Source organism: Algoriphagus vanfongensis DSM 17529 (assembly GCF_000429465.1).
GTDB classification, from domain to species: Bacteria; Bacteroidota; Bacteroidia; order Cytophagales; family Cyclobacteriaceae; genus Algoriphagus; species Algoriphagus vanfongensis.
In genome coordinates, this window is record NZ_AUBX01000009.1 from 57,672 (window position 1) to 115,342 (window position 57,671).

General features: G+C 42.7%; 50 protein-coding genes and 1 pseudogene (2 of these 51 cut by a window edge). 18 read left to right on the forward strand and 33 right to left on the reverse strand.

Annotated elements, in window-relative coordinates; all coding sequences use genetic code 11:
- The 14 genes from G460_RS0101410 to G460_RS0101475 form a co-directional block, all read right to left on the reverse strand.
- Positions 1-911, reverse strand: the 5' portion of a protein-coding gene (locus G460_RS0101410) for an aldo/keto reductase (protein WP_026953692.1). Its footprint begins 76 nt before the window's first position; only the first 911 of its 987 coding nucleotides appear in the window; the start codon lies at positions 909-911; its stop codon lies beyond the left edge, outside the window.
- Positions 912-1,036: 125 nt separating this feature from the next.
- Positions 1,037-2,080 carry an NAD(P)-dependent alcohol dehydrogenase gene (locus tag G460_RS0101415; RefSeq protein WP_026953693.1) on the reverse strand — a complete coding sequence of 348 codons (1,044 nt, stop codon included), beginning with the start codon at positions 2,078-2,080 and terminating at the stop codon, positions 1,037-1,039.
- A 21-nt stretch (positions 2,081-2,101) separates the two neighbouring features.
- Positions 2,102-3,073 (reverse strand): alpha/beta hydrolase, encoded by a 972-nt coding sequence (locus tag G460_RS0101420; protein WP_245578681.1) that lies wholly within the window; start codon positions 3,071-3,073, stop codon positions 2,102-2,104.
- A gap of 103 nt (positions 3,074-3,176) precedes the next feature.
- Positions 3,177-3,572, reverse strand: coding sequence for a (R)-mandelonitrile lyase (locus G460_RS0101425; RefSeq protein ID WP_026953695.1), 396 nt, complete (start codon positions 3,570-3,572; stop codon positions 3,177-3,179).
- 7 nt (positions 3,573-3,579) lie between these two features.
- Complete coding sequence (locus G460_RS21220; protein WP_035463730.1) at positions 3,580-4,083, reverse strand: cupin domain-containing protein; 504 nt, start codon at positions 4,081-4,083, stop codon at positions 3,580-3,582.
- A gap of 10 nt (positions 4,084-4,093) precedes the next feature.
- Entirely contained in the window at positions 4,094-4,705 is a 612-nt protein-coding gene (locus tag G460_RS0101435; protein ID WP_051315864.1) for a sugar O-acetyltransferase, read from the reverse strand.
- Between the two features lie 126 nt (positions 4,706-4,831).
- A complete protein-coding gene (locus G460_RS0101440) occupies positions 4,832-5,710 on the reverse strand; it encodes a helix-turn-helix domain-containing protein (RefSeq protein ID WP_026953698.1) in 879 nt (292 codons plus the stop codon).
- 65 nt (positions 5,711-5,775) lie between these two features.
- A complete protein-coding gene (locus tag G460_RS0101445; protein WP_026953699.1) occupies positions 5,776-6,531 on the reverse strand; it encodes a sulfite exporter TauE/SafE family protein in 756 nt (251 codons plus the stop codon).
- A gap of 90 nt (positions 6,532-6,621) precedes the next feature.
- Positions 6,622-8,886 carry a xanthine dehydrogenase family protein molybdopterin-binding subunit gene (locus G460_RS0101450; protein ID WP_026953700.1) on the reverse strand — a complete coding sequence of 755 codons (2,265 nt, stop codon included), beginning with the start codon at positions 8,884-8,886 and terminating at the stop codon, positions 6,622-6,624.
- A 10-nt stretch (positions 8,887-8,896) separates the two neighbouring features.
- The gene (locus G460_RS0101455; protein ID WP_026953701.1) at positions 8,897-9,355 is read right to left on the reverse strand and encodes a (2Fe-2S)-binding protein; all 459 of its coding nucleotides are present in this window, start codon (positions 9,353-9,355) and stop codon (positions 8,897-8,899) included.
- Between the two features lie 97 nt (positions 9,356-9,452).
- Positions 9,453-11,693, reverse strand: coding sequence for a xanthine dehydrogenase family protein molybdopterin-binding subunit (locus tag G460_RS0101460; protein WP_026953702.1), 2,241 nt, complete (start codon positions 11,691-11,693; stop codon positions 9,453-9,455).
- Between the two features lie 96 nt (positions 11,694-11,789).
- Entirely contained in the window at positions 11,790-12,707 is a 918-nt protein-coding gene (locus tag G460_RS0101465) for an alpha/beta hydrolase (RefSeq protein ID WP_026953703.1), read from the reverse strand.
- Between the two features lie 59 nt (positions 12,708-12,766).
- Positions 12,767-13,126 carry a helix-turn-helix domain-containing protein gene (locus G460_RS23505; RefSeq protein WP_051315865.1) on the reverse strand — a complete coding sequence of 120 codons (360 nt, stop codon included), beginning with the start codon at positions 13,124-13,126 and terminating at the stop codon, positions 12,767-12,769.
- 49 nt (positions 13,127-13,175) lie between these two features.
- A complete protein-coding gene (locus G460_RS0101475; RefSeq protein WP_026953704.1) occupies positions 13,176-13,628 on the reverse strand; it encodes a nuclear transport factor 2 family protein in 453 nt (150 codons plus the stop codon).
- A 286-nt stretch (positions 13,629-13,914) separates the two neighbouring features.
- Here G460_RS0101475 and G460_RS0101480 point away from each other — a divergent pair, with 286 nt between their 5' ends.
- The 7 genes from G460_RS0101480 to G460_RS0101510 all read left to right on the forward strand — a co-directional run bounded on the left by G460_RS0101480 (position 13,915) and on the right by G460_RS0101510 (position 18,280).
- On the forward strand, positions 13,915-14,913 hold the full coding sequence (locus G460_RS0101480) for a sensor histidine kinase (RefSeq protein ID WP_026953705.1): 999 nt from the start codon (positions 13,915-13,917) through the stop codon (positions 14,911-14,913).
- Positions 14,910-15,614: a LytR/AlgR family response regulator transcription factor gene (locus tag G460_RS0101485; protein WP_026953706.1), complete on the forward strand. Its 705-nt coding sequence runs from the start codon at positions 14,910-14,912 to the stop codon at positions 15,612-15,614. Before G460_RS0101480 ends, G460_RS0101485 begins: the two co-directional genes overlap by 4 nt.
- A 46-nt stretch (positions 15,615-15,660) precedes the next feature.
- The gene (locus tag G460_RS0101490; RefSeq protein ID WP_026953707.1) at positions 15,661-16,137 is read left to right on the forward strand and encodes a cupin domain-containing protein; all 477 of its coding nucleotides are present in this window, start codon (positions 15,661-15,663) and stop codon (positions 16,135-16,137) included.
- A gap of 108 nt (positions 16,138-16,245) precedes the next feature.
- Positions 16,246-16,734, forward strand: a complete 489-nt coding sequence (locus G460_RS21230) for a MarR family winged helix-turn-helix transcriptional regulator (protein WP_051315866.1) — start codon at positions 16,246-16,248, stop codon at positions 16,732-16,734.
- Entirely contained in the window at positions 16,731-16,979 is a 249-nt protein-coding gene (locus tag G460_RS0101500; protein ID WP_026953709.1) for a YgjV family protein, read from the forward strand. The genes G460_RS21230 and G460_RS0101500 overlap by 4 nt, the downstream gene beginning before the upstream one ends.
- Entirely contained in the window at positions 16,976-17,782 is an 807-nt protein-coding gene (dapB, locus tag G460_RS0101505) for a 4-hydroxy-tetrahydrodipicolinate reductase (protein WP_026953710.1), read from the forward strand. The genes G460_RS0101500 and dapB overlap by 4 nt, the downstream gene beginning before the upstream one ends.
- A 9-nt stretch (positions 17,783-17,791) precedes the next feature.
- The gene (locus tag G460_RS0101510; RefSeq protein WP_026953711.1) at positions 17,792-18,280 is read left to right on the forward strand and encodes a GNAT family N-acetyltransferase; all 489 of its coding nucleotides are present in this window, start codon (positions 17,792-17,794) and stop codon (positions 18,278-18,280) included.
- 28 nt (positions 18,281-18,308) lie between these two features.
- Here G460_RS0101510 and G460_RS0101515 read toward each other — a convergent pair whose 3' ends face one another.
- On the reverse strand, positions 18,309-19,433 hold the full coding sequence (locus G460_RS0101515; protein ID WP_026953712.1) for an aldo/keto reductase: 1,125 nt from the start codon (positions 19,431-19,433) through the stop codon (positions 18,309-18,311).
- A 263-nt stretch (positions 19,434-19,696) separates the two neighbouring features.
- Between G460_RS0101515 and G460_RS0101520 the strand changes: the two genes are divergently transcribed.
- The 3 genes from G460_RS0101520 to G460_RS0101530 all read left to right on the forward strand — a co-directional run bounded on the left by G460_RS0101520 (position 19,697) and on the right by G460_RS0101530 (position 22,519).
- Positions 19,697-20,605: a helix-turn-helix domain-containing protein gene (locus G460_RS0101520; RefSeq protein ID WP_026953713.1), complete on the forward strand. Its 909-nt coding sequence runs from the start codon at positions 19,697-19,699 to the stop codon at positions 20,603-20,605.
- A gap of 8 nt (positions 20,606-20,613) precedes the next feature.
- Positions 20,614-21,126: a molybdopterin-binding protein gene (locus tag G460_RS0101525; protein WP_157366844.1), complete on the forward strand. Its 513-nt coding sequence runs from the start codon at positions 20,614-20,616 to the stop codon at positions 21,124-21,126.
- Positions 21,127-21,268: 142 nt separating this feature from the next.
- Positions 21,269-22,519, forward strand: coding sequence for a pyridoxal phosphate-dependent decarboxylase family protein (locus G460_RS0101530; RefSeq protein WP_245578682.1), 1,251 nt, complete (start codon positions 21,269-21,271; stop codon positions 22,517-22,519).
- A 70-nt stretch (positions 22,520-22,589) separates the two neighbouring features.
- Here the strand turns inward: G460_RS0101530 and G460_RS21235 are convergent, their stop codons facing one another.
- The 8 genes and pseudogenes from G460_RS21235 to G460_RS21240 form a co-directional block, all read right to left on the reverse strand.
- Positions 22,590-26,579 carry a PAS domain-containing hybrid sensor histidine kinase/response regulator gene (locus G460_RS21235; protein ID WP_084421127.1) on the reverse strand — a complete coding sequence of 1,330 codons (3,990 nt, stop codon included), beginning with the start codon at positions 26,577-26,579 and terminating at the stop codon, positions 22,590-22,592.
- 119 nt (positions 26,580-26,698) lie between these two features.
- A complete protein-coding gene (locus G460_RS0101540) occupies positions 26,699-28,258 on the reverse strand; it encodes a purple acid phosphatase family protein (RefSeq protein ID WP_026953716.1) in 1,560 nt (519 codons plus the stop codon).
- A gap of 111 nt (positions 28,259-28,369) precedes the next feature.
- The gene (locus G460_RS0101545) at positions 28,370-29,494 is read right to left on the reverse strand and encodes a carbon-nitrogen hydrolase family protein (RefSeq protein WP_026953717.1); all 1,125 of its coding nucleotides are present in this window, start codon (positions 29,492-29,494) and stop codon (positions 28,370-28,372) included.
- 128 nt (positions 29,495-29,622) lie between these two features.
- A complete protein-coding gene (locus G460_RS0101550) occupies positions 29,623-30,195 on the reverse strand; it encodes a TlpA family protein disulfide reductase (protein WP_026953718.1) in 573 nt (190 codons plus the stop codon).
- 81 nt (positions 30,196-30,276) lie between these two features.
- On the reverse strand, positions 30,277-30,840 hold the full coding sequence (locus G460_RS0101555; protein WP_026953719.1) for a pentapeptide repeat-containing protein: 564 nt from the start codon (positions 30,838-30,840) through the stop codon (positions 30,277-30,279).
- Positions 30,841-30,885: 45 nt separating this feature from the next.
- On the reverse strand, positions 30,886-32,769 hold the full coding sequence (locus G460_RS0101560; protein WP_026953720.1) for a tetratricopeptide repeat-containing sensor histidine kinase: 1,884 nt from the start codon (positions 32,767-32,769) through the stop codon (positions 30,886-30,888).
- Between the two features lie 134 nt (positions 32,770-32,903).
- Positions 32,904-33,434, reverse strand: coding sequence for a GNAT family N-acetyltransferase (locus tag G460_RS0101565; RefSeq protein WP_026953721.1), 531 nt, complete (start codon positions 33,432-33,434; stop codon positions 32,904-32,906).
- Positions 33,431-33,932, reverse strand: a pseudogene (locus tag G460_RS21240) (VOC family protein). Before G460_RS21240 ends, G460_RS0101565 begins: the two are co-directional and overlap by 4 nt.
- A 209-nt stretch (positions 33,933-34,141) precedes the next feature.
- On the opposite strand from G460_RS21240, the gene G460_RS0101575 reads away from it, so the two are divergent.
- Both G460_RS0101575 and G460_RS0101580 read left to right on the forward strand, forming a co-directional pair.
- A complete protein-coding gene (locus tag G460_RS0101575) occupies positions 34,142-37,387 on the forward strand; it encodes a UvrD-helicase domain-containing protein (RefSeq protein ID WP_026953722.1) in 3,246 nt (1,081 codons plus the stop codon).
- On the forward strand, positions 37,384-40,221 hold the full coding sequence (locus G460_RS0101580) for a PD-(D/E)XK nuclease family protein (protein WP_026953723.1): 2,838 nt from the start codon (positions 37,384-37,386) through the stop codon (positions 40,219-40,221). The genes G460_RS0101575 and G460_RS0101580 overlap by 4 nt, the downstream gene beginning before the upstream one ends.
- A 592-nt stretch (positions 40,222-40,813) precedes the next feature.
- On the opposite strand, the gene G460_RS0101590 is transcribed toward G460_RS0101580, so the two are convergent.
- The 6 genes from G460_RS0101590 to G460_RS0101615 form a co-directional block, all read right to left on the reverse strand.
- Positions 40,814-41,557 carry a hypothetical protein gene (locus tag G460_RS0101590; RefSeq protein ID WP_026953724.1) on the reverse strand — a complete coding sequence of 248 codons (744 nt, stop codon included), beginning with the start codon at positions 41,555-41,557 and terminating at the stop codon, positions 40,814-40,816.
- 103 nt (positions 41,558-41,660) lie between these two features.
- Positions 41,661-42,182, reverse strand: coding sequence for a hypothetical protein (locus G460_RS0101595; protein WP_026953725.1), 522 nt, complete (start codon positions 42,180-42,182; stop codon positions 41,661-41,663).
- Positions 42,183-42,330: 148 nt separating this feature from the next.
- Complete coding sequence (locus tag G460_RS0101600) at positions 42,331-44,172, reverse strand: ATP-dependent nuclease (protein ID WP_026953726.1); 1,842 nt, start codon at positions 44,170-44,172, stop codon at positions 42,331-42,333.
- Positions 44,173-44,338: 166 nt separating this feature from the next.
- The gene (locus G460_RS0101605; protein ID WP_026953727.1) at positions 44,339-45,178 is read right to left on the reverse strand and encodes a pPIWI-associating nuclease domain-containing protein; all 840 of its coding nucleotides are present in this window, start codon (positions 45,176-45,178) and stop codon (positions 44,339-44,341) included.
- 149 nt (positions 45,179-45,327) lie between these two features.
- Positions 45,328-45,933 (reverse strand): hypothetical protein, encoded by a 606-nt coding sequence (locus G460_RS0101610; RefSeq protein ID WP_035463732.1) that lies wholly within the window; start codon positions 45,931-45,933, stop codon positions 45,328-45,330.
- A 225-nt stretch (positions 45,934-46,158) separates the two neighbouring features.
- Positions 46,159-46,668 carry a RidA family protein gene (locus tag G460_RS0101615; RefSeq protein ID WP_026953729.1) on the reverse strand — a complete coding sequence of 170 codons (510 nt, stop codon included), beginning with the start codon at positions 46,666-46,668 and terminating at the stop codon, positions 46,159-46,161.
- A gap of 68 nt (positions 46,669-46,736) precedes the next feature.
- Here G460_RS0101615 and G460_RS0101620 point away from each other — a divergent pair, with 68 nt between their 5' ends.
- On the forward strand, positions 46,737-47,201 hold the full coding sequence (locus G460_RS0101620; RefSeq protein WP_026953730.1) for a GNAT family N-acetyltransferase: 465 nt from the start codon (positions 46,737-46,739) through the stop codon (positions 47,199-47,201).
- A gap of 1 nt (position 47,202) precedes the next feature.
- Here G460_RS0101620 and G460_RS0101625 read toward each other — a convergent pair whose 3' ends face one another.
- Genes G460_RS0101625 through G460_RS0101635 form a run of 3 tightly spaced genes read right to left on the reverse strand, consistent with a single transcriptional unit; the run spans position 47,203 to position 50,620 of the window.
- Entirely contained in the window at positions 47,203-48,129 is a 927-nt protein-coding gene (locus tag G460_RS0101625) for a hypothetical protein (RefSeq protein WP_026953731.1), read from the reverse strand.
- Positions 48,130-48,178: 49 nt separating this feature from the next.
- On the reverse strand, positions 48,179-49,672 hold the full coding sequence (locus G460_RS0101630; RefSeq protein WP_026953732.1) for a potassium/proton antiporter: 1,494 nt from the start codon (positions 49,670-49,672) through the stop codon (positions 48,179-48,181).
- Positions 49,673-49,696: 24 nt separating this feature from the next.
- Positions 49,697-50,620 (reverse strand): mechanosensitive ion channel family protein, encoded by a 924-nt coding sequence (locus G460_RS0101635; protein ID WP_026953733.1) that lies wholly within the window; start codon positions 50,618-50,620, stop codon positions 49,697-49,699.
- Between the two features lie 169 nt (positions 50,621-50,789).
- Here G460_RS0101635 and G460_RS0101640 point away from each other — a divergent pair, with 169 nt between their 5' ends.
- The 5 genes from G460_RS0101640 (at position 50,790) to G460_RS0101665 (ending at position 57,251) form a co-directional block, all read left to right on the forward strand.
- Positions 50,790-52,331: a bifunctional GNAT family N-acetyltransferase/carbon-nitrogen hydrolase family protein gene (locus G460_RS0101640; RefSeq protein ID WP_026953734.1), complete on the forward strand. Its 1,542-nt coding sequence runs from the start codon at positions 50,790-50,792 to the stop codon at positions 52,329-52,331.
- Positions 52,313-52,891 (forward strand): KdsC family phosphatase, encoded by a 579-nt coding sequence (locus tag G460_RS0101645; protein WP_026953735.1) that lies wholly within the window; start codon positions 52,313-52,315, stop codon positions 52,889-52,891. The genes G460_RS0101640 and G460_RS0101645 overlap by 19 nt, the downstream gene beginning before the upstream one ends.
- Positions 52,884-53,735, forward strand: coding sequence for a 3-deoxy-8-phosphooctulonate synthase (gene kdsA, locus G460_RS0101650; RefSeq protein ID WP_026953736.1), 852 nt, complete (start codon positions 52,884-52,886; stop codon positions 53,733-53,735). Before G460_RS0101645 ends, kdsA begins: the two co-directional genes overlap by 8 nt.
- A gap of 1 nt (position 53,736) precedes the next feature.
- On the forward strand, positions 53,737-55,401 hold the full coding sequence (locus G460_RS0101655; RefSeq protein WP_084421128.1) for a L,D-transpeptidase family protein: 1,665 nt from the start codon (positions 53,737-53,739) through the stop codon (positions 55,399-55,401).
- A gap of 191 nt (positions 55,402-55,592) precedes the next feature.
- On the forward strand, positions 55,593-57,251 hold the full coding sequence (locus G460_RS0101665; RefSeq protein WP_051315869.1) for a L,D-transpeptidase family protein: 1,659 nt from the start codon (positions 55,593-55,595) through the stop codon (positions 57,249-57,251).
- Here G460_RS0101665 and G460_RS0101670 read toward each other — a convergent pair.
- Positions 57,231-57,671, reverse strand: the 3' portion of a protein-coding gene (locus G460_RS0101670) for a murein L,D-transpeptidase catalytic domain family protein (protein WP_026953739.1). The gene runs 252 nt beyond the window's last position; the window shows 441 of its 693 coding nt (coding positions 253-693); the start codon falls outside the window, past its right edge; the stop codon is at positions 57,231-57,233. The genes G460_RS0101665 and G460_RS0101670 overlap by 21 nt on opposite strands.

Genomic DNA, 57,671 nt, shown 5'->3' on the forward strand with positions numbered 1-57,671 from the left:
ATTTTCTCTAGATCTGACTTCGTCAATTCGAGCTTTGCAGCTTCTAGATTTTCTTTGAGGCGATGAGATTTGGTAGTCCCGGGAATTGGTACGATCCAAGGTTTTTGATCCAAAACCCATGCTAAAGCTATTTGAGCAGGAGTAGCTTTGTGCAGATCTGCCAGTTGATCCAAAAGCTCTAAAATTCCTTGGTTGGCGCTTCTGTTTTCTTCAGAAAATCTCGGGACAGCATTGCGGAAATCTGATGCTTCAAACTGGGTGTTAGCCGTTATTTTTCCCGTTAAAAATCCTTTTCCTAATGGGCTGAAAGGGACGAATCCAATCCCTAGTTCTTCTAAAGTTGGAAAAATTTCTGGCTCAGGTTCTCTCCACCATAAGGAATACTCGCTTTGCAATGCAGTAAGGGGCTGTATAGCATGTGCTCTACGAATGGTCTGAACACCAGCCTCCGAAAGACCAAAATGAGCTACCTTTCCTTCACTGATTAAGCCCTTGACCGTGCCGGCTACATCTTCGATCGGTACATTTGGGTCTACTCGATGCTGGTAAAGGAGATCGATTTTGTCGATTTGCAGGCGTTTTAAGGAGCCTTCGACAGCGCTACGGATAGAAGCTGGACGTGAATCAAGCCCGGATGTTCCTTTTTTGCTGAGATCAAAGCCGAATTTCGTAGCAATGGCCACTCGGCCTTTAAAAGGAGTCAGAGCTTTACCGACAAGTTCCTCATTGGCATAGGGTCCATATACCTCAGCGGTGTCAAAGAACGTCACGCCAAGGTCTATCGCTTCATGAATCAACTTGACCATTTGATTTTCGTCAGCAGGCGTGCCATAGCCAAAACTCATTCCCATGCAGCCCAGACCAAGCTCGGATACTTCGAGTCCCTGATTTCCCAATTTTCTTGTTTTCATCTATGTAGTGGTTTTATATACCTACAAAATTCAAAGAAATACTCGTTGATTCATTACCTTTTTCAAGTAGAAGCTTATGGATATCAAATACAAAAGCCCGATCTCATCGATCGGGCTTTTCACATTTATTTTTTTAGATCGATCACAAAGCGATACTTCACATCTCCTTTTTCCAAGCGTTCAAAAGCTTCGTTGATTTCAGATGGATTGATCAGCTCGATGTCGGCAGTGATGCCATGTTCGGCGCAAAAGTCAATCACTTCTTGTGTTTCCGCGATTCCTCCGATATTGGAACCTGAGAAACTCTTTCGTCCATTGACCACATTGAAGGCTCCGATTTCCAAGGGTTCATTTGGAAGGCCTACGAGCACGAGACTTCCATCGACTTTCAATGCCCTAAGGTATACATTGACGTCATGCTTGGCTGATACGGTGTCAAGGATCATATCAAAGCCTCTTTGGTCCTTCATGGCTGATTTGTCAGTGGAAAGAATAGCATGGTCAGCACCTAGGTTTTTTGCATCTTCCATTTTGGATGGAGAAGTGGTGAAAACCGTGACGTCCGCGCCCATTGCTTTGGCGATTTTGATAGCCATATGGCCCAGTCCACCTATTCCAATGATTCCTACTTTTTTTCCCGGGCCTACTTTCCAATGTTTCAGCGGAGAGTAAACCGTAATCCCAGCACATAGCACGGGAGCCGACGCTGCCAAGTCTACTTTGTCGGACATTTTCAAGACATAGTCGGCATCTGCGACGATTTGCTCCGAAAATCCACCGTATGTCATTCCGCCGGAGATTTTATCTGGTGAATTGAAAACTACGGTCCAACCAGACTCACAAAACTGTTCTTCGCCTTCATGACAATGACTGCAGGTTCCGCAGCTGTCCACGATACAGCCGATAGCAGCAAGATCTCCAACTTTAAATTTACTGACCTCAGAACCGATTTCAGTTATTTTTCCAACAATTTCATGACCCGGAACGAGTGGGTAAGTCGATCCTCCCCAGTCATTTTTTGCCGCATGTAGATCTGAGTGGCAGATACCGCAGTAGAGGATTTCGATCGAGACATCATTAGGTAAAAGTGCTCGACGCTGAATGTTCATTTTTTTGATTGGCAGATGAGCTGCTTCAGTTCCAAATGCCAATGTTTGGGGTGTGTTCATAGGTTTTATTCTAAGTGGTTTTTACTTCAAGTTTTCATTGAAAAATGCCTCCAACTTATCAAACGGGATAAACTCACTATCACCGCCGTCATAGAGGTCGGTATGCACTGCTCCGGGTATGATCATTAATTCTTTCGGTTCTGCCGCTGCTTCATAAGCATCCTGACTAAAGTAAAGAGAGTGAGCTTCGGACCCCGCAATGAGGAGCATGGGTCTTGGAGAAATCTCTTGAATGTAAGTCAAGAGAGGCATATTCATGAAAGATAAGCTGTTTGTTGCCGTCCAGGCAGCATTTGAGTTCAAGGATCTTTCATGAAAGCCTCGTTCGGTTTTATAATAATCGTAGTACTCTTTTACAAACTGCGGAGAGTCGTCATTGGTTTGTGCCAATCCATTTTCAGGGTATTTTGGTGTCCCATTTTTTGCATCTTTCCAACGCTGCAAACTCATTTCTTCCAGGATTTTGGTACGTTGTTCGGGAGTTATAGATCCAAAGTATCCTTCCGCATTTACTTTAGACATATCGTACATGCTAGTGGTGGCGACGGCCTTTACTCGCTTGTCAACTGCGGTTGCATTCAATGCAAAACCTCCAAATCCGCAGATTCCAATAATACCGATCTTGTCCCGATCCACATTTTCATGGAGCCCAAGAAAATCAACAGCTGCACTGAAATCTTCGGTGTTGATATCTGGGGAAGCTACATTTCTTGGTTCACCACCGCTTTCTCCTGTGTAGGATGGGTCAAAAGCTATTACAGCAAAACCCCGCTCAGCCATTGTATTTGCATACAATCCGGAAGCTTGTTCTTTTACAGCGCCAAATGGGCCACTGATAGCCAATGCTGGCAATTTCTTTCCTTCTGATTCTTTGGGTAGGTATAGATCACCGGCCAGTGTGATCCCGTACCTGTTTTTGAAGGTGACGGCTGTTCGTGTCACCTGATCACTCAGTTTAAAGGTATAGTGCTCTTCTGTTTTTACGGTTTCCATAGTGGTTGATTGTGTTTTGTTAGGTTCTAATTCATTGGAGAGCCCGACCATAGTGGCTAAGCCAAGAATCATAGTTGGTAAGTTCATATTATAAGTGGTTTAGTTAGTGTTTGTATTGTTCGTCAGTGACTTTTTCCATCCAGTCCACTACTTTGCCATCGACCTCTTCTTGAATGGCGATATGGCTCATAGGGGAATTCGGAGAGGCTCCGTGCCAATGCTTTTCTCCCGGTTCGAAATAGACTACATCTCCTGGCCCAATCTCTTGGATTTCTCCGCCTTCACGTTGAACCAAGCCCAAACCAGACTGAACAATCAGCGTCTGTCCAGCGGGGTGCGTGTGCCAGGCTGTACGGGCATTGGCCTCAAAGGTGACCAGTGCTCCAGCGGCTCTTGTGTGAGTTTCCTTGGCAAAAAGGGGTTGAACTCTTACAGTGCCGGTGAACCAATCCTCCGGCCCAGCATAGAAGCCATGTGTTCCGTTTTTGTTAATTTTCATGGTTTGTCTAGTTAGAGTAAATTGAATCTGTGACCGCTTCTTGCCAGTCCACAATTCCTTTTTCATTATTGGGGACGATATAGAGTTGCTGTAATCCTTTTTCCGGGCTAGCGCCATGCCAATGGCGTACTTTGGGTGGGCAGATGGCGACGGAGCCCTTTTTTAAGATTTCTTTCGGCTGTCCTTCGATCTGATGAAAACCTTCTCCGTCGGTGATGAGGAGAATTTGTCCGGCGGGGTGGGAGTGCCAATTGCTCCGTGCACCCGGCTCAAAATATACATTGCCCACGAGCGTCGTCAAGCTGCTGTCACTGGGGACTAGTCCGTAGTTATAGGCTTTGCCTGTGAAGTTTTCGGCTGGTCCCAGATTCCCAAGAGGAAAGATTCCTGCGGGATTTTCGTTTGCAGAGGTTTCAGTTGTTTCTTTTTCCTGCTGAGGTTGGCAGGATAAAATGATGCACGTGAATAATGTCCAGAAAGGAATCTGGACTTGTTTTCGATTGATTTTCATGGTGTTTTTTCTAGAGTTGGCTAGAATCAAAAGGGATTTCTTTGATGATTTTGGCTGGAATTCCACCCACAACGGTATTGTCAGGAACATCTCTGGAGACAACAGCTCCAGCTGCGACTACCGAGTTTTTTCCCACGGTCACTCCCGGCAAAATCGTCGCTCCAGCTCCGATCCAGGCATTTTTCTTTAATAGAATGGGCTTACAGATCAGGCCTTTTCTGGTTTTGGGGTCAAGCGGGTGATTTTCCGTGACCAACTTGACCTGTGGACCGATCATTACGTCATCGGCGATGGTGATCCCGCCGAGATCGAGAAAAGAGCATCCATGGTTGATAAAGACGTTCTTTCCGATGCTGGTAAAGATTCCCAAATTGGTGGTGAAAGGAGGGAAAAGTGTCGTCGACGGGTCGATTTCTTGAGAGGTAATCTCACCCAAAATTTTCCTTGCCTCGTCCACATTTCCGGAGGAATTCAGTTTGGCCACGAGCTCCAAAGTCTGGATCACTCTTGGCATCAAGAGTGCGAGTGACGGATCGTCTTTGGGTACTAAAGTGCCAGAAGCCAGTTTGATTCGGGCTGCCTCGACTTCATTTTTATAATTCTGCTTTGGTTGATCTCCCATTGTTTTTCTCAATTGATCACCTTACAAAATTATTTCCTATCTGTGCGGTTTACTAATGAAAATCAAATGGGGAATTATAAAAATCAAACACTAGGCTGTTTTACAAAATAATAGGAAGTTCTTGGCTTAGTTTGTTTCCACCCGAAGTGATTTCGGGTTGGTGCCAGTGTGCTTCTTAAAAAAGTTATTGAAATAGGAGGGGTATTCAAAGCCAAGTGCAAAGGCGATTTCTGAAATATTCCAATCGGTATGTTGCAGCATGGCTTTGGCTTCGGAGAGAATCCTTTCAGCAATGTGGGCAGAGGTAGGCTTGCCTGTGATTTCTTTGATTGCCCGGTTGAGGGAGTTGACATGTACCGATAGTGCGCTGGCGTAATCCTGCGCAGTTTTCAGTTGTAGAGGTGACGTGGGAGTCTCTATAGGGAATTGTCGCTCGAGAAGTTCCATAAAAACAGTAGTCAATCTAGAAGCGCCACTTTTGTGGTGTACAAAATTCTCTGAGGGCTTCATTTTCAGCGCTTCATGGAAAATCAGGTGGATGTAATTGCGGATCAAATCATCCTTAAAAGCATAATCCGAATTTTGCTCAGCTATCATTTTCTCAAAAATATCATTCAACAGAAGCCGCTGTTGTTCGCTGATTTGTAGGATAGGTGTGCCGTCTAAGCGAAACAAAGGAGACTTTAGCAGACTTTCTGTCCTTTCCCCCTGGTGAAAGAAATCCTCTGAAAATAGGCATGTGTAGCCTTGGTATTCTGTTGAGATAGTTTCCCAGGAATAGGGAATATGAGGATTTCCAAAGAAAAGGATTGTGCCTTCCTGTGCGTAGCTTTTGTCCGAATAGTTAATGATACTCTTACCAGTCGTCAGGCATATTTTGTAGAAATCCTTGCGACTGTAAACCCTAGTTTCGGCTCCATCACTTTCTATCTGAAAGGCATTAAATCCTTTTAGTTTAAGCTTGCTGTTGAAAGGGGAGAGGCTGCGTTGGATTTTTTGATTCATGGTCAAAGTTAAGAAAATCAATCCTGGTATTCTAGGGTGATTTACTTCGAAATACTGATTTCTCTTTAGATTTTTATTCCAAAGCCATGTAAAAGTACCAATCGTATACCGACATAGATGACTAGGATAGCTGTCAAGCCTCCAATAAATCGAAGGTTAAATTTTTTATTGGACAGGTAAGAGCCAATTCCTCCTCCGATCAGTACAGCAATGACCAACTTCCAGAGCAAACTCAGATCTACTTCCAACGTATCCGCTACTGCCAATCCTGCCAGCCCGGCTAGGGAATTGACCAAAATGAAAACCGAAGCGAGGGAAGCGACTGTTCGGGGATTGGACCAGTTGAGCAGATTTAGGACAGGAGAAAGAAAGATTCCTCCGCCTATTCCCGAAACCCCGGCAAGCAGACCGATTCCACCTCCCAAGGCTAGTTTTTTTGAAAGTTGAAATTCTCTGGAAATCAGATGAGCTTGGACATATCTTAGAATCATAAAAGCTCCTGACAGAATCAGCGATCCTCCCAAAATCAGAAAGAAAGTTGACTGGGATAGTTTGAGTTGAGCTCCTAGATAAGAAAGCGGAATACTACTGACCAAAAATGGCCAAAACAGCTTGAGGTTAAAGACTTTGTTTTTGACAAAAACGAAAGTACCAATGCTCACTACAAATAAATTCAGGACGAGAGCGGTGGTTCTTATCTCATAAAAACTGCCAATGAAAAGGCTCAAAATTGCTAAGTAACTCGATCCTCCACCAAATCCGACGGAACTGTAAAACAAGGCGATGATAAAAAATACGAGGGGAAGATACTCTATGGGCATTTGGCGGGACTAATTGAGAAAGAGTGAAAATAAAAAGCCAACCCAAGTTAAGAAAGGATTTGGGTTGGCCTGAAAGAAATAGAGTCTGTTTTACATTCTTAAATTCTGCATTTCCAATTGCGGCGCAAATGGTTGTTCATAATAGCGCTTGCCAGTTGCCTTGTAAAGTGAATTGGCGACTGCTGCAAAAACAGGAGGGAAGAGTGGTTCTCCCAATCCAGTTGGATCTTCGTTGTTTTCCACAAAATGCACCTCGATTTTCTTGGGAGCTTCTTTGTGCCGGATCATGCGATACTTATCGAAGTTTGTCTTGGTAGGCGCACCATTTTCAAAAGCCATTTCTCCAAAGAATGCATTGCCGATTCCATCCACAATAGCTCCTTCACCCATGTTGGCTGCTGCATCTGGATTAACTACCACACCACAATCCACGGCGGCATAGACGCTTTCTACGTAGGGTTGATTGTCCTTGATCACGGTATCCACTACTTCTGCTACATAAGAATTGTGACAGAAATAGGCAGAAACTCCTCTGCTTACATTGGCTTTTGGAGTATTCCAATTAGATTTTTCTCTAACCAGTTCCAAAACCCCCGCATAGCGACTAGGAACATAATCATTGTTTTCTCCCACTGGGTTTGTCTCAGCTCTCTTCAATAACTCAAGTCTGAATTCAATCGGGTCTTTGCCGATTTCTTCTGCCAATTCATCCAAGAAACTCTGCTCCGCTCCGGCGATAAAGTTGGATCGAGGTGCTCGGAAAGCCCCAATGGTGATATTGGATGGCAGATCCCAACCTTCAGCCAAGTAATTGTCAATCGCTCCAGCCGGAAAACGGTTGGCATGAATAGGGGACTCAGGGATACCTCCGGCCTTAACATGCAGTGCTAGCAAGTTATTGTTTTCATCCAGTGCAGCTCTGTAAGTGGCCGAATAGGTCGGTCGGTAGACTCCCGCGGCCATATCATCTTCCCTCGTGTAGACGAGTGAAACAGGGGCTTGAATTTTTTGGGAAATAATGGCGGCTTCGACCAAGTGATGGCTATATGCTCTACGACCAAATCCACCGCCCATTCTGGCTAGATTGATTTGTATATTTTCTTTGGGAATTCCGATTGCTTGTGAGATGGTGCCACTGATGAAGTCAGGTGCCTGAGTAGGGCCGTAGATTTCTGCTTTATCGCCTTTTACATCGGCAAAGCAATTCATGGGCTCCATTGTATTGTGTGCCAAAAATGGAGCCGTGTAGGTTCTCTCCAATACTTTATGGGCTTTTTTGAAAGCTCCTTCTGGATCACCGTCTTTTCGGAGCACATTTCCAGGCTTCTGGATATATTCGGCCATTTTAGTTTTATGGCTACTTGTATTTTCTAAGCCTCCCGGAATTGTGACGTTGTTAGCCTGGCCACCGCGACCTGCCATTGGAAAGGTGGTGTCTGGTGCTTTTTCCCACTCTGCTTTCAGACTTTTTTTGGCTTGCATAACTTCCCAAGTAGAGTTGCCTACGATGGCGATTTTATCGGGGAAAGTAGTGGTGTCAAAAAAGTTTCGGGCGTAGTCTTCTTTGAACACATTTATTTCAAAAGCGTCCAATATCCCCGGCATTCCAGAAATTGAGCTTTTATCAAAGGATTTTAATCTCATCCCAAATGCAGGAGGCTGAACGATAGCTGCATATTTCATGCCTTCGACTTTCTTGTCCAAGGCATACATAGGCTGTCCAGTGACGATCTTTTGACCATCCACATTTTTCTTGGAATTACCGATGATTTTGAAATCCTTAATTTCTTTCAAAGTCACTTCTTCAGGTACTTCCAAAGTCGCCGCTAGGGAAGCCATCTCTCCATATCCTGCTTTTTTGCCACTTCCTGCATGACTGAGCTGTCCATTGGAAGCGGTAATTTCTGAGGCTGGTACATTCCAGGTTTGGGCAGATGCGGCTACCAGCATGGCTTTGGCAGTAGCTCCGGCAGTTCTCAAAGGCTTCCAGCCTTGACGGATTCCTTGGCTACCTCCGGTAAACTGTCGGTCAAATCGCTCTGGGTAAAAATCTGCCTGCTCGACGATCACGTTTTTCCAGTCCACATCGAGTTCCTCGGCCACCATCATTGGCATAGAGGTTTTGATATTGGAGCCAAATTCCGGGTTGGGTGAGAAAATAGTGATTCTTCCGTTGTCTCCGATTTTGATATAGCTATTGAGTTCAAACCACTCTTTTGGCATGGCCAATAGCTCTTCTTCTGAGCTCGGTTTGCATCCGGCCAGCCAACTAAAGCTGAGTACCATTCCGCCACCTGCGAGAGCGGATACCTTCAAAAATGATCTCCGGTTGAGTTTTGTATTTACAGTTGTCATGGTTTCTGGTTTATTGGTTTTGGGATGCGGTTTTTACTGCAGCTTTGATTCGTGTGTAAGTCCCACATCGACAGATATTGCCATTCATGGCATTTTCTATTTCTTCGTCACTTGGGCTTGGATTGCTTTTCAAAAGTGCTGCCGCAGTCATCATCTGCCCGGCCTGACAATAGCCGCACTGGGGCACATCATGCTCGATCCAAGCTTTTTGTACAGGGTGATCTCCTTTTTCAGAAAGCCCTTCGATAGTGGTGATTTGTGCATCTGTGACTGCCGAAACAGGAAGCTGACAGGATCGAACAGCATTGCCGTCCAGATGGATGGTACAGGCACCGCATTGGGCGATACCGCAACCGAATTTGGTCCCTACCATGTCCAGATGATCTCTCAATACCCATAGCATAGGTGTATTGGGGTCCACATCTACCTGCAGGTTTTTTCCATTGATGTTGAGGTTGTATGTAGCCATAGTGTTTTTCAGTTTGTTTAAAGTTACGGAGTATTGGGTGGGACTTTCTTACGAAATTCAAACCGAAAGCCCTAGAAATCAAATCAAAAGCACTCTATTACCCTGAATTGAGGTGTTTTTCGAATGGTTGCTCATAAATTCTTTGTCCAGTGGCCTGGTAAAGGGCATTTGCCAAAGCAGCGAAAACAGGAGGGTAGGCAGGCTCTCCCAACCCTGAGGGATCTAGATTGTTTTCTACGAAATGCGTTTCGATGAGCTTGGGTGCTTCTTTCATCCGGATCATTCGATAGGTGTCGAAGTTTTTCTTTTGAGGTTCACCATTTTCGAAGGTTTGCTCTCCATACATGGCTGTTCCGATTCCGTCAACCACAGCTCCTTCACAAAGATTTTTGGCGGCATCTGGATTGATGACCAAACCGCAATCAATGGCATTTATGACTTTATGAATGACAGGATTGCCGTTTTCCATTTTCAAATCCAAAATCTGAGCTGCATAACTATTATGGCAGAAATAGGCAGAAAAGCCTCTCGATATACCAGCTTGCTCGCTTCCCCAATTGGATTTGCTTTTGGCAAGATTCAAAACACCAGCAAACCTTTCAGGATCATAATCATTGGATTCCCCGACAGGATTTTCCTTCGCTTTTTTCAAAAGCTCCAAACGAAAATCAATCGGGTCTTTACCAGCAGCCTCTGCTACTTCATCTAGAAATGACTGCTCCACGCTTGCCATAAAATTGGACCTGGGAGCTCGAAAAGATCCCGTAGTCACATTGGAGGGAACTTCCCATCCTTCGGCCAGATAGTTTTTGACAGCCCCCGCAGGAAATCGGTTGGCATAGAGCGGGTTTTCAGGCAATCCTCCTGCATTGACATGAAAAGCGATGAGGTTTTTGTCTGAGTCCAAAGCCGCGCGGTACGTTGCCTGATATCTGGACCGGTAGATTCCGGCAGTCATGTCATCCTCTCTTGTGTAGACCAATTTGATAGGATGCTTTGTTTTTTGGGATATTACCGCCGCTTCGATCAACCAGTGGGCATAGGACCTCCTTCCGTATCCACCTCCCAGTCGGGTCATTTCTATATTGATATTTTCGACGGGGATTCCTAATCGAGCCGAAAGTGCCTGCTCGGTCAATTCCGGCTTCTGGAGAGGTCCCGCACAATTCACCTCATCGCCCTGGACATCAGCAAAAAAGTTCATCGGCTCCATGCAATTGTGAACCAGAAATGGAGCTGTATAGCTGCGTTCGATGACTTGACTTGCCTGTGCAAAAGCCTGCTCTGGATTGCCGTCTCTTCGAATAAGAGTAGGCGATTGCATTGCCTGATTTATTAGCTTTTCTTGACTAGAGGTGCTTTCGAGACCTGAGGGAACTTCCCGTTTTCCAGGTCTACCAAACATATCCCTTATTTCGGTATAGGCCTCCATCAATTTCCATTCTGCCTTTACAGCTTTTTTTGCATTCAATACCTCCCATGTGCTATCACCGACAATTGCGATCAGGTCGGTAAATTGCGTGGTGTCAAAAAAAGTACGGGTATAGTCATCCTGTAGGGATTTGATCTGAAAAATATCCAAAATCCCGGGCATGGCTTTCGCTTCTTCTGCATCAAATGATTTGAGTTTTTGCCCAAAAGCTTGTGGATGGATAATCATCGCATACTTCATTCCCGGCTTTTTGTAGTCGATTCCAAATAGGGGCTTTCCCGTGATGATTTTTTGGATATCTACATTTCGATGAGACTTACCGATCAATTTGAATTCTGAAATCTCTTTCAGTTGAACTTCTTCGGGAATGGGGAGGCTAGCTGCCAAAGATGCCATTTCTCCATAATGTGCCTTTTTTCCACTTCCATCATGAGTCAAAAAACCAGCATTGGTTTTGATTTCGGAGGAGGGGACATTCCATGTTTGGGCCGCAGCATGAACTAATAAATGCCGGGCTGTGGCTCCGGCAGTTCTCAATGGAATCCAACTTGTACGGATAGCTTGGCTACCTCCAATAAATTGTCGTGTGAAATTGTCCGTGTCCAAGGGTGCTTGCTGTACCACGACATTTTCCCAATCTGCATCCAATTCCTCGGCAACCAACAAAGGCATGGAAGTTTTGACGTTTTGGCCTCCTTCCGGGTTGGGAGACATGATGGTGATCAAGCCATTTTCTCCGATCTGGATGAATCCATTGACTCTAAACCACTCTTTAGGATCTCCCAGAGTTTCAAGGTCTTTGGGCTTGCAGCCAGCAAGCCAGTTGAAACTCAATATCATGCCCCCTCCAGCCAAAGCTGAAACTTTCAAAAAGGATCTTCTATTCAGTTTTTGAATTCGGGTCATGATATTGTCAGTTTGTAAGTTATTGTATTATAATAAGTTAGGTCTATTTATTGTTTTTCTTCTTACAAAATTCAATTAGCTTTTCATTTTTGAAGATTAGTCCAAATGTTTCCTTAGAAAACTCATCACTTTTGCTCTCACTTCTGGGACATCAAACTCCACCCCAAAATGTGGGGCACCTTTCACCACAATCAGCTCAGTTGGAACACCTTTTACCTGAAGCCAGGAATTCAAAAGCTGAGATTGCCGAGGAGAAACCAGATCATCTTTTTCGCCATGGATTATCAAAAAGGGAGGATCCTTTTCATCCACATAGCTGACTGGACTTGCTATTTTAGCCAGATCTGGTCTATCCAGGGGTGCTGCACCGATTAGTAAACCTTCTGGAGACTTGGCGTCAATCGCGCCTGGGAAAAGCGTCAAATCAGCCGGTCCATAGAAATCTACTACTGCTTTGAATTTGAAATCTCGGTTGCTTTTCGGAAGGAAGAATTCATCCACTTGTTGGTTGTGCGAAAGTCCCAACATTGCGGCCAAATGTGCTCCTGCGGAAAAGCCCATCAATGCAAAACGATCGGTATCAAAGCCGTACATTGAGGCATTTTCATACAAATAGGAGATAGCAGCATTGCAGTCCAGCATCTGTGCCGGAAAGGTCGCCTGTGTGCTAAATCTGTAATCAATAGAAGCCAGTGCATAGCCTTGGTTCATGATTTCTGCAATCGTCTCCTTCATATAGCCCATGTCGGCATATTTGTCATTTGATAGCCAACCTCCACCATGGACCCAGATTACCAAGGGAATCTTTTCTTTAGTATTTGGGGGAAGGTAGATATCCAGCAAATGTTTTTTGAGCGTATCCTGCATATATGGGATGTTTCCGTGAAGTTTGGTTCCTTCGGGGAAAAGCTTCATCACGGGATTGGATTGGGAAAAAGTTTCCCCCAGAAAACAGCAAAAGAAAAGGGTAAACAGGTAGGATTTGAAGTCAGGAGTACAGGGAGCTATTTTCATATTTTGGGAAAAGTAATTGAAAGATTGTCTTCATAATTTACAGAATTTAATCATTTTCATCATTCTCCTGCACTGTTTCGGTAACGGGACGGATTGGTGTTTTCCAGCTTTTTAAAGAAATTATTAAAATGCGTCACCTCGCTGAAACCTAAGCAAAAAGCAATTTCGGAAACATTCCATTGGCTTTCGATCAATAGTCTCTTAGCTTCTGAAATAAGCTTTTCCTGGATGATTTTTGTGGTTGACTTCTGATGAACGGATTTCAAAACTCTATTGAGATGGTTCACGTGCAGATTCAATCTGTTTGCGAAATCAGAGGGTGTTTTGATTTCTACACTTTCGCTTAAATCCGATATTGGAAATTGGCTTTCCAATAATTGAAAGAAGCCTTTGTTTATTCTGTTTTCTGCTAAGCTCAATTCCTTTACTTGTTTGTTTACATAGAAATGGTCAAAATCCGCAGCTGGATCAATCCTCGATCTCGTGTGTATCTCGGACGCTGCTGAAGGTCAAAGCCAACAATTTCCAAACATTGTCTTCTTTTTGATACACTTCTGTGACGGTAAATTCAGTTGCGACATCGTTGCCTCGGACATTTGCGGTGAGGGTGATTCGATTCCATACCACTGCGGTGTTTCCCACGATCTCCACTGCTGTATCTTTTACATCAGCTTTTTTGTACCAAATGCTTCCGCTTTCGATAATTTCCAATTCCCGAGGTGTAGTCCAAGTGCCGCTCATATGGACAAACTTGGCTTCAGAATGGAAAAGGTCCGTTAATTTTGGAATGTCTTTTTCGGACATCCAATCCCATTTATCCATGGATAGTTGGATCACTTCTTTTTCTTCTGAACTGGTTTGAGCTAGGCATGAAATGCCAACGGAGAAAAAAAGCAGTGCGATTGAAACTAGTGTTTTCATAGCATCTTTGGTTTTGAATTATTTATGGAAGAATGACTACCGCGGCGCATTCGTACACAGTACCAATAGACGAAAAATTGTAAAGGAGTTTTGATCAAATCAACAGATCGATAAATAAAGTCACCCAAGTGCAGGATTTGCTCTACGAAGTGAATTGTCGCTGGATGCAAGTACTTTAGAAATCGCTAATTTTCATTGATTAGCCAAAAGCTGCGCTTTGTAGAGTGGATTGGCTTGTTGGGTGATTTCTTAAAGTCCGTATAAGATTAGATGCTAACTTGCCTCTATGAAATTGCAATTCATGCCCCGTAAAAATCTGGCGGCTGTCCATATCCTTTTTTGGATGTGCTATGGAGCTATTCTATATGCTTCTTTGAGCAATTGGATAGACTCTCCCTTCGAACTCTGGAAGGCGATCTTATCTGATGTCATTGCTTCCTCAGCAGTAGCCTATGTGAATTTTTACGTGCTATTACCCCGCTTTTTTGGGAAAAAGAGATATGGCTTATACCTCCTTCTTTCTCTCGTTTTGATTATACTGGTCGTACTGTTTCGGGTCCATGTACAGGGATTGACCCATCAGTCGGTTTCATATACTTATTTCATCAGATCGGTTCCGGCCATCGGCTTTTACCTGAGCTCGACTGTGATTTGGTTTATAGTAAACCTGATCTCTGCTCAACGCAATGAAATTGAATTAAGAAATAGTCAATTGGCTTCGGAGTTGAAGTTTTTGAAACTCCAGTTGAGTCCCCATTTCTTGTTTAATACGCTAAACAATGTGTATTCCATGGCCTATTTTCAGGATGTGAATACTGCTCCGGCTATCATGAAGCTTTCTGAAATGATGCGGCATATGCTCTATGAGGATCAGGGGAAATTCATACCTCTATCACGTGAGATTGCCTTTATGGAAAATTTCATAGAGCTCTGGAGATTGAAACTGGATGAGAAACCAACGATTCAGTTTACTTGTGAAGGAGTCAAAGAAAGCCATCAGATTGCCCATTTGATTTTTTTGGTCTTTTTGGAGAACGCCTTCAAGCATGGCAATACTATCAATGGAAGCATTTTGATAGACCTGAAAGTTGATAAGTCCAATGTGTTGTTTTTCAATATTAAAAATGACGTGATTCCATCCCGAAGAACAGCAGAAGCAGAAAGCGGAGTTGGGCTCGCGAATGTGAGAAAACGCCTCAATCTCATCTATCCTGACAAATATCAGCTGGAAGTGAGACAGGATGAAAAATGCTATGAAGTGAACTTACGAATAGATCTCCAATGAAATACACTTGCTTGATCGTGGATGATGAACCACCCGCGCGTAAATTACTCTCAGATTATGTGTCCCGGATGCCAGAGCTGAGTTTGGCAAGCGTGTGTACAAATGGGGCAGAAGCGGTCGATTTTCTTGCCGAAAAGTCAGTGGATATTTTATTGTTGGATATTCGCATGCCTTTGCTGACAGGAATTGATCTTTTGAATGAATTGGATGAAAAGCCTCTGACGATATTGATCACTGCCTATGAAGAGTATGCATTGAAGGGGTATGAATTGGATGTCATCGATTATTTGATGAAGCCGGTTTCCTTTGAGAGATTTAAGATTGCAATTCACAAGGCTACAGAGTATTTGTCCTTTCAAGTCAAGCCTGAGCAAATCGGAGAGCGTGCGGATTACTTTTTCATCAAAACTGACACGCGAATTGTCAAATTTCTATTTGCAGATGTTCAAGTCATTGAAGCCCAGCGGGAGTATATCAAAATCATCACACCTACACGGAAAGTCATGTCTTTGATGTCGCTATCAAGTGTGGCGGATGCACTCCCAGGGGAGTTTGTCCGGATTCATCGCTCCTTTATCATCAATATGCGCCATATCGAAGAAGTCCAATCCAACGAGGTTTTGATAGGAAAGGAAATCTATCCTATCAGTCGCAATTATAGAGAAGACTTTTTTAGGCGACTCGATAAAATGAGAATTTAAACTCAATTCAATTTTAGAACAAACTGACCTTCACAAACAATTAACCATGAAAAATCTACTAATCGTTTTCTTATTGGCAGCTCCTCTGAGTGTTTTAGCACAACAGAACGAGTATGTTGTATCTTCTTACCTGACGGAAGGAGTCAAAGCTCCCAATACCCACTACATCGGAGAAGCTTGGCTTAATGGGGTGCTTTCGGCCGATTCCGAGATCCCTTACAACATTACCAAAGCAACTTTCAAGGCTAACTCAACCTTAGATTGGCATAAGCACTCTACTCCTCAGGTACTTATCTATGTCCAGGGAGAAGGATATTACCAAGAGAGGGGAAAAGCTCCTGTGATCCTGAAAGCCGGAGACGTGATCAAGTGCGACAAAGATGTGGAACATTGGCACTCATCTACCAGGGATAGTGATGTGACGTATTTGGCGCTGTACGGTGGAGCGCAACCGACAACCTGGACAGAGGTGGTCACCCAGGAATATTACGATTCGGTGGCGAAGCTATTCAATAAGGAATAGAAAGAATAATCAATTCATTATTAGTTGTTTAAATATGTTCATCATAGTTTTTAATTGTTTACGTAACCAGTTAATTAAATTTTGATTTACATTTGTGTAACTGGTTACATGAATGATATGAGAGATTTTCTGGCAGACTTGGAATTGACGGGTTTTACGAGTAGGGTCAAGCGATTGAGCGATGATATTCTCTACAGCACGAGGGACTATTACAAGTCGCAGGACTTGGATATCGAACCCAATTGGCATTTGATTTTTCTTCTCCTAGAGCAAAAAGCAATGACCTTGACCGAAATATCGGAGGAGCTTCGGCTATCGCATCCGGCCTGTGTCAAAATCATCAATAAGATGAAAAAAATGGGTTACATCCAATCAGAACCCGATAAAACTGATTCTCGGAAGCAAATCCTCGAATTGACAGAAAAGTCGCTTGAAATGCTACCTGAGTTTCATAAGCATTGGAATGCCGGCATTGAGACGATTCATGAGATCACGGCTGACTGTGCGGAGATATTGGAGCAGCTTCAAAAGATAGAGGAGAAGCTGAGCCAGGGGAGTTATAAAATCAGAACCTTAAGAAACTACTACAAGCAATGAATCTAAGTACAGAAATCATCGGCTACTTGGCTATAGGAACCGGCTTTTTTGCCATTTCCAAAAATGACATGACCACATTTCGTTTCTGGCATTTGATCTCCAGTTTCTTTTATATTATCTACGGGTTTTTCCTCAATTCCTATCCGCTGGTCATTGCAGGAGCGGTTTTTTGTGTGATTCATGTGTATCATCTGAGGAAAATCCGTCAGGCTAAAAACTCAATCAATAAATCAACTGAACTATGATCAAGGTATTAATCGCAGGAGGAACCGGATGGGCTGGTTCAGAACTGGCCAGGGGCGTGATTTCTCATCCTGAAATGGAATTGGTGGGAGCAACATCCAGATCACAAGCTGGAAATAATCTGGGTGATTTCTTGGGTATTTCTGATGTGCAGGTTCCTGTTTTTGGAGAGATCTCGGAGGCTTTGGAATCTGTAGATTTTGATGTTTTGGTGGAATATACCAAGCCTGCAAGTGCAAAGAGAAACATTCTAGCAGCCTTGGAAAAAGGAAAACGTGTGGTGGTAGGGACATCTGGTTTGACAGATCAGGATTATGAAGAAATCGAGCTTGCGGCAATTCAGAATCAATCCTCTGTATTGGCTGTTGGCAACTTTGCTTTGACAGTAGTTCTTCTTCAGAAATTTTCTGAAATGGCAGCGAAGTACATTCCCAATTTTGAAATCATCGACTATGCTCATGAAGATAAAGTTGATTCTCCCAGCGGAACAGCCAGGGAGTTAGCTTTTCGACTTGGAAAAGTTCAAAGACCGACTGAGTTTATTTCTGAAAAAGAGTTGGTGGGAATCAAAGAAACCCGCGGTGGAGAGCTCAATGGAGTTCGTATTCATTCTTTGCGCTTGCCGGGGCATGTGATTGGCATTGAGAGTATTTTTGGACTCCAAGATGAGAAGCTGACCATTCGGCATGACTCGGGTTCTAGTGCCAAACCTTATGTAAATGGGGCTTTGTTGGCCATTGAAAAAGTCAACACTTTTCAGGGCCTAAAACGAGGCTTAGATTCTGTGATGGATTTTGAAATTTGATAAAGAAAAATGAAACTCCGAAAAGCGACCAGTTCAGATTATGACTCCGTTTGGGACATTTTCTCCCAAGTAATCCAGACTGCCGACACTTACGTTTTTGACCCCTATACTCCCAAAGACGATTTGCAAAAGCATTGGTTTGCCAGCTATATGCAAACTTTTGTAGTGGAAGAAAATGGAGAAATTCTGGGCACTTACATCATCAAGCCAAACCAGATCGATCTGGGAAATCACATCGCCAACTGTAGCTACATGGTCAGTACCAAAGCTCAGGGAAAGGGCGTTGGGAAGATGCTATGCGAGCATTCTATCCAGACTGCTATTCAAACTGGCTATCTCGGGATTCAATTTAACATCGTAGTCAGCACCAATACCGTGGCGGTAGCCCTTTGGAAAAAGTTTGGCTTTGAGATCATCGGAACCACGCCGGGTGGTTTTCGACATGCCAAGCTGGGGATGGTGGATACCTATATCATGTTTAAGGATTTGAAGGAGTGAATTAGAATCACTCCTTCAAATCTTTGTATCAGTTCTGTACACGATTTCGCTCAGTAGGAGTGTAGCGATCTCCTTCCACAGTCAATTTGCTGAGAGACTCATCAAAGTTTTTCCAATCTGAATCTGAGATTTGAAGGTCGGCTACTGCCAGATTTTCTAGGAGGTGGGCTTCTTTGGTAGTTCCAGGGATGGGGACGATGAATGGCTTTTGCTTCATGAGCCAAGCCAAAGAAACCTGAGTAGGAGTGAGTCCTCGCTGCTGGCCAAAATCTGTCAGCAATTCGATAAATGGCCAGTTGGCAGCCATGGCATCTGGCTGGAATCTTGGCAAACCAGCTCGGTTGTCATTTTCGGCAAAGAACTTCGTCTGAGGATTGAGCATGCCGGAGAGGAATCCACGATTGATCGGGCTGTAGGGTACAAAACCGATCCCTAGTTCTTCACAGGTGGCCAAGACTCCGTTTTCGACGACGCGATGCCACATCAGATGAAATTCACTCTGCACAGCAGTGACAGGCTGGACGGCATGGGCCCGGCGGATTGTTTCTACCGATACTTCGCTCAGTCCAAAATTTTTCACCTTTCCCTCAGCGATCAGATCCTTGACCGTTCCGGCGACATCTTCTATCGGTACATTGGGGTCTTGACGGTGCTGATAAAATAGATCCAACACGTCCGTTCTGAGTCTTTTGAGGGACTCCTCAGCTACTTTTCGGATCTGCTCTGGACGGCCATTGAGTCCGGCCATTTGATTGTTTTCGATATTGAATCCAAACTTGGTCGAAACCAGAATGTCTTTTCGGAATGGTTCGATAGCCTCTCCAACGAGCGTCTCATTGGTATAGGGACCATAGACCTCGGCGGTATCAAAGAAGTTGACTCCAGATTCATAGGCTTTGCGAATCAAAGCAATGGAAACTGATTTTTCTGGGATTCGACCTCGATGATAGCTCATTCCCATGCAGCCGAGACCGAGTTTGTTGATTTTCAGTTGGTTCGCTCCTGAGCCCAAGGTCCGAATTTGACTACTTTCACTGGAAGGGAAAGTTTGCGAATTTGAAACACCGGGAATCAGGCTGGAGCTGATTAGCAGACCGGAAGTTTTGAGAAAAGCTCTCCGGTTTGTAGCGTTGGATATGGATTTTGGTTTCATAGTCAGTTAATTAGAGTGGTGAATGTGTATTTCAAAATTAGATTTGGCATAAGCCTAATACTTACAGATTTCAAATAAATGCTTATTGAATTGTGGATGATTCTCTAGACAAAGTCAAGATCGAAGCTTGATTATTTGATTTTCATAAGGATCAGTTTGAAATAGAAAATAGATTGGATGTCGAAATAGGCACCTTTGTATCGCTGGCCTTAAATGGTGGACATTCTCTGTCACAGGAGCTAGTGTAAACGATCAAGTAGAAAATGGATAAACCGGAAACTTTGCAGGAATTTTATAAGAGAAAATTCAATTGGATACCTGAAAATCTCAAGAATGATTTGGGGCATTTCAATATATTTCATTTGGAACCTCAAGTGGAAGGAAAGGGGAAATCCATACCTTATCGAAGACGGGATTTTTACAAAATCATGCTTGCCAAAGGAGCCAGTACTGTTCACTATGCCGACCGCGTCTATGAAGTCAAAAAGCAGGCACTGGCTTTTTCCAATCCATTGGTGCCCTACAAATGGGATCAGGCCTGTGAGGAATTGAAGGGTCTGTATTGCATCTTCAACCCGAGCTTTTTCATCAATTTTGGTCAGATCCAGCAGTACGAAGTTTTCCAGCCCAACGGTACCCATATCTTTGAGTTGAATGAGGAGGAAGCTCAAGAAATCCAACAGCTCTATGATAAAATGGAGCAGGAGTTTGCCTCCGAGTACAAGTACAAATATGATATGCTTCGGACGCTGATATTTGAATTGATTCATTTTGGAATGAAGCTTCAGCCAGCTTCTCTCCAGCAAGTGCATCGGGGAAATGCTTCGCTGCGGATTGCATCGATTTTCTTAGAACTGCTGGAGCGTCAGTTTCCGATTGATGAAAGTCATACGACCATTCAGCTAAGGACTCCTGGAGATTTTGCTGATCAACTGAACATCCATGTTAATCATCTCAATCGTGCCGTGAAGGAAATGACAGGAAAAACTACTTCGCAACTACTTTCAGAACGCCTGCTGCAAGAATCGCAGATTTTGCTGAGGCAGAGTAACTGGAATGTCTCAGAGATCGCCTACTCCTTGGGTTTTACGGAAGTGACACACTTCAATAATTTCTTTAAAAAACACAGTGATCTGACTCCGACTCAATTCCGGAAGGGGAAATCAAACTAAGCTATGAGATGAAATGTAAAGTTTTTGGATTTGCACTAATATTCCTGTTACAGGTTGCAATGTGTTTGGGTCAAGGACGTAGTGAAAAGATTGAAATTCAAGGAGCTGTCTTAGAGTCTAAATACTTTAGCATAAGTGATTTGCAAAAATTTGAATCTAAGTCAATTGATGATGTTCCAATTACAAATCATGCTGGGGAGCCAAGAGGAACAGCCAAGGATATGAAGGGGTTTCCTGTCAAAATGCTGTTTGAAAAAGTTGTATTTGATACTCCATCTCCGAAATTTCTCAGTGAGTTTTATTTGATTTTTGAGGCAAGGGATGGTTATAGAGTAGTCTTTTCATGGAATGAGCTATTCAACAATCCATTGGGTGACCAAGTATATATCATTTGTGCAATGGATGGGAAGAATATGGAGGAAATGGAAGAAGGGATATTGCTGTTGTCACCGTCAGATACTAGAACAGGGAGAAGGCATGTGAAAAATCTTTCCAAAATCATTATCCAAAAGGCAGATTAGCATTCGCCTGCCTTTTGGTGTATCATGGTTTCCATCGCAAGGAAAATCATTTTTTCTGAAGGATTCTGAGTCTCGGGTCTATCTTTGTGCTTTGCAAAAGCAGTTACAATAAGTAATAAGACAGGAATTCAACCCGTGTTAAATGAAGATTGAAATGAAATTCTGGAAGAAATTGAGTCCAGAACAACGACTCAGTAGAGTTCAGGAGGCCATCAAAGGCAATGTGAATTTTTTCAATGATGCCAGTTTGGGATATCCGGCATCCCGCTTGGACGATAAAGTATTCCCGATCGAGGCGCCATTTCTGAAAGATGCTCCGGTGCTATCCACATTTGTCACCAATCCCAATCATATCGGTTGCCACACGTTTGGAAGCTCTGAGTCGGCATTTAAGGGGACACAGGATATCGAGCGAGATGTACTGAATATGATAGCCGTAGATCTCTTCAAAGTAGAAGAAGGCGCTTTTGACGGCTATATTTCTCCGGGTGGGACAGAGGCAAATATTCAGGCTTTATGGATATATCGCAATGAATTTCAGAAGAAATATGGGGCCAAAAATGAAGAGATAGCCATCTTGGCATCTGAAGACACCCATTATTCCATTCCAAAAGGAGCCAATCTATTGACCTTGGACTGGGTTAAAGTACCTGTGGAGATGGAAACTCGACAGATGTCCGAAGAAAGCCTGAAGAAGGTAGTTGGTGATGCTGTAGCGGCTGGCAAGAAGTACTTCATTGCCATCTCGAATATGGGTACGACCATGTTTGGCTCAGTCGATGATCCCGTTCAAATCACCTCTGTACTCAAGTCATTTGATTTGCCATTTCGTCTTCATATCGATGGAGCCTACGGTGGATTTGTCTATCCTTTTTCTGAAAACGAAAGCCAGATCAATTTCCAGAATCCTGAAATTTCTTCTATTACCATTGATGCCCATAAGATGCTCCAGGCACCTTACGGAACAGGGATTTTTATCTGTAAAAAAGGTTTGATGGAGAATGTCTTGACTACTGAAGCTCAGTATGTAGAGGGGATGGATTTGACGCTGTGCGGAAGCCGTTCTGGAGCCAATGCAGTAGCTGTCTGGGTGATCCTGACTACCTATGGTCCACATAAATGGTTTGAGAAAATATCCATTCTGAAAATGAGAACCAATTGGCTTTGCAAAAGATTGGATGAGATGGGAATTCCTTACTTCAGAGAGCCAGAAATGAACATCGTGACGATCCGGTCTCAAGCTGTCCCAAAAGAATTGGCGAAGAAATTCAGCTTGGTGCCAGAATCTCATACTTCTGAAAATGAATGGTACAAAATAGTACTGATGGAGCATGTGGAGGTAGAGCACCTCAAGGATTTTATTCAGGAGCTGAAGGACTGGAACAAGTCCTGATTGATTTCTATCAAAAAGCAGAGGCCGGAGATTTCTCCGGCCTCTGCTTTTATGGGACTGTCCTTAGTTTTTACATCAGCTTGAGTACGTAGTCTATTTCTTCAAGAATAGTATCTATCAACTGATCTACTTCTGGGCCTAAATCTTCGATATGCTCCAGTTCCTTGGACTGTCCAGCAAGAATTTCCATCCCAGAGCTGACTGCCGATCCATACAGTTTATGTCCCAGTTCTTTCAATTCCTTGAGGTTTTTAGACTTTTTGTTAGCCTCTAGGATTTGAATGGATTTTTTGAGTTCCTTCTGGATGATCTGAACGATCTGCTTGTGGAAATCTTCGTTTCCATCGGCATATGCTTTTAGTTTTTGGTCATCGTAATGCAGAACAGGTGATACTTCCTGCTCTTCTTGGTTTACGACACCTTCTGAATTTTCATTGGGATATAGCCATTTTTTCAGCAATTCCTGAATGGTGCTTTCTACTACAGGCTTGACCACAAAGTCGTCCATACCGATCGCTAGGCATTTCTCCTTTTCGCCTTTCACATTGCCAGCCGTGAGTGCGACAATAGGCACATGTTGGCAGGCAGGGATTTGGCGGATTAGCTGGGTGGCCTCATAGCCATTGATTTCTGGCATTTGCACATCCATAAGGATCAAGTCGGGGGTTTCTTCCTGACATCTGGCCAGAGCTTCTGCACCATTTTCTGCTTTGATCAGATTGATGTTTGGGAGACAGTTTTGTAGAATGGTCTCTGCCAAGAGCATGTTGATCGGATTGTCTTCTGCGATCAGGATTCTGAATGCTTGCTGATTCAAAGAAACTTCATCCGGTGATAGGGAAGGAGCTATTTGTTTTTCTGAAAGATGCGCCAGCGCATTGTAGAGTTCCTGGATTTTCAGAGGTTTGATCAGTCGGTATTTGACTCCCATTTCCTTGCAAGCGACGATGATTTTTTGATCATCTGATGAGCTGTGAAGTAGGAGAATAGGCATTTTTTCGCTATCATGTTGGAAACTATCCCGGATTTTCCGGATCGTCTCCAATCCATCCATATAAGGCATGTGATAGTCCATCAGCACGACATCGTAGGCTTTGCCACTAGCAAGTAGCTGCAGTGCTTCAAATCCATTTTCCGCCTCTGTCGTCTTGATATTTTTCAATCGAAGCATTTGATTGACGATGAGTCGGTTGTTATCATTGTCATCGACCACCAATACGTGCTTGATTTGCTCTAGACCGGTCCACTCGATCGGGTCACCCTGCTCGGAGTCAAAGGTGATGTCAAAAAAGAAAGTACTTCCCTTATCTAATTTTGATTCCAACTGAAGTTTGCTGCCCATTAGGCCCAGTAGCTTATTGGAAATCGTAAGGCCCAGACCAGTCCCTCCATACTTTTTGGTAGTACTGCTATCTTCCTGATTAAATGCTTCAAATATCTTTGCTTGCTTGTCTGGATGGATACCGATCCCAGTATCCCTCACAGCAAACCGGATTTTTGTCGACTTATCATGAACTTCCAAAGGCTCAATTTTCAGCTCAATTTCTCCTTTGTTGGTGAATTTGGCTGCATTTCCCAAGAGATTCACCAATACCTGCTTTAGTCTGACTGTATCAGTATGAATAAACCTTGGCAGTGTCGTGTCTACATTGAGTAGGAGTTCCAGTCCTTTCTTTTGGATCTGATAGGTGATGATGTCCGTCGCCTCAGAGGCCATCTGATAGAGATCGCTTTTCTCTATGTCCAGTTCCAGTTTTCCGGCTTCGATTTTTGAGAAATCCAAGATATCGTTGATGATACCTAGCAGAGCATTAGCAGACTGGTTGACGATGGTCAGGTATTGATTTTGAGTTTCGGTCAATTTGGTTTTCAGTACCAAATCGGTGAATCCGATTACCCCATTGAGTGGTGTACGGATTTCGTGGCTCATATTTGCCAAAAATTCGGATTTGGCCTTGCTGGCTTCTTCCGCGAGATCCTTTGCGATTCTGAGCTCCTCTTTTCGGCGCACCATACCGGTGACATTTTGGGTAAACATCATGATACCGCCAATCTCTCCGCCATGTACAAACCATGGCCTCATCTCCCAAGAGACAAACATCTCTTCTTGACTGGCGCCAAGGAGTACCCGCTGCTCTTGGTTGCTTTCTACCGCTCCTGCCAAGACTCGCTGATGTCTGGCAACAGACTCATCATTGATGTTTTCTTTGAAAAGATCGTAGTGATTTTGGCCAATGACCTCTCTGTCTTCCAGTTTGTATTCCTGGATCCATCGATTGCTCACTGCCAGGTAGGTCATGTCTTTGTCCAGCATGGCTACGGCAGCTGGTGCATGCTTCACAAAGGCTGTCAGTCGGCTTTTCTCATTGAAAAGCTCAATCTCTGTATTTCGCTTTTCCGTGATGTCGATAGCTATTCCCAAATACCCTGTGGTCACTTTGTTCAAATCTCGGATAGGAGTGACCACTAGTTCCACTGTTCGCTTTGCGCCATCTTTGCAGAGATAGGTCCAGTCTTTTTTCTCAGACCCTAATCTCTCAGCACGATCGACTAAGGCTTGGAATGGTGCTAGGATATGCCCGGTTTCTTTCTTCAATTCCGCTATTTGAGCTTCCACTTCTTCTTCGCAGTGGATCATGGCAGGGGTGTGGATGCCAATCATCTCTTCAGCTCGGTACCCCAGCATATTTTCTGCTCCTTTGTTGAAGACGGTAATGACCCCATTTACATCTGTAGCTATCACGCTGACTTCTGAGGAAGCGTCTATCACATCTGTCAGTAGTTTTTTTGCGTTTGCAGCTTCAATTTCTGCTTTTTTGGTGCTGTCTATATCTTGGAAAGTCCCAAATAAACGGATGGTTTTTCCATTTTCCTGAATAGCATTTCCTTTTGCCCTCACCCAGAGTTGGTTTCCTTTGGCAGTGACGATTTGGAGATCCTGATCCCAAGATTCACCCTTTTGAATAGCCAAATCAACGAGCTTGTTGATCTTATCCCGGCTTTCACCTTCTTTGTAGAAAAGAATGGCTTTTTCCAGTTTTGGAACAAAGTCATCTGCTACCTCGTGGATGATTTTGGTCATGGGTGTCCAGGAAAGCCGCTGATCCTGTAAGTCCAGTTCCCAGCCACCCACTCGGGCTACCAGTCCTGTCTCTTCCAGGAGACCTTTTGTTTCTTTCAAATCCTTCTCAAGCAGTGCTCTATCCGTGATGTCAATGGCATTGCCAATGACATAAGATTCGCCTTGTTGTGGATTGCTCAGTAGTGAATTGTTGTACAGCCACGTGAGTATTTTGCCGTTTTTGTGCTGGAAATACAACTGACCGGAATCCTGGCTTTTGGTCTTAATCCTCTCCAAATAGGCCTTGACTCCCAGATGATATTTTTCATCTTTCGGGATAAGGTCAAAAAGTGATCGGCCAATAATTTCCTCGACACCATAGCCAAGCATGGCTGCTCCTGATTTGTTGACGGTCAAAAATGTCCCGTCCAAATCATGGGTACACATCAGTCCCTGTGAGTTTTCAAAAAACTCCTTCAGCTTCGACTTGCTCTCTTTTAGCTCCTTTTTAAGGTTGGGGGACGTATTTGCCTGAAGTCGCTGGAGTTCCTGATTCTTGAGCAGATCTTCCTGAAGTTTTTGCGCTAGGAGATCAAGCGCTGTATTCTGGGAAGAATTCAACGAACTGTTTTTTCTGGAGAAAAATAGAATCCCAATGAAAGTTTCCTGCTTCTTCGATTTTATTGCGGCAAGTTTGACCAGCTGTAATGAATCCGCACTGATTTTTGGAAGTGCGTCTGAATCAAAAAATCCCTGCTTGTCTTGTTGATACTTCGAAGCAATGGCTTGCTCCAGAGTCTCCGTCAAATCGAGATTCCAAGTTGCCACTGGGGCTAATGTGTTTTGGTCTGAACTTACGAAAAGAATAGCAGGATCCTCGTAGAGGTAACTGGCAAGCTGGCAAGTGGACTGGAGTTCACTTTCTAATCCCTGTGTCAATAGAATAGAGTCATGACTCATACTTCCATTTTCCGCCAGGGGGAAAAATTTATATTTCATCTAAGGTAGGGTTCAACTAGTGGTGTAGCAGATTAAGCACCTGCAAATTAGGAAACTCTCACTAATTAAATAGAGGATAATAGATGAAAGGATGTCAGACTTTAAAAAATATGGAAGTTCTAGTCTTCTTGGAGGACTTTTCCTTGCGAATCTATGAGGATATTTTTCTCCTCTTCCCCCTTTTTCAGACGAATAGCAATTTCTATGGCTCCTTGTCTTTCTCTATAATTGACTCGCTCCACTTCAAATCCAGGGAATGCGGCTTCTACTTTGTCTTTGAGATTGTCAGGTAGAGGATCTTCATATGGAATGGTATTGTCAAATCTGTATTCCGGTCCCAAATCTTGTTTCAGTTCCACAAATTCATTACTGCCATTTTCTTGCTTATTGAGGATAAATGAATCATACAGTTCACCTACAGCTGTGAATGACTCAAATTTCAACTGGTTATTTTCGATGCTGATGACCTGAACGAGTTGGGTATTTTCTGCAGCTCGGTCTCTGATCGCTTCTTTTCCTTCCCATCCGTTTGGATTGAGTCCATACATTTTCCCTCCGCTGACGGAAACGACGTAGACCGTACCTGTTTGGTCCCGCATATTTAGCCCGTCCATGACGTTTTCTCCTGGAGAGACCCGTCCTCTGGCGTAGCTGTGATCATGTCCTTGAAGTGCCAGATCCACCTGATATTCATCAAAAATAGGTTTCCATAGCGCTCTTAGTTCTTCATTATCCCTGCCTGCCGATGCTGAGAAGAGGGGATGGTGATAGGATACTATGGTCCATTTTTTATCGTTTTCGCTCAGGATTTTTCTCAACCAGGTAGCTTGTATCTCATGATCCCGATTGCTATCCAAGAAAATCATCTTCGCATCTGCATAATCTACATAATAGACTGTTTCTTGCAGCGATTCAGGCCCATTGGAGGGAAGTGTAAACTGCGGTTTCCACTGGATTGACAGTTGTTTTCCTTCTTCTCTTTTTTCCTCCGAAAGGTAACCGTATTCATGGTTGCCTGGCACTGGGAGCGTCGGAAGCATGCTATGTATAAATCCTCCAGCCGTAAACCATTCGTGCCATTGTTGCTCATGGTGCGCATTATTGATCAAATCACCCGCATGAATGATGAAGTCCGCATCCGGCGCCTGTCTGTACCCTTCTCGGATCAGTCTAGCCCAGAGTTCCAAAATGTAATTTTGAGCATCTCCTACATATAAAAATGAAAATGCATCTTCTGGATTTGCGGAAGCAGTCTTGAACTGAAACCACTCCGACCAATGCTTTCCATCCCCGACGCGATAGCCATAGACCGTATTTGCCTTGAGTCCAGAGAAAGATACAGAATGATAGTTGGCTTGGATCTGCGAATCGCTAGCTGAAGATCCATCCAGCGTTGTGGTACTAGCCTGGTAAGTCTGGGCATTTCTCCAAAACTTCGGTGCTCCCGTAGCAGGAGCGATCTCTGCATAGGCGACAGTCACTTCAGGGCTTGTTCTCCAAGTCACAGCCATCTCCTGGCTGGGATTTTGTCCTGCATTGAGTACGATCCGGTCTGGATGGATTTCCGGTTGACTCCAATCAAACTGATATTTTGGTGCTTTGTAAACTCGAATATCCTGGGCGGTCAGAGTATGCGTCAAGAGACAAAATGCAATCAAAAAGAAAGTGTGAAATTTCATAGTTTGGAGAATTACAAGCTATGAAATTACTCTAAAGCCTTAAAAAAAGAAACCCTGCTATGGCTGGTGTTTGAATGCTAACAAATTGATAACCTTCTAGAAATAAATCTCCTAATAATGTAGGGACCAGATACCGCCTTCGACTGTGCTTTGTACAGACAGTGAGTCTCCTTCTATCAGGAATAGAGGTTGTTGGACTGTTTCATAATCCCAGAAATCACCTTTCAAAAACACACTCAGTGCTGCTTTTGCCCCTGTAGAATCAAATTGTTTGGCAAGACCAAGTTCTTTCCAGGCTTGCAGCTCAGTGTCGATTTTCACTGAATCGGGGAGGTCGAAGGTCGAAATATCACTTGGATTCCAAGCTTCTGAAAAGGGTTTTGAAATCAGAGAGGCAGGGTTGATGATCAACTCAATAGATTCAGACCTGACATAGCTTGGGTAATCAGCAAACCAGACATCTTTGCCCAAAGCAAGGTCTATTTTGGTGATGAAAGGAAGATCGAAAGATGAGTTGGATTCCTTGCCTGGAGCTAGATAGGAGCTATCTGAGAGAGCTATGGATTTTTTGAAAACCGGACCTTGGAGTAGTTCACCTTCCGGATCAAACACCAAGGAAATATTGTACAGCGGCTGCTCGAAATCCGTGAGCAATTGTCCATCTGAGACATAAGGTCCAGCGAGTGTGATGGATCCAGCTACCAAATGCACCTGATAAGTTTTTGCCAAAGTTGAGAAAGTTTGGAAATACACTTCGGACATGGCTTTGGATTTCATTCGGAGAATGGCAGCATGCTTGCGGTTTTGTTCCTCATCTGACTGTAGATATGCTACAGAAAAGTCAAAAATATTACTCAGCAGCAATATGTCTTCTACTTCCTTGTAGGTCGCTTTTTCTGCCAGCTTGTGTTTTTCTCCGGATAGAAAAAGTAAGGAGCCAATATGCTCTGGTAGGACTACTATAGTTTTGTATTTGATCAGTCCCTCACTTTTTGCTTTCTCCAGATAAAGCTCCAGCTTCCTAAAATACCGATCTTGAGTCAAATAATCCGCTACTTCCATCATCGGCTGGATAGCCACCACGTTTCGCTTGAGGCTGTCTGCTGGGTTGATGTCCTGAATCAGACTCAGGTTGATTTGTGGGTCTTCCAAGGGAGTATTTCTGCCCGAGTGTGACCAAATCAACCAAATTAAAATAATCAAAAGAATAAAACTGATGCCGAATCTTTTCAACATGTATGCTACTAGGTGGGTGAGTGTTCAGCCTACCTGAAAGGTAAACTGCATGCTTGCAAGATTCTAATATTAGTATTTTCCTCAGAAACTGAAAACCAAAAAGGGGATTTCGAACTTTCTTTAGGCTTTTATTGGTCCAGTAGAAAGTTTCTGAATTCATCTGTATTGAAATTGCTCATACCTTCTTGGTAGAAGACAATTTTTCCAGATGGGCTGATTACCAGAGTGGTAGGGATGGATTCGCTTTGCAGGCTAGAATTGAGTCCATAGCTGGCATGCGCAGTGGGGAAGGACCATGATTTACCTTCTAAAAATTTTTGACTTTTTTCTAGTTGATTATCTATCCCAATCATCAAAAACTCAATATTTGGCTCGTTTTTGAGACTTTTGTAAAGTTCAGAGATGTGGGGCATTTCGGCTCGGCATGGGCCACACCAAGATGCCCAGAGGTTAATAAAGAGCGTTTTTCCTCGATAATCCTCCAAATTGATTTCTTCTCCCTCAAAGCTGAGAAACCTTCCTCTATAGTCAAAATCTTCGTCAGTGCGGTCGGTAGGAGATAAGGATGGCGTAATCAATCCTGTAGATAACAAGACGGATTGAAGCGCTCCTTGAATCACTGGCAGGAGGCCAGTAAAATACAAAAAGGCAAAAAATGAGAGGATCAAGCCCCAGGATTTTATTTCTTTTTTCCAGTTCATACTTGGGTGGTGTTGCGCTGCAAAGTAAGGCCGTTGATCCTACTGGGCCAGTGATTTATGTTACAGGTTGGAGATGTTTGTTTACATATCGATCTTGATCCCATACTCCTCCAAGAGGCCCGGTAACCCTTGTAAATCGAATTTCGCTCCCTTGATTCTGTTAGATTCGGGATTGATGCGGTAGCCGACGGCAGCCCTGAAGTCTGCTTTTTCAAGATTGCTTTGATCAAATACTGCCCCGCTCAATTCAGAATCCCGGAAACTGGCTCCGCTCAGGTCAGTTTGTGAAAAATCCACTTCGAGCATCCTATTGCCATTGAAGACTGATTTTTTCAACTGAAGGTTGTAAAAACTGCAATAATCCAACTGGCAATTGAGGAAATTAAATTCGAGTAGGAAGGGATTGCAAGCATGGAAGTGAACTCCCAAAATTTTGCATTGCTCAAATTTCACTTGCTGAAATCCAACTTGGCTAACTTTGGCATTACTCAAGTCGCAATTTTTGAAATGGCAGTTTTCGAAACTGAACCCATAGAAATCAAATCCTGAAAAATCGATCCCCATAAATGTACATGAATCGTATTCTCCCACTGTAATTTCAGATTTGGAGATGTTTGTAAAGGTTTGATCTGCTAGGTATTGCATGAAATGGAATAAGGTAATAGTTGAAGGAGGGGGGATGCGAACGGCTTAATTCTGGCTGAGTTCCGGCTTTTGTACTTTTTCAAAGCTGAGAATGATTTCCGTGCCTTTGCCGATCTCGCTGTTGATTTGGATAGTTCCTTGGTTTTTGTCCATAAACTGACGGATCAAAAATAAGCCTAATCCCGTGCCCTGTTCTTTGTGGGTGCCGATCGTGGAGTTGACCCGGACTGATTCTGAGAAAATTTCCTTCAATTTTTCCTGACTGATGCCGATGCCTTCGTCCTGAATGTGAAGATGCGCATTGTTCTGATCTTCCCTCACCCAGATACGGATGGTGTCATTGGGGTTTGAAAACTTGATAGCGTTCTGGAGACAATTCTGCAGAATAATGCGCAATTGCTGCAAGTCCACGAGGATCCATGTGGATTCAGCAGCGAAGGAAGTTTCGATTTTGATGTTTTTAGATAGAATCTGATAATCCATCTGGCTGACTTGCTCGTCTACGATCTCGTGCAGATCGGTTTCAGATCTATTAGTCAGGATGCCATCCAGCTGCGCATGCGACCAGCGAAGTAGCTTTCGGAGCATGTCATCGGTATTGGCCACTTGCTTGATGAGCAGTTTTCTGGCATTTACTTGCTCCTCTGGATCCAGTGCGCCATGCTCTTCCAGTTCGAGGAGTTGTTTGATGGAGTTGATAGGCGCTTTCAGATCATGGGAAAGTATCGAAAAGAGTTTGTTTTTTTCCTCATTGATATTCTCCAGTTTTTGGTTTTGGGTCTGGATTTCCTGCTGTTTTTCAAGCAATTCTTTATTGATTTTTTCTTTTTGCTTGAGCAGTTTCCCATAGAGAACCAGCGCCAGCAGCAGAATCAATATGCTGATGGAAAGAACGATGGTGAATTTTCTATTGAAGGCAGCACTATTCTCGGTCAGCTCCATTTCATGTTTGAGACTTTGATTGTCTGAGTTGGCTAGCTGCAGCTGAAGGTAACTGATTTGAGCGTTTTTGTTTTCGTTGTAGAGACTGTCAGAAAAAGCCTTGTATTTTTTTGCAAAATGGAGGGCTTTGGCATTGTTTCCGAGTTCTTCATAGACTTCAGCCAGGATTCTTGAAACTCTCCCGTTGTCCCAAAAGCCTTTGGATTTGTTGGCATACTCTTCAGAAGTAAGTGCGTACTCAAGAGCTTGTTGAGGGTTTCCTTTGGCTAATTCTATTTCGGCTAGTCCGCTGTATGCAAACGTTTTGGCCCAATTGGTGATGGCTTTGGGATGGTTTAAAACTTTTCGATAAAAGGCTTCTGATTCGGTGAGCTTTCCCTCATCGAAATAGATTTTTCCAGCTCTATTGAGTGTCATCGAATACAGTACTCGGTCAGGATGCTGCTCCAAAAAGCTCAGAGCAGAATCGATCGATTGATGCGCCTGATCAAATTGCTTCAAGTCAGCTTCAGCAATGCTTCTGTTGAAGTAATTTCTCCCCAAGGCGTACGTGTCATTGATGGATCGATTGATCCGAATGCAGCGATTGAATATGTCAATCGACCTTTCCAGGTCATTTTGACTCATGTAGATCAGACCTCTTCCATTCAATGCGTAGCTCAGACCAGCTTTCTCTTGCGTGCGGTCAAAGATTTCGTTCGCTTTGGAGTAGTGCCGCATCGACTCGGCATAGTTGCCTCCGACGTAGTACACGGTCCCATAATAATTGGCTACCCAGCCGATTTTATTTTCATCTCCCGACTCATTCGCCAATGGGGCTGCTATGGCCAAATAATGCAAGGCACTATCTTGATTGGAATAGAGGTATTTTTCGCTGTTTTTCAATAAAGAATCCAAGCTCATCTCAGAAGCCATCAGACTGGACAGATTGAGTACTGAGAGGAAAAGAGTAAGGAATAAAATCAGGAAAAATGGAGGTTTGGACATAGGGTATGTCTAATGCGGATATTAAGGAACAGAAAGATAACCCACTCCCACCAAAAAATAAAAATTATCCAATCAATTTTCTGACCCAATCTGCTCAATAGTGCTTGATGTGACTTGGTTTAAATATTTGAATATTAAAGCTTTATTTGGTATACGCTAAATGGCTGTAAGCGCGTGTAGTTTTCCAATTCGCTATGATTAAAATCCTCCAAATAGTCCATTCCTATTTTTTGCATGACTCGGGTAGATGCAGTATTGGCTTTGGAAGCATAGGAGTATAATTTTTTCAAGCCAATTTTTCTTGCAAAATCTATACAGGCCAAAGCACCTTCTGTGGCGAGTCCTTGGTTCCAATAGGTCTTTTTAAATCTCCACCCGATGTCCACACAGGGAGTGAAGTTTGAGGTGAATGTTTTGCGGCCCATACCCAAAGTACCGGCTAACTCCCCTGTATCTAGATGATCCACAGCAAAGTAGCAAAAGCCATCTTTCTCAAAGTTGCTGTTCATCGTTTTCATCTTTTCCAAGCTTTCTTGCTTAGAAAAGGTTTTTTGGAAAAAATACATCACTTCCGGGTCCGAATTGATGGCGTGAAAAGCGTCCAAATCTCCTTCAGTCCAAGTGCGGAAACCTAAACGATCACTTTGGAAAAGATAATTTTTCATGGGCTCAGTTCTCTTAGTAAAGCATTCAAATCTAATCTCCTCGTATACATCGTCAATTGGCCATTTTCATCTTTAGGCCAATCTTCCTTCGGTCTATCCCAGTAGAGTTCCACTCCGTTTTCATCAGGATCATCTAGGTAGATCGCTTCGGAAACTCCGTGATCTGCTGCGCCTGTCAAAGGATAATTGGCGTCGACCAGCTGTTGAAATAGCTGTGCTAGATCTTTTCTACTTGGTAGCAGGATAGCCGTATGAAATAATCCAGCAGTGTTTTTGGGGGCAGGAGGTCCATCTTTGCTTTGCCAGGTGTTCAGACCAATATGATGGTGGTAGCCACCTGCTGAAATGAAAGGCTGCATCCTCTCCGTACATCATCATCAGCTCAAATCCCAATAAGCCACAATAAAAATCCAGAGAGCGTTGAAGGTTGCTGACTTTGAGGTGTACATGCCCAATCCGTGTCTGAGCTGGGATTTTGTAGGAGTTTTCTGTATTCATGGCAAAAAGAGCTGGCTATCTATCTAAGCGAAATTAGACTACCTAATGTTCAATTTCTTTAACTAAGATGCTAAAAAAATCCAGCAAAACCAGTTTTTCCGATGACCAGATGCCCTCCTGTAATTCGGTGTGACAATTTTTGTCAATATGCTTAGGGATAGCATTGATTGTGGTTATGCTTTTTTATCTTCGACACTTGAGCTAGACGCATGGACCAAAAACCATTCATACTATATAAATCATCAGCAGGATCAGGAAAAACATACACCCTGACTTTGGAATACCTCAAACTGGCCCTCCAAAAACCTCAAGTAGCATACAAGCAGATATTGGCTGTGACTTTTACCAACAAGGCTACTCAAGAGATGAAGGAGCGGATTCTAAAAGTGTTGGGAAGGCTAAGTGAAGAGGTGAGGGAGTCTGAACCCATGGATCAGGTGCTGATGGCTACATTGGGGCTGGATGCTGCGCAATTGCAAACACGGGCTAGGTTGGCTTTGCTACATATTCTTCACAATTACGGGCATTTTGCGGTCAGTACCATCGATTCCTTTTTTCAGCGAGTGATCCGTTCCTTTGCAAGAGAGATGGATTTGCAGGCCAAGTTTGATCTAGAACTGGATACGGATGCTGTGCTGGATAGGCTGGTAGATCGTATCGTGGAGAAAGTCAGCCAAGATGCAAGTCTCAAAAAATGGCTGGTAGAGTATGCTGAGGAGCAGATCGAAAATGAAAGATCCTGGGATATTCGTAATGGAATCAAAGGTCTCGGCAAGGAGATTTTTCAGGAACGATTCAAAGTTTACCGCCTTTTATTTCAAAAGAGTGTTGCTAATGAGGGGTTTTTGGGAGAATTCAGGAACTATATCCGCACCGAAAAATCCAAACTCATAGCAGAAGCAGAAGCGCTGCATAAGAGAGCTGAGGAACTTCGGATAGCACATGGATTGGAATGGACTGATTTTAAAGGTGGGAGCAGAAGTTTTGCCTTGCGTTTTGCACGAATGGGCGACCCACAAAATCCAATTCCCGATCTGACGGATACCATGCTGCGTGACCTTCCTGATCCAATGAATTGGTTTAAGAAAGGAGACAAAAAGGCTGCGGCTTTGGAAGCAGCTATCCATGCAGGACTGATGGATATTCTATTTAGCTGGCCAGAAAAAATGCGGCATTGGAATAGTCTGCAGGCACTTCATAAAAATCTCAATGCATTTGGAGTCTTTAGGGACTTGATTTTGGAACTTCGGGAACTCAAAGAAGAGGAAGGGATTCTGTTGATTTCTGATGTCAATGATTTTTTGCAAGAGATTACCAAGGACAATGAAGCTCCTTTTATCTATGAGAAAATTGGGAATCAGTACAGCAATTACCTCATCGATGAGTTTCAGGATACATCCGACTTTCAATGGACCAGCTTCAAGCCGCTCTTGCAAGAGTCTCTCGCTCAAAAAAACACGAATCTGCTTGTAGGAGATGTAAAGCAGTCGATCTACCGCTGGAGAGGAGGACGTTTGGAGTTGCTTTTGCAGGAGGTTCAAAGTCAAATACCGGAAAGCTACATCGAAGTCAAAAACCTGGAAACTAACTTCAGAAGTCTTCCCGGTATCATCCGTTTCAATAATTCCTTGTTTGATCGTCTTCCTGCCTTGATGCAAGAGGGGATGGTGGGGGAGTTTCAGTTAGCGCACAAAGGATTGCTGACTGATGCATTTCTGCAGTCTTCACAGCATATTCCTGAGCATAAGCTCAATTGGGATTTTCAAGGAAAAATCCAGGTTGGATTTACCCAAAAGCCATCTTCCCGATCGTATCAAAACTCAGAGGAAGAAGAAGAAATTGACGATTCTACGATTTTGGATCAGATTCCTCCGCTGCTGATGGAGCTTCAGGACAAAGGCTATCAGTTGAAAGATATAGCATTTCTGGTTCGGAAAAATTCTCAAGGTGCCGAAATCGCCGATTATTTGATGGCTTATGACCGAGATCATCCAGATTCTGGATATCGATTTGATGTACTGTCAGAGGAGTCTTTATTTCTCGACAAGTCAGCGGCTGTCAAGGCCTTGGTCGCTTTGTTTACCTATTTGAGTGATCCTGCTGACCGTGTTTCCTTGAAGACGACTTGGTATTATTATGCCTTACTTCATGACATACCGTTTTCTCATCAGCTCTTTCATAAGTTTAAAATGGTGCCTGAATTGAAAGCCAAAGAAGATGAGCTGAAAGCAAACTTGGCTCATTGGCTACAGATGCCTTTGCTGGAGCTGATTGAGGAAGCGATCAATTTCCTTGAATTGGCGCCATTGGAGACTGATCTGGCTTACATCTCCGGGTTCAAAGAAGCAGTTTTTGACTTTGTGAAAAAGAACCGGGCAGATCTAGTCGGGTTTTTAGATTGGTGGGAGGGCAACAAACACAAGCGCACTGTCAAGATTCCTGAGGATCACGATGCCATGCGGATTCTCACGATCCATAAGTCCAAAGGATTGCAGTTTAAAGTAGTGCTGATGCCTTACCTTGACTGGAAGATCGTCTCTTCTGGCTTAATGGCTCCGATTATCTGGTCTCCTTTTGCCACTGAGACGGGCTTGGAGACGGTCGTTCCACTTTCCCATAGTTCGACTTTGCAAAATTCTATTTTTTCCAATTTCTACGAAGACGAAATTCGATTGGCCTATTTGGACTCCCTCAATATGCTCTATGTAGCATTTACTAGAGCGGAAGAGATGATCTGGGCACATGCCAACTATACCGAAAACGCAAAAGGGCAGATCTCGATGAAATCTACCGGGAACCTTTTGTATCAGCTGTTTTCTGGTGGATTTAAAATTGCGGACTTCGGAGAGAGTCAAACTTGGAATAAGGAAGAAGCGAAATTTGAAGCAGGGCAGTGGCCAGAGGCCACGAAAGAAAAAACGGGTCATTCGACAATTGCTTCGGCTTTGAGATGGGAGATCATGGACTGGAGAGAGAAGCTGAAGACCAAAAAGATCGCTTGGGATTTTTCTGAAGCGGGCTTGCAGGCCAGATCCCAGCGGAAATTGGGAGTGTTGGTTCATGAGATTTTGGCAGCAGCCAAGACCCAAGCGGATACTTTTCAGCTGCTACAGCAGTATACTTTTGAAGGTCGATTGGATCAAGAAACAGCAGATGCAGTAGGTGAGCGCTTGACACAGCTTTTTGAGATGCCGCTGGTTCAATCTTGGTTTGGGACAGACTACAGGACGCTTGCCGAACAAGGGATTCTGCTGCCTGGAGGTTCTCAAAAACGACCCGATAGAATCTTGCTCGGAGCTCAGGAAAACCTCGTCATAGATTTTAAAACTGGTGAAAAATATCCTTCTCATCGAAGGCAAGTCGAAGAATACATGGAGCTCGTGCAGCAGCTCAATCAAAAGCCCGTCAAAGGCTTTCTATGCTACCTCGAACCGACAGAAATCGTAGAATTATGAATCCATTTTTGAAAGAAACAGCCCAGAAGATTTTGGATTCTACACATGATTTGCAAAATCTGGTATTAGTTCTTCCCAATCGACGGGCGGGGTTATTTATGACTCGATACATGGGAGAGTTGATCGACCGACCTGTTTGGATGCCGGAAGTCAAGACCATTGAGCAAGTGTTTTATGGCCTAGCTGGTCAAAGTCCCGCTGATGATCTGACTCTGATTTTTGAGCTATACGAGCTCTATGCGCAGATTCAGCAGGATCCAGAGGATTTTGATAGATTTTATTTTTGGGGAGAATTGATCTTGAAAGACTTCAATGATCTGGATCAGTTTCTGGCTCCAGCCAAGACGGTCTATCAAAATCTTGCTGAAATCAAGGAATTTGAATCAGACTTGAGTTTTTTGACAGAAGATCAGAAAGAACTGATTTCGCAGTTCTGGAAAGCTTTTGAGCGACAAAATGACCAAGAAAAGGAAAAGTTTCTTCGCTTTTGGCAGATCTTGGGACGACTGTATGGAGACTTTCAGCATCGATTGAAAACGGCAGGATTGGCCTATTCGGGCCAGTTGTATCGCCAAGTCGCAGAGAATCTAAGCGCGATCAGCAAACCTGATCAGCATTATGTGTTTGTGGGTTTCAATGCCTTTACGTTGACGGAGGAAAAGCTCATCGGGCATTTTGTAGAATCTTTTGGAGCGGAGATCTACTGGGATCTGGATAGCTATTATTTGTCAGACGATATGCAGGAGGCGGGTTTGTTTTTCAGGGACTACCAGCGTGATCCTGTTGTTGGAAAGACATTTCCTGAGATCATCCCAGATCAGATCAGGAATAAAAAAGACAAAATTCAGGTGCATGCCATTCCTCTGAAAACCAATCAGGCCAATTTGGTAGGGAAGCTCCTGGAAGACTTGCCAGATCATGAAAAGTTGGAAGAGACGGTGATCATTTTGCCGGATGAGCAGTTGCTCTTTCCGGTACTCCATTCGCTGCCGCCGCAGATAGACAAGCTGAATGTGACCATGGGATACCCTGTCCGCAATGCACCAATCTATGCTTTTTTGGATGCTGTATTGGATTTGCAGCGTCATGCCAAGGTACATGCAAGTGGGATTTCCTTTTATCACAAGCCGGTGATGGATTTGATGACATTTCCATTTTTGACAAGTGCAGATGAGGGGCATTTCAGAGCACTTTCTGATCGGATCAAAAAGGAAAATCTTCTAGAAATCCCTCAGGAAGAACTCTGGGGGCAATCTCAAATCGCCCGTTTGATCTTTCAAAAGGTAGAAACCAAAGATATATTTGACTATTTGAGTGAGCTGATCCGCCTGCTTGCAGAAGAGCTTTCGCAGGATGAGGTTCAGCGGAGTTATTTGTTTCAGGCTTTCAAGCAGCTCAATAGATTACAAGAAATCTTCCAGCATGGCAACGGAAAACCCTTGCAGATGGATTTTGTGCTGAAGCTTTTTCGGCAGATTTTCAGAGAGCTCAAGCTTCCTTTCGAAGGGGAACCACTTCAGGGATTGCAGCTCATGGGTGTGTTGGAATCGAGAAACTTGGATTTTCGCAGGGTGATCATCTGTGATCTTAATGAGGGGAGTTTTCCTCCCGGAGGTGGGATCAACTCCATGATTCCTTTCAATCTCCGTAGAGCCTTTGGGCTGCCTGTTCAGGAGCAAAATGACGCCATTTATGCCTACACATTTTATCGCTTGCTCCATCGGGCAGAAGAGGTGCACCTGATCTATACCACTTCTGCTGAGCAGGGGAAAGCCGGTGAAATGAGTCGATTTATCCAGCAGATGCAAGTGGAGCTGGGGATTTCGGAGCCCAAAGTAGCCTTTGTCCCAGTAGGAATGACACCCTCCAAGGAGATTCGAATAGCCAAGAGCCAAGAGGTGCTGGCTGATATGGGACATTTCCTAAAGAATGCAGATCCTCTGCATCAGACGAGGCCTCTTTCGGCTTCTGCGCTGAATATGTATTTGGATTGCCAGTTGAAATTTTACTTCCGATATGTGGCAGGTCTGAAAGAAAAAGAAGAGGTCATCACGGAGGTAGATCCTTCTACTTTTGGGACGATTTTGCACAGAGCCATCGAGTTGCTCTACATGCCGCAGGAGTCGTCAAACTCCAGGAGGATTGATAGTCATGCGATCGAGCGTTTGCTTCCTCAGGTGCCTCAGGCGGTGGATGATGCTATTCGTGAGTTTTACAAAGTCGAAGAAGGAAAATCCATGGACTATTCCGGTCAATTGCAGATAGCTCGGGAGGTGTTTATCAAATATCTCAAAGCTATCCTTCAGTATGATCAGAAAAATGGAGCATTTGAGGTTTTGGGGGCGGAAATGGACGTCTCAGCCGAGATGGAACTGGACTTAGAAGGAGAAAAAGTGCTCGTGGCAATGACCGGATTTATTGATCGGGTGGACCAAAAGGATGGAGTAGTCCGCTTGATTGACTATAAAACAGGCAAGGATAATAAAAATGTGAAATCGATCGCCTCTCTCTTTGATCGGGAAGAAAAAAGCCGAAATAAAGCGGCCATGCAGACATTGTTGTATGCCTATTTTTTCAAAGTAAAGCATCCCGAAATCAAAAAGCCTCTTAAGCCTGGGATATTCAATATCAAGGAAATTTACAATTCCTCCTTCAATCCATTTTTGAAAATGGAAAAGGAAGAAATTGCTGACTTTCATGCAGTAGAGGAGGAGTTTATGGCCGGAATCAGGTCTTTGATCGGGGAAATCTTTGATACAAATGAGGATTTTAAGCAAACCGAAGATTTGAAAAAATGCGAATACTGCTCGTTTAAGGAGATTTGCGGGAGGTAGAATTTAGAGAGAAGAGATTGGCGAATAGAGATTCACTGTTTGAGTTTGGAGATTAAGAGAAAAGAGAGTTGAGATCCATTTGAAGCGATGAACTCTCTTGCCTGATTTACCCTTTCAGTTCAATTAGTTCGACCCCTTCAGGGTCGTGGGGGTATGTGTTGGTTTTTTCCCATGGGTTGCACCCATGGTTATTAATGGTTTGATCCCTTCAGGGTCATGTGCCTGATCAAAATGAAATAAGAGTCTTTGGTAAACAAGTGGTTTTTAATGCATAGATGGACCACAAAGTGGTCGAACCTTCAATAACCCCGAGTGAGGAGGAACGACGAAACTCGGGGTAAAGAGGTCTCAGCCTCCCAGCGCTGGCCGAGAGTTGAACTTTTTAGACAAGACTTTTTGCCAGCAAGATGGAAAGGAGATGATTGACGGAAAGGTGGGTAGAATAAGAGAATTGAGAGTGGAGAAATTGGACCTTAAATGCCAAGAAACCCTTTGATTTCGATACTTTCTTGGAGTGGTGGAATTTGCAATCTCCCCGAAAATATCATATCAACCAAAACCTCATTCATCTTTAGTACAAGTTAGGGACCGGTTAATTCTTTTTTCCAAATCTAACCAGTAATTCGAAGAGGTAGATGTCAACAGCCAGCGGAATCATGTTTTGCCAACTTTCATAATCTTGTTCAGTAAGGTTGTTCAAATATCCATCAGCAAGTATAGCTGGTGAAACATCTAATCCTTGCCTCTTGAGTTGGCAATACGCAATGACGTTTTTATCTGCGTTCAGAGATTTGGATAGGCTATAGAGGAAAAGTCCATTCTCGTTCGGATAAGGCCTAGTTCTGATGTACTCTTGAAGTTCTTCTTCTTTCTTTTGGTTTAAAAGTTTCTGCTTCTCCGAAAGTTTGATTGTGTCAATCGGGAAAATATCTTCAAAATCATCTTCAATCTCAGACAAATCAATAGTACCTGGTTCTGGCTCAGGAAGGTATTGGCCCATATCATAGACTGACTTGTAATCCTCTGTTTGGTAGAGGTAGATATCTTGTCTGAGTCCAGAATATTCAATTTCTGCCAGTAGCCTAACTGCATTTAAACTATCAAAAGTTAGATTTAAGCTGTCCTTAAGGATTTGATTCAAAAGTTCGCTTGTTCGTGCTCCTACGCTTGTTTTTTGGGGGAAATTAAGGGTTAAGAAGTGCTCATAAGATTCCATTAGCAATTTGAAACTTTTGGCTTTCTTAGGCCCGAGTTCCTTGTAAAAGATTTCCTGTTCGGTTTGTTTACTTGAACAACCGAAGATGAGAAGTAGAGAAAAAATCAATGCATTTCTCATATGTTATAAAAGCTTCTAGAGTTATGGAACTTTGGACGGTGACGGCAAAGTGGGTCGAGTTAACTTTAATCGAAAACAGTTATTTATAGAAATCTAAAAACCCCTAACAAGGACTCCAATAATGGAATTCTATTAATTTCCCTTTATGGAAAAGGAAATAGAATCCATCATCTTGATTTTTAAATTGACCTCCTAGATGGAATAAATCTTCTTCTTCTCTTCCCTTAATTTGAATTGGTTCAGCTGATTTTTCCAAAAAATGTTCTACTTCTTCTTGGCTACTTTTTCCACTGAATTCTGCCTCCTTGTAATAGCTCCATTTCATTTCGCCTGCCGGATCAAATCGAACCATATCGACGAAATAGACTCCTTCAGCGTTCCCAATCCATGTTAGTTGTTGATAGTTCAACTTAAAAAATCTAGTGCCCTGCTCCTCATTTGAAAAGAAGCCACATTCATAGTCCGTGGGGCTGTGCTTTGTTACGCCATATTTTTCAAAAATACTTGTCACTCCCTGTTGCCTAATGGACAAGCCATCTACAAAAATGTACGCCGGTTCTAAACTTTTTTCTTCTTGAAAGAATGAAGAAAACAAGCTGAGGATAAGTAGAAAAATTGGTGTCATATTTTAAAAATTAACGGTCTCGTGTATGAGTAGTAGCGGTTTTTTACTCGCTAACTTTTCAGTTTTGCACTGACCCTTTGATTTATATTTTATATTTCGTTTTATCACTTAAACCGCTATTACTTATACACATTGTTGTGGCTCGTTATTATATCTCAATTTTAGATGGATTAGTATCCTCATTAAATTCGTAAATTATCTCACCCAATTCCCAATTGTCAAATATTTTTAGTTTACAAGAATAACCAACCTCTTTTATTTCAAAACTTTCTATTGCTAAGACTCTAGAAATTGCTTTCCATTCATTACCCAAATAGTTAATTATAGATTCTTTAGAATTAAAAGATTTATTGTTAGCTCCCTTTTGAATATTAAAAATTAGGTCAGATAATAGGTTTTTTATTTGCACTTTATAATCAATTTTACTAGACGAAGGAAAGTCAAGCAATATCTCATATAAACCATTATATCTAGATTTTAATTCGGAATCATTTAACTGATTGATTATCTGAAGTTCATCCTCTAGAGTTTTCCTTTTTAAGTCTTCTTGAATTTTATATTTATTTCCTTGATAAGAAGGAAAATAGTTTTCAAGTGCTCCATTTGATAATAAATAGACGTGATTCTTTTTCAATGAGTTAATTAGACTATCTATTTTGGATTTTATAAAAATGAGTGACCTGTTTTCTATGAAGTCTTGAAATGAATCTTTATTAGTGTTCAATTGAATTAAAAAAGCTGTTCTAGCTTTTTTCCAAGAATCAGAATTATTTTCTGCTAAAGATTTGACAATGAACTCTTTTAAATCAGATAAGCTTTCAGGCACTTCATTATCTCTGATTTTTTCAATATGTTGTTTCAAATTTCGTTCAAGGTCAGTAACAGCACTTTGGAAGTTCTCACCTGCTCCAATAGAACTTAAATAGTCTTTTATCAAATCAGAAGTGTCAGCACCTTTCCTTAGTTTATAAGTAAATAAGCTATCTAAATCGAATACATAATATGACTGTTTTCCTAAATACTCAGATAAATAAAAATAATTCACTATCTGATTGTTGCCACCAACATCAATAATACAACTTCCCGCACCTTCAAAAGAGACACCTCTTTTGTTTTGTATCGAGTGAAAAAATATAGAGTCAAAAATACCTTCAACAAAAATCGGACTATCTGCAAAGAATAATTGCTTGTGATGTACGTTTAATTGAGAAATCAAATTTTCAAATTGAGCCAATTTTTCATCCCCAAGATTCATTAAATGAGCAGGCACATCAAATTTAGTATTAAAGGAAATAATTGATTTTAAATCTTCTAAATCTTTTATATCAAGAATGAATGGGGAATGCGTAATTAAAACAACATTTTTCTTTCGATATTTTTCATTTTTAACTACTCGTCTAATTTCTTGAATAAGATATGATTGAAACTGCGGATGTAAGTTTAATTCAGGTTCATCAATAATTAATGATTCGTACTGGTCATCATACAAATGAGTCAGTAAAATCAGTAATTCTTTAATTCCGTGACATTCTTCTTTATGTAGTTTATATGATTTTTCAGTATCTCTGTTATAAGCTATAGGTTGTAACCTTCCACTATCCCATTCCATTCGAATCTCTCGGTTTAAAAGCTGTGAAAGAGTTGCTTCTATTTGTATTCTTAAATCATATTTTTCTTCAAGTAAAACAAAAGCATCAATACCGTAACCAAGTTTTGTACTGCTTGTAATATATTGCCCAAATTGCTCCTTATTAAAGCCTTTTTCAAATGTATCATTACCAAAAATAGTATCATAACCTTTATGATTTGCTGACATTCCTGATAATCTATCCGCACTTAAAGTTCTACAATTTGGAAGGTGTTGGCTTAATTTTTCTGCAAACCTTGTTTTTCCTGAGCCATTTGGTCCGACTAAAAACATAAGATTAGGAATTTTTTCAAATTCTATCGTTTTATTCTCCCAAGGAATTGGTAATTGGATTTCTATCATTTATTCGATTGTCATTTTTAATGAGCCACAACGTTCCGGCGCTTGGCGAGGTTGCGAGCTTCGGAACGGTATATTTTCTGTTAAAGATAAAATTTCTTGCGAAACGTAACTTGATTTAACCACAAAACTCGCAATCTCGCCAAACTCATGTTAGCTGATGTAATAATTATTCATACCAATCGTCCGTATTAACTTTATATGATTCAATTTCAGGTTTTGATTTTTTTAAATTTTTAGATAATTTAATTTTGAACTTTACATCAAATGGGAATGAAGTATTTAATTGAGCTCCAATGTCTCTCTCAACATCTTTATCAGAACCATATTGAAGTAGAAAATCTATACTTCCGTTTGCCTCTACATAAATGAATTCACTTTCAAGTCTTACGATATGAAATTGTTCAATATCTACATCCTCAACCCAATGATGAGTAGATAAAATATCTACTTCGTCACTTACTTCAAAAATTACTTTCTCCATTAACTCTTCTGAAAGTAACTCTTCAAGGTTATTAATTATCGTTTCTCTTGTTTCACTTATTAACTCTGCAAAATTTATGAACGCACTTATAATTTCTTTTACGTGCTTTTTTTTGTCTTCTTCTGATAATTCAAATGTATCTTCATTTATGTGTGTAAACTTACTTAATGTTGTTATAGCTTTAACTACATCCTTTTTTACGTCGTTTAATTGTTCAAGTGGTATGCACTCTCTATCCAAAAATCTATCTTGTAAACCTTCTTGAATTGCATATTTAATTCTTTCGCCTCTTGTAATAACATCTTTTTCTCCACTCTCATTTTTATACCATACAGTATTCTTAACTTCCTCGTCAGGTGCTAATGACTTTAAAAAATGACGAGATAATTCTCTTATACTATAAGCGAAGTTGCTGAATCTTAATTTTGAATCAGACTTTAAATTTTCTGCGCAAGCATCTAGTAATTGATGTTGAAAATTATTCTTCAATAAAGGTCTGATTTTTTCTAGGTCGAGTGGTGTCATATTATATCAGCTAACGGTCTCGTATAACCGTCCGTTACGGGATTAAAGTTACTAATTTTCGGTTAAGAACTGGCGTTAGCAATTCCGAGTGGATTCGGACGTAGTCGAATCCGCCGTAATTGCGGTTATACATTGTTGTAGTGCGTTTTTTATTCCTTTTTTCCATATTTCGGTGGAAATTTTTCCTTTCCGTAAATCCAAAGAAATTTGTCAATCTCTTTTAGGTTGTGTTTTGTCAATCCGTAATATTCTGAAAAGTCCGAGATGATTTTTCTAAATCTCTCAAAGTTTTTTAAATCAGCAGTTTTGAAATCCGAAAATTTGTCTTTCCGTTTATAAGCTAATAATACTTTTTCCACGAAACTGTCATAAATAGCATAACTCTCTTGATTATGCCAATTGCAATATTTTGTAGCGAAAGAATAAAAATTCAGTTCTGTATTGTTTCTTTTTGTCCGAATTCCGTGTCCTTTTGCGATTTGATGAACGACTTTAGCATCTCCTTTTTTTAGTCCTTTGTCGATATTCTGTTCCAAAATATGTTCAGCCATTTTGAAAGTTCCAAGTATGTTCGTGCTGTATATATCATTTATCACGCTGATTTTTAATAGAATGTCTTCAATATTGTCATTTTTAGGGAAAGCTCTAAATAACTTGATAATAGCATCATCGGCTGGTTTATATCTCTTATCTCGGTTGAATTTTTCGATATAAAAGTCCAATAATTTATTTGTCGGTTTATCTAATTCTGCCATTTTTCTCAAATGCACTACAACTTATTTATAGTCGCCATTTTATGGCGTTTAGTATTCCAATTTGGGTAGATAGTCGCCATAAATCCGTAAATCTTTGACTTCTATATTTTTTTTGCAAATCATCGAAAGGAGGTTGATGCTTTGTTATTTTGAGTGTCCTAACCCCGAGTTGATTACGCAAAAATTATTTGGTCTAAATCTCCAATAGCTATCCAAATCCAAAAATCAATCATATAACTCCACGATCACCTCGATCTCTACAGCCATATTATTGGGTAGGGCAGCTACCCCGACAGCTGATCGGGCATGTTTTCCTTTTTCTCCAAATACCTCGACCATCAGATCGGAAAAGCCATTGATCACCGCTGGCTGAGCAGTGAACTCAGGATCTGAGTTGACCATACCCAGGACTTTGACGAATTGTTTGATTTTACTTAAGTCTCCCGTGGCTTTTTGGAGTACGGCGATCACTTCCAGACCTGTTTCGCGCGCCGCTTGATAGCCTTGTTCGGTACTTAGATCGCTGCCCACTTTCCCAAAGACATCAGGACCTGTACCGGCTAGATATAGAACATTGCCTACTTGCCTCCATTTGACATAGTTAGCGATAGGAGCAGTGATTTCGGGTAGTTCTAGTCCCAGTTCTTTGAGTTTTGCCTCTGGACTTTGTGATTGAGAAAATGAGATTTGTCTGAAGCCAAGGATGAAAAAAGTTAAAATCAGAAAGTTTTTCATTGGAATATTGCTTGTGTCCAACTAATCTAGTAGAATATTTTGAATTCCCCGATACTGACTTTCTCACCATGCACAAAATAGAGATTTTGCCCTATTCAGAGACGCTCAAGCCTTACTTTGATTCCATCAACAGGGCTTGGGTAGAGGAGTTGTTTTCCATAGAGCCTTTTGATCAGCAGCAGCTGGAAAACCCGGAACAGTATGTCTTGGAAAAAGGAGGGCGGATTATCTTTGCGAGTTTGGACGGGGAGATAGTCGGCACGGTGGGTCTGGCAAAGGTCGATGAGCAGACCTATGAAATGATCAAAATGGGCGTGGCAAAATCTGCGCAAGGCAAAGGAGTCGGGATGGTGCTGGGCAAGGCTATCCTGCAAGAAGCGAAAGAGATGGGAGCTCAAAAGGTTATCTTATACACCCATTCCAAGTTGCAGGCCGCATTGAAAATCTACGAGAAACTCGGGTTTCAGGAAGTTCAGGTTTGCAGCGACAAGTATCAGCGATGTGATTTGGCGATGGAGCTGCTGCTGGAGTAGCTTACCAGAATCTGAATGCCTTCTCGTTTACTCTGTTTCGGAAAATCCAGTTGTCAAAGATATCCCTGGACATGTGGATTTCCACTCCTACATTGACAGTCATGTAGCCGTCGTAGCGGTGAGTCAATCCAGATCCTCGTCGTATTCTGCCTCCATTTGCCAGGATTTTTTGCACATCAGGAAGTCCATTGTCATCTAGGAAATTGGGATTGCGGATGGCCAGTCGCAGACGATCGGGATTGTTGCCGGTCACATAGTCATCGACCAGATCAAGGTAAAACTCACTGACATTGTAGGCCGAGATATCATCCATGTAATCGGTGAGAGTAAAGCGATAGTTGCCTTCAAAAATCAGGTCCATGTACACATTCAGCTTGTACTTGAATCCCAAACCCATCGGGAAAACCATGATAAATTTTTCATAGGGGTTGTTTTCCAGTTGCAAGGGTCTCAAGTCCACCCAGCTGCCATCCAGCTTCGCTTCAGGATTGTTGGTAGACATGCCCAAGCCAAAGAAAATGTACGGATTCCACAGAGGACGGTGGATATTAGGCACTTTTACCGGATAGAGGTAATACTCGACGATGCCGAGCATTTCCCAGTTTTGCGCCCGAAAGTGCAAATCTCTCGGAGTCCGATAAGCCCTCGGGTCGGAGGGAGGATCTTGGCCTGACATCTTGATGTATGAAAATTCTCCCCTTGCCCGGAGATTGGTCCCAAAGGTGTAATGAAAACCAATATTGGCATTCCAGTCGGGCTGGACCCCTTCACTATATTTCCAAAAGGAATACAATTCTCCGAAATATTGGGTGGCGCCCAGACTGGCAGAGACAGACCAAGGTTCTTCAAAGCGGTAGCGGTAGAAGCTTTGCGCAAAGCCTTCCTGAAGTAGGAATACTAAAAGAAAAACAAGTAAAATTCGCTTCATTCTGGCTTTGTGTGGTGACCCAAACTTTTCGAAAAATAGGTTTTATTCTTCAAACTTTCAAAGGATCGGGTTCTGATCCCTCTTGCTTCAAAATACACTTTTTTACTTGCTCGATACCCTCTTGGGTATTTGAGAGGATGATCAGTGTGTCTGTGGCCAGAAGCTCTGTAGATCCATTGGGAGTGATATAGCTTTCACCCCGCTTGATCATGGCGATCAGTGCAGCAGGAGGGAAAGAGAGGTCCACAATGCGCTTGCCTACAGCAGTATCGTCTGGCCTTAGCTCGATTTCCTCCATGGCAGTTTTGCTGCGGTCTTCTAGCAGTTTATCGATCGGTAACAATTGCTTGGCTTTTTCCGGCAAGGAGACATGGAGCCATTTGGCCACCAAGCCTAGGGTGGTTCCTTGCAAAAGGATGGAAATCAAGGATATAAAGAAGACAATGTTAAAGATTGCATTGGCTTTGTCTATTCCTGCGATCAGCGGATAGGTCGCAAATACAATCGGTACAGCGCCCCGAAGTCCTACCCAAGAGATGAAAAGCCTTCTGCGGTTTTTCATCCGGAACGGCATCAAACTGAGATAAACACCCAGCGGTCTGGCTACCAATATTTGGAACAAGGCGATCAAAATCCCCACTCCCAAGAACGGAAGTAGCTGACTCGGAAAGACCAAAAGCCCCAAAGTCAAAAAGAGTACAATCTGCATCAACCAGGCAAATCCATCAAAGAATTTGATAATAGATTTCTTGTGGATCAATTCCTGATTGCCTAGATAAACAGCCGAAATATAAATCGCCAAGAAGCCATTGCCTCCCAGAAAATCAGTGATTGAGAAGATGAAAAACATAATCCCTATCATCAAGACTGGATAGAGTCCTTCAAATCCCAATTTGATCAAGTTGATAAGATACCTGCTTGCTTTGCCTAGTAAAAATCCCGCTAGTCCGCCGATAGCCATTTGTGCCAAAAAAGCAGGAATGATTTCCCAAACGGATTTTTCGGGCTGCACTACCAAGGATAAAAAGGAAATAGTCAGCACATAAGCCATCGGATCGTTGGATCCACTTTCCAGTTCCAAAGTGGGACGAATATTGGTTTTGAGAGCGATCTGCTTGGATCTCAGAATGGAGAAGACCGCAGCGGCATCTGTGGATGATACGATGGAGCCTAGGAGTAGTCCTTCAAACAACGTAAAATCTGTGACCCAGTGAATGAAAAGTCCCAAGGAAACAGCCGTCAGCAAGACGCCAACCGTAGACAGGGCAATCCCTTGCCCCAAAACTGGCTTGACGGTCTTCCAGTCTGTCTCCAATCCTCCCGAAAACAAAATGAAATTCAAAGAGATGATCCCGACAAATTGAGCGGTGCCGGGATTGTCAAACTGAATGCCGATGAAACCATCCGAGCCCGCGAGCATCCCCAAAGCCAAAAACAAGACTAGGGTCGGGACGCCAAACTTGTACGAAGTCTTTCCGATCAGGATACTGATGATCAAAAGGCTGGAGCCGATCAAGAGGATGTTTTCACTGGTTAGCTCCATTTCAAATTCCGGCTAGGTAAAAAATCAAGACTCGGGAGATTCCTCCTCTTGCTGAAAACTCGATCGAATATGGATATCTCGCTGAGGAAATGGTATCTCGATCCCAGCTTCCCCAAACTTTTTGAATATTTCATAATACAATTGGCTCTTGAGAACTCTCGGCTTGTTGATAAAGTCCGAAGTCCACACCCTCAGGTTAAAATTGATGCTGCTGTCGCCATATTCATCAAAAAGTACATCCGCTGCCGGATTCTTGAGTACTCCCGGATTGCTATCGGCTACCTCCAATAGCAAAGTTCTAACTTTTTCGGGGTTTTCCCGATAGGAGACTCCCACAGGAAAATTGAAACGCACCATGCGATCACTATGAGACCAGTTGATGACTTGACTGTCAATAAATTGGCTGTTTGGAACGATGATGGTAATATTATCATTGGTGACGATCCGGGTAGACCGTGCAGAGATTTTGATCACGTCTCCATTTACATCTCCGACTTCGATTCGATCTCCGACTTTGATCGGCTGTTCGAAAAGAATGATCAGGCCGGATATGAAGTTGTTGGTGATATTTTGCAAACCAAAACCTATACCGACACCGACAGCACCGGCGAGCACACCGAGAGCGCTGAGGTCGATCCCGTTGGTTTGGAGGATGGTGAAAACCCCAATGATGATCAGGACGTATTTGACCAGCATACCGATTGTCTGTCGGGTGCCGACATTGATCTCGTAGCGGTTGAGGATTTTATTGACCAGTAGTTTTCGGATCAATTCGGAGATCACAATGACTCCCAGAAAGGAAACGATCAGTACAAGCAGCAATCCTACAGTCAGATGGGACTCGCCTAATCGAAAGAGACTTAGGTTGAAGATTTTGTCCAACCAGTCCAAAAGGTCAAACTCTTGCGTTCCTGAACTGGAATTATTCGTGAGGGTATCCGTTTGCATGCTAGATTAATTGCCGCTGAATTACTTAATTTTGGATCAAAATATCAAAAAGCTTTCTGTTAAACACTCTTGATGATACACTTGTTATAAATTCAATAGAAAATTTTGTTTGCTGTGTGTCTAGATGTGGCAAAAGAAATTTTCGATTGATTTTTCTTAATATTGACCTATGAGTAAGCAAAAAGAAGAACTCGAGCACCGACTCAAACTCCGAAATATCAAATTGTCTGATTTCGATGATATCCATGAAATCATGGCTACCATCTACAAAAACAAAGGAGGAGCCTGGACACGACAGGAGTTCAAAAACCAGATCAAGGCATTTCCGGAAGGGCAGATCTGTATAGAGGACAACGGGAAAGTAGTGGCTGGGGCGCTCAGTTTGATTGTGGACTATGCCAAGTTTGGCGATAATCATACCTACGATCAGATTACCGGATATGGTAAATTTGACACCCATGAGGACGATGGAGATACGCTGTATGGTACCGATGTCTTTGTGGACAATGAGTATCGGGGCATGCGTCTGGGCCGGAGATTGTACGATGCGCGAAAGGAACTCTGCGAGAATCTAAACCTCAGATCTATCATTGCCGGCGGGAGGATTCCAGGATATTTCAAATATGCTGATGAGATGACGCCCCGCAAATACATCGACCTTGTCAAAAACAAGGAGATTTTTGATCCTGTGCTTTCTTTCCAGCTTGCCAATGAGTTTCACGTGCGGAAAGTAATCACCAAATATTTGCCGGAAGATACTGATTCCAGAGCCTATGCGACCCTTTTGGAGTGGATCAACATCTATTATGAAAAGGAAGAGAAACTCATCGGGAATAAAAAGTCCATCGTAAGATTGGGTTTGGTACAGTGGAAAATGAGACGTTTTTCCAATGTGGATGATCTGATGCAGCAGGTAGAATTCTTTGTCGATACAGTATCGGGCTACAAGTCTGATTTCTGCCTTTTACCTGAGTTTTTTAATGCGCCGCTTTTGGCGGAGTTCAATGACATGGACGCTTCAGAAGCGATCCGTAATTTGGCAGACTATACAGAGGAGATCGTCAGTAGAATGAGTGAGCTGGCAGTCTCGTACAATGTCAATATCGTAGGAGGGTCTATGCCGGAATACGATGGGAAAAAATTGAGAAATGTGAGCTATCTCTGCCGCAGAGATGGGACGCAGGATAAGCAGTATAAATTGCACATAACTCCGGATGAAGCTGCCTATTGGGGACTTCAGGGAGGCAATGGAATCCGCGTGTTTGATACGGACGCAGGGCGAATCGGGATTTTGATTTGCTATGATGTGGAATTTCCAGAGCTAGGAAGAATTCTGGCAGAGCAGGATATGGACATTCTGTTTGTGCCATTTTGGACTGATACCAAAAATGCCTTCCTCCGCGTCAATACATGCGCGAAGTCGCGTGCCATTGAAAATGAATGCTATGTGGCTATCACCGGGTCGGTGGGCAACTTGCCCAAAGTGGAAAATATGGATATTCAATATTCGCAGGCTGCGATTTTCTCTCCCTCTGATTTTTCCTTCCCGCATGATGCCGTAGTGGCCCAAGCTTCAGAAAATGAAGAAACCATCATCGTGGCGGACGTGGATTTGGATCTTTTGACCAAACAAAGAAAAGCAGGAAGTGTGCGTAACTTAGAACAGCGTCGCTTGGATTTATATTCAATACAATGGAAGCAGAAGAAGTAATCAACAGTCATTTTTCCCATGTTTCAGCTGAGGTCTGGGAAAGGGCTGAGAAAATCAAACTTTTGATCACTGATGTAGATGGTGTGCTCACAGACGGTGGGATCATCTATGACAATGATCAAATGGAGTATAAGAAGTACAATGTCAAAGACGGATTGATCATCCATCACTTGCGCAGGAGCCGGATCATGGTGGGAGCCATCACAGGTCGAGCGTCGAAAGTGGTAGAAAATCGATGTGAGGAGCTTCGGTTTGATTTTCATTACCACGGTGTCAAAGACAAATTGAAAAAACTCCATGAAATCCTGGAAACGATGGAGTTAGAGCTGGATCAAGTAGCCTATATCGGAGACGACTTGATCGATTTGCCGATTCTGCATCAAGTAGGCTTGGCAGTCGCCCCAGCCGATGCAATTCATTATATCAAGCCTTATGTTCATTTGGTTTCTCCTTTTGCCGGAGGGCAGGGAGTCTTCAGAGATACGGCGGACCTGATTTTACATGCCAAAGGAAATCTGATTCCTTTGATACAAACCTTTATTGAAAAAAATGATGAATAGAACTACGAGTACCATGCATATCCGTGAAGGAATCGTATTGGGCTCCGAAAAGCCGGTATTATTTGCTGGTCCCTGTGCGGTAGAAAGCTTGGATATTTGTCTGGAGATAGGCACCAAGGTGAAAGAACTAGCCGAAAAGAATGGATTTTCTTATGTGTTTAAGGCTTCCTTTGACAAAGCCAATCGGACTTCCTCTGGCTCTTTTCGAAGCATCGGAATGGATCAGTCACTACAGGTGCTTCAGGAAGTTGGCAAAACGCTGGATGTACCCTTGGTGACGGATATTCACGAGAGCTATCAAGCAAAAGAAGTAGCTGAAGTAGTGGATGTATTGCAGATTCCGGCATTTCTCTGTCGCCAGACAGATTTGCTATTGGCTGCAGCTGAGACCGGCAAAGCTGTCAAAATCAAGCGCGGGCAGTTTATGGCTCCCGAAGACATGCAATATGCAGTCAAAAAAGTAAGGTCGGCGGGCAATGACAATGTCTGTCTGACAGAGCGTGGTTTTTCATTGGGCTATCACAACCTCGTCGTAGATATGCGTGGTCTTCCAATTATGAGACAATTTGCTCCGGTTGTTTTTGATATTACGCATTCGGTGCAGCAGCCTGGTGGCCAGGGAGGCACCAGCGGAGGACAGCGGGAATTTGCCCCCATTTTGGCCAGAGCTGCAGCAGCTACAGGGATAGATGGGTTTTTTATCGAGACGCATCCTGAGCCTAAAAAAGCTTTGAGTGATGGGCCTAATTTGATACCTTTAAATAAAATGGAAGACTTCCTGCCGATGCTTTTTGAGGCATGGTCTTTGGGAAGGAAATTCCAAGATTTTAAAGTTGAAGATTAATATGAACTATCTTTCAGTCATTCTAAACCGAGCATTTTTATCCTCGGTTTTTTTATTTGCTTTTTATATCAATTCTTTTGGATACCAGGATAGCGTGTCGAGTCAGATTAGGTTTCGATTGGAGTATGATGAGCCGCAGCAGCGCCAAAGCATCAGGAATACAAAGTTGCTTACCAATGACGAGATCCATACTTTCTATGCCAATCGGGAGTTTGTTCCGGTCTGGTCCAAAGACGGTGTTTTGAAAGAGCTGGCGTATGAGCTGCGCTTCGAAATCAGACAGGCCAAGTATGATGGACTCAACCCGAAGGATTACCATTATCAGTTGATAGATACCTTCATCGAATCTATGGAGCAAAATAAGGAAAGCCAGATTGCCAATTCTGACGCAGATCTAGCTGACTTGGATATTTTGATGACGGATGCTTTTTTTCAATTGGCAAGCCATCTCGAATTTGGAAAAGTAGATCATTCCAAACTAAAAGCTGACTGGGAGATAGAGCCTATAGAAAAGAAAATCAGCTTTGGCGAAGTGCTTTGCGCCGCAGATCAGGAGGGAAGTTTGCGTCCATTTTTAGTCTCCTTGTATCCAAAATTTCAAGTGTATCACAAGGGCAGAGAGGTGCTTCGTGCCATGGAGAATATAGAGGAGAAAGACAGTATGGATTGGAAAACTCTCAAAATCAATAAGTCAATCAAAATCAATGATTCTCATTCGTCGATTCCTGAGATACGGGAGCGTCTGAAGTTTTGGGGCTTTTTGGATTCTTTGGCTGATGAGCAGTGGAAATCCAAAAATTATGATTCACTGACTTTTGAGGCTGTGAAAAACTACCAGCACGAAAACGGTATGGAGCCTGATGGTGTGATTGGTAACTTGACGATCCAGTCACTCAATCAATCTCCGGCCATGCTGATGGACAAGATAGCGGTCAATCTCGAGCGGATGCGGTGGCTGCCGGATACCGTTCGCAACTCAAAGTTTATCCTGGTCAATATTGCTAACTTCCAATTGGACTATATCAACAACTTGGACACGATTCATTCTGCTCGCGTGATCGTAGGAAAGAAATACCACGAGTCTCCTATTTTTCGAGCTGACATGAGCTACATCGTATTTAGTCCTTATTGGAATATTCCCTATTCGATCACTAGGAGCGAAATACTGCCAGCTGTGAGAAAAAATTCAAATTACCTTCAGGAAAAACACATGGAGGTAGTCACTACGTCCGGTCAAGTAGTCAATCCTGCTTCTATAGATTTCAGTAGCAAATCCTTTCCTTACTTAATTCGCCAAAAGCCGGGAGAATGGAACTCCTTGGGTTTGGTGAAATTTATGTTCCCCAACAAGCACAATGTGTACATCCACGATACCCCTGGCAGATCACTGTTTGTAAGAGAGGAGAGAGCTTTGTCTCATGGTTGTATCCGCATTCAAAATCCAGCTGATTTTGCTGCTGTTTTGCTTCAAGATAGACCGGAATGGACAGCTACCCGCATAGCAACTGCGATGCATCAGGATCATGAGCAGATTGTCAATTTGGATAGAAAAATCCCAGTTGTTTTGCTGTACCTCACTTTCTGGTCAGATACCAATGGCAAAGGTCATTTTAGACCCGACATCTATGGGCGAGACGATGAGGTGCTGGCTGCTTTGAGAAATTAGCCCTTACTTCTGTCCCGATATTGTCGTCAGTGTGGGGAAAATATTTCTCACTTTTACCGCTCTCTAAATCATAGTGAGCGGTTTTTGTTTTTGTAAGAACTTGAAAATAAGTGGTTTAATTTGGTTTTTTATCTTTAATCCTAGTAGTGCATAAACTTTGAAAACTAATCGGCGGTACAACATCGCCTTTTATGAACAAAAAAATAATCTTCCCAATCACCGCACTTTTGATCGTCGCAGCCGGTCTGATTTGGTTTATGAACCAAAGAAGATCCGATCTGACAGATGAATTGCAAAGTAGTCTTACTGGTTCTCAGCCTGAATTCCTTGCCCAATCCCGCTATTCGGAGCAGATTCAGTCATTTTATGCTGACCGGGAATATTTGGAACTCTGGTTGTTCAATGGATCACTTTCCAATGAAGGAGAAGAACTAGTAGAAACCATTCAAAATTCGAAATATGAAGGTTTGCTACCTCAGGATTATTATCTGGAGGAATTGAAAGCGCTTTCCAGTAATCCCGAAGAGGTTGACTTGAAATTCAAAAATTTGAATTCAGATGAAAAAGTACGATTGGAGCTCCTGCTTTCCTATGCTTTTTTCAATCTGGCTCATGATCTGGATCGAGGAAAAGTAAATCCATCCTCATTGGATCCGAATTGGAAATTTGAAGAAAAGGAGAGTGAGGTTGATTATTTAGCCTTGCTCAGAGAGGTATCAGAAGGAGCTTCCATTGAGAAAACTCTGGCGAAGCTATATCCTCAATCTCCGCTCTATACAAGGGGAAAAGAAGCTATCAAAGAGCTCTATGCTATTCAAGAAAATGACACATTAGAATGGGAGTTTGCGAAGGTAGAAGGTGCGATCAAAGTAGGAGAGAAGCATGCTGCTATACCTGCTTTGAGAAAGCGATTGGCTTTTTGGGGATTTCTTGAAAAAGTAGAGGTAGAAGAACCAGGCCTGTTTGATTCCACGATGTACAAAGGACTTCAGAAATACCAAGAGTCAAACGGTATGAATCCAGATGGCGTGATTGGTTCTTTGGTAGCCGAATCCCTCAATAAATCTCCCCAAGATTTGATCGATATTGCTTCGATTAATATGGAGCGTCTGCGATGGATGCCCGCTATGGATTGGGATCAAGAGATGGTTTTGGTCAATATCGCCAACTATCAACTAGACTATCTCCAGAAGTCGGATACGGCTTTCACAGCGAAGGTGATTGTGGGGAAAGAATACAATGAATCTCCCACATTTACAGCTCCGATGAGCTATATCGTCTTTAGTCCGTATTGGAATATTCCGCCTTCTATTACCCAAGATGAGATCATTCCGGCTGTTCAGAAAAACCCGAATTACCTTTCTCAGAAGAATATGGAAGTGGTCAATGGAAACGGAGAACCTGTGAAAATGTCTGCTGCCAACTTATCCAAAGGAGAAGGCTATCGCATCCGACAAAAACCCGGAGGAGATAATTCCTTAGGTTTGGTCAAATTTATGTTTCCGAATGACTACAACATTTATATCCACGATACACCTGCAAGAAGTCTTTTCGAACGTGAAACGAGAGCCTTGAGCCATGGCTGTATCCGAATTCAGAACCCTGATCAGTTTGCCAAGGTATTATTGAACGATTCGGACTGGGATGATGAAAAAATACAAGAAGCTATGCATCAGCAGCAGGAAAAAGTGGTGCAATTGGATAGAGAAATACCTGTTGTACTCGTCTATATGACTTTCTGGGCCGGAGAAGATGGTAAGGCCAATTTTAGATCAGATGTCTACGAACGGGATGCAGCTTTATTGAAAGCATTGAGAGGAAGGAAGCAATCAAGCCTTGATCAGGCTTGATTGAGTCAGGTAGGTATTGTCATCACCAAAGATAAAAAGCAATGATCCATCTTTGATCAGATCGATCGCTTGGGCTGAGAGTTCACTTGGAAGCGCAGGGCAACCTAAACTTCTACCGAGTCTCCCGACTGATTTGGCAAATTCTTCACGGGCATAATCTGCACCATGGATAACAATGGCACGATTTCTCGCTTGATCATTAAATCCTTTTTCCAATCCGTCCAATCTAAGTGAATATCCATGTTTGCCAGAGTAGGTCTCGGCAGTTTTATAAAAACCCAGACTGCTTTTGTATGATTCTGGTTGATTGGAAAAAGATTTGGCCATGAGATCTCCGGAATTTCTGCCATGAGAAACTACTGAATTTAGCAGAATTTGGCCTTTTTCAGGATCGATGATCCACATTCTTTTGGCAGTGGA

What these genes read in the sequence shown, in the direction of transcription:
- G460_RS0101415 (WP_026953693.1), bottom strand. Translation starts at nt 2,080, where the DNA reads ATGAACACACCCCAAACATTGGCATTTGGAACTGAAGCAGCTCATCTG.
- G460_RS0101420 (WP_245578681.1), bottom strand. Translation starts at nt 3,073, where the DNA reads ATGGAAACCGTAAAAACAGAAGAGCACTATACCTTTAAACTGAGTGAT.
- G460_RS0101425 (WP_026953695.1), bottom strand. Translation starts at nt 3,572, where the DNA reads ATGAAAATTAACAAAAACGGAACACATGGCTTCTATGCTGGGCCGGAG.
- G460_RS21220 (WP_035463730.1), bottom strand. Translation starts at nt 4,083, where the DNA reads ATGAAAATCAATCGAAAACAAGTCCAGATTCCTTTCTGGACATTATTC.
- G460_RS0101435 (WP_051315864.1), bottom strand. Translation starts at nt 4,705, where the DNA reads ATGGGAGATCAACCAAAGCAGAATTATAAAAATGAAGTCGAGGCAGCC.
- G460_RS0101440 (WP_026953698.1), bottom strand. Translation starts at nt 5,710, where the DNA reads ATGAATCAAAAAATCCAACGCAGCCTCTCCCCTTTCAACAGCAAGCTT.
- G460_RS0101445 (WP_026953699.1), bottom strand. Translation starts at nt 6,531, where the DNA reads ATGCCCATAGAGTATCTTCCCCTCGTATTTTTTATCATCGCCTTGTTT.
- G460_RS0101450 (WP_026953700.1), bottom strand. Translation starts at nt 8,886, where the DNA reads ATGACAACTGTAAATACAAAACTCAACCGGAGATCATTTTTGAAGGTA.
- G460_RS0101455 (WP_026953701.1), bottom strand. Translation starts at nt 9,355, where the DNA reads ATGGCTACATACAACCTCAACATCAATGGAAAAAACCTGCAGGTAGAT.
- G460_RS0101460 (WP_026953702.1), bottom strand. Translation starts at nt 11,693, where the DNA reads ATGACCCGAATTCAAAAACTGAATAGAAGATCCTTTTTGAAAGTTTCA.
- G460_RS0101465 (WP_026953703.1), bottom strand. Translation starts at nt 12,707, where the DNA reads ATGAAAATAGCTCCCTGTACTCCTGACTTCAAATCCTACCTGTTTACC.
- G460_RS0101475 (WP_026953704.1), bottom strand. Translation starts at nt 13,628, where the DNA reads ATGAAAACACTAGTTTCAATCGCACTGCTTTTTTTCTCCGTTGGCATT.
- G460_RS0101480 (WP_026953705.1), top strand. Translation starts at nt 13,915, where the DNA reads ATGAAATTGCAATTCATGCCCCGTAAAAATCTGGCGGCTGTCCATATC.
- G460_RS0101485 (WP_026953706.1), top strand. Translation starts at nt 14,910, where the DNA reads ATGAAATACACTTGCTTGATCGTGGATGATGAACCACCCGCGCGTAAA.
- G460_RS0101490 (WP_026953707.1), top strand. Translation starts at nt 15,661, where the DNA reads ATGAAAAATCTACTAATCGTTTTCTTATTGGCAGCTCCTCTGAGTGTT.
- G460_RS21230 (WP_051315866.1), top strand. Translation starts at nt 16,246, where the DNA reads ATGAATGATATGAGAGATTTTCTGGCAGACTTGGAATTGACGGGTTTT.
- G460_RS0101500 (WP_026953709.1), top strand. Translation starts at nt 16,731, where the DNA reads ATGAATCTAAGTACAGAAATCATCGGCTACTTGGCTATAGGAACCGGC.
- dapB (WP_026953710.1), top strand. Translation starts at nt 16,976, where the DNA reads ATGATCAAGGTATTAATCGCAGGAGGAACCGGATGGGCTGGTTCAGAA.
- G460_RS0101510 (WP_026953711.1), top strand. Translation starts at nt 17,792, where the DNA reads ATGAAACTCCGAAAAGCGACCAGTTCAGATTATGACTCCGTTTGGGAC.
- G460_RS0101515 (WP_026953712.1), bottom strand. Translation starts at nt 19,433, where the DNA reads ATGAAACCAAAATCCATATCCAACGCTACAAACCGGAGAGCTTTTCTC.
- G460_RS0101520 (WP_026953713.1), top strand. Translation starts at nt 19,697, where the DNA reads ATGGATAAACCGGAAACTTTGCAGGAATTTTATAAGAGAAAATTCAAT.
- G460_RS0101525 (WP_157366844.1), top strand. Translation starts at nt 20,614, where the DNA reads ATGAAATGTAAAGTTTTTGGATTTGCACTAATATTCCTGTTACAGGTT.
- G460_RS0101530 (WP_245578682.1), top strand. Translation starts at nt 21,269, where the DNA reads ATGAAGATTGAAATGAAATTCTGGAAGAAATTGAGTCCAGAACAACGA.
- G460_RS21235 (WP_084421127.1), bottom strand. Translation starts at nt 26,579, where the DNA reads ATGAAATATAAATTTTTCCCCCTGGCGGAAAATGGAAGTATGAGTCAT.
- G460_RS0101540 (WP_026953716.1), bottom strand. Translation starts at nt 28,258, where the DNA reads ATGAAATTTCACACTTTCTTTTTGATTGCATTTTGTCTCTTGACGCAT.
- G460_RS0101545 (WP_026953717.1), bottom strand. Translation starts at nt 29,494, where the DNA reads ATGTTGAAAAGATTCGGCATCAGTTTTATTCTTTTGATTATTTTAATT.
- G460_RS0101550 (WP_026953718.1), bottom strand. Translation starts at nt 30,195, where the DNA reads ATGAACTGGAAAAAAGAAATAAAATCCTGGGGCTTGATCCTCTCATTT.
- G460_RS0101555 (WP_026953719.1), bottom strand. Translation starts at nt 30,840, where the DNA reads ATGCAATACCTAGCAGATCAAACCTTTACAAACATCTCCAAATCTGAA.
- G460_RS0101560 (WP_026953720.1), bottom strand. Translation starts at nt 32,769, where the DNA reads ATGTCCAAACCTCCATTTTTCCTGATTTTATTCCTTACTCTTTTCCTC.
- G460_RS0101565 (WP_026953721.1), bottom strand. Translation starts at nt 33,434, where the DNA reads ATGAAAAATTATCTTTTCCAAAGTGATCGTTTAGGTTTCCGCACTTGG.
- G460_RS0101575 (WP_026953722.1), top strand. Translation starts at nt 34,142, where the DNA reads ATGGACCAAAAACCATTCATACTATATAAATCATCAGCAGGATCAGGA.
- G460_RS0101580 (WP_026953723.1), top strand. Translation starts at nt 37,384, where the DNA reads ATGAATCCATTTTTGAAAGAAACAGCCCAGAAGATTTTGGATTCTACA.
- G460_RS0101590 (WP_026953724.1), bottom strand. Translation starts at nt 41,557, where the DNA reads ATGAGAAATGCATTGATTTTTTCTCTACTTCTCATCTTCGGTTGTTCA.
- G460_RS0101595 (WP_026953725.1), bottom strand. Translation starts at nt 42,182, where the DNA reads ATGACACCAATTTTTCTACTTATCCTCAGCTTGTTTTCTTCATTCTTT.
- G460_RS0101600 (WP_026953726.1), bottom strand. Translation starts at nt 44,172, where the DNA reads ATGATAGAAATCCAATTACCAATTCCTTGGGAGAATAAAACGATAGAA.
- G460_RS0101605 (WP_026953727.1), bottom strand. Translation starts at nt 45,178, where the DNA reads ATGACACCACTCGACCTAGAAAAAATCAGACCTTTATTGAAGAATAAT.
- G460_RS0101610 (WP_035463732.1), bottom strand. Translation starts at nt 45,933, where the DNA reads ATGGCAGAATTAGATAAACCGACAAATAAATTATTGGACTTTTATATC.
- G460_RS0101615 (WP_026953729.1), bottom strand. Translation starts at nt 46,668, where the DNA reads ATGAAAAACTTTCTGATTTTAACTTTTTTCATCCTTGGCTTCAGACAA.
- G460_RS0101620 (WP_026953730.1), top strand. Translation starts at nt 46,737, where the DNA reads ATGCACAAAATAGAGATTTTGCCCTATTCAGAGACGCTCAAGCCTTAC.
- G460_RS0101625 (WP_026953731.1), bottom strand. Translation starts at nt 48,129, where the DNA reads ATGAAGCGAATTTTACTTGTTTTTCTTTTAGTATTCCTACTTCAGGAA.
- G460_RS0101630 (WP_026953732.1), bottom strand. Translation starts at nt 49,672, where the DNA reads ATGGAGCTAACCAGTGAAAACATCCTCTTGATCGGCTCCAGCCTTTTG.
- G460_RS0101635 (WP_026953733.1), bottom strand. Translation starts at nt 50,620, where the DNA reads ATGCAAACGGATACCCTCACGAATAATTCCAGTTCAGGAACGCAAGAG.
- G460_RS0101640 (WP_026953734.1), top strand. Translation starts at nt 50,790, where the DNA reads ATGAGTAAGCAAAAAGAAGAACTCGAGCACCGACTCAAACTCCGAAAT.
- G460_RS0101645 (WP_026953735.1), top strand. Translation starts at nt 52,313, where the DNA reads ATGGAAGCAGAAGAAGTAATCAACAGTCATTTTTCCCATGTTTCAGCT.
- kdsA (WP_026953736.1), top strand. Translation starts at nt 52,884, where the DNA reads ATGAATAGAACTACGAGTACCATGCATATCCGTGAAGGAATCGTATTG.
- G460_RS0101655 (WP_084421128.1), top strand. Translation starts at nt 53,737, where the DNA reads ATGAACTATCTTTCAGTCATTCTAAACCGAGCATTTTTATCCTCGGTT.
- G460_RS0101665 (WP_051315869.1), top strand. Translation starts at nt 55,593, where the DNA reads ATGAACAAAAAAATAATCTTCCCAATCACCGCACTTTTGATCGTCGCA.